Origin of the sequence: Klebsiella sp. AqSCr (assembly GCF_008452795.1) — a bacterium.
Classification (GTDB): Bacteria; Pseudomonadota; Gammaproteobacteria; order Enterobacterales; family Enterobacteriaceae; genus Klebsiella; species Klebsiella pneumoniae.
Genome location: NZ_MJDM01000005.1, coordinates 3,528,989 through 3,585,387, shown reverse-complemented (window position 1 = coordinate 3,585,387; position 56,399 = coordinate 3,528,989). Strand labels below are relative to the sequence as shown.

Here is a 56,399-nt window from a genome sequence, read left to right as displayed (position 1 = left end):
CGCCCAGCAGATGCATATGGATATGGTACACTTCCTGGCCGCCGTGGCGGTTGCAGTTGACGATCAACCGATAGCCATCGTCGGCAAGACCTTCATCGCGGGCGATCTTCGCCGCGACGGTCATCATCCGGCCCAGCGCCAGCTCATGTTCAGCGGTGACGTCATTTACGGTAGGAATCAGAACATTCGGGACAATCAGAATATGGGTGGGCGCCTGCGGGGAGATGTCGCGAAAAGCGGTCACAAGCTCATCCTGATAGACAATATCCGACGGGATCTCCCGGCGAATGATTTTGCTGAAAATCGTTTCTTCTGCCATGACTGATTCCTTATAAGTTTTATCCCGTGCGCTGGCCTGCTTCTGCAGATAAACGCGGACGCACAGGTTCCGCTAAGAGTATGAGCGACATTCTCCCTCTCTTTCAACCTGAAAGCTCTTTTTCTTATTCAACTATAGACTTAGCTGCTGAGGGAATAAGCATATGGTGGACTGTTTTCAGGGTTATCGCTTGTGGGGCACCGACTTTAGCGCATAAAAAAGGCAGCCAGTTGGCTGCCTTAGTCTCCCCGATACTACGTCTTAACTGTTACGGATGTACTCATCCATTTCAGTTTTCAGGTTATCGGACTTGGTACCGAAGATGGCCTGTACGCCAGAACCTGCCACTACCACGCCAGCGGCGCCCAGTTTTTTCAGGCCAGCCTGGTCAACTTTCGCTACATCCGCCACGCTAACACGCAGACGAGTAATACATGCGTCGAGGTTGGTGATGTTCTCTTTACCGCCGAAAGCGGCGACCAGAGCCGGAGCCATCTCGCTGGTGGCGCCAGCTTTGCTCTCTTCGGTGGTGTCTTCACGACCCGGAGTTTTCAGATCCAGGGCTTTAATCAGCACACGGAAAATGACGTAGTACACGATCGCATAGCAGATACCAACAATCGGGAACAGCCACAGCTTGCTGCTGTTACCGGACAGCACGATAAAGTCGATCAGGCCGTGAGAGAACGAGGTACCGTCACGCATACCCAGCAGGATACAGATCGGGAACGCCAGGCCCGCCAGAATGGCATGGATAACGTACAGGATCGGCGCCACGAACATGAACGAGAACTCGATCGGCTCGGTGATACCGGTCAGGAACGAGGTCAGCGCGGCGGAGATCATGATACCGCCCACTTTGGCGCGGTTTTCCGGTTTAGCAGAGTGCCAAATCGCGATAGCCGCTGCCGGCAGACCATACATTTTGAACAGGAAGCCGCCAGACAGTTTGCCCGCCGTCGGGTCGCCTGCCATGTAGCGCGGGATATCGCCGTGGAACACCTGACCAGCCGCGTTGGTGTATTCGCCGATCTGCATCTGGAAAGGAACGTTCCAGATGTGATGCAGACCAAACGGCACCAGGCAACGTTCGATGAAACCGTAGATACCAAACGCCACCACTGGGTTCTGATAAGCAGCCCACTGGGAGAAGGTTTGGATCGCGGAGCCGATCGGCGGCCAAATGAAGGAGAGGATCACGCCGGTGAAGATAGCGGCCAGACCAGAGATAATCGGCACAAAACGCTTGCCCGCAAAGAAGCCGAGATATTCTGGCAGCTTGATGCGATAGAAGCGGTTGAACATGTAGGCGGCGATAGCACCGGAGATAATACCGCCAAGCACGCCGGTATCAGCAAGGTGTTTTGCCGCAATCTCGTCAGCAGGTAAATGCAGCACCAGCGGCGCAACAACCGCCATGGTTTTCACCATGATGCCGTAAGCCACGACTGCAGCCAGTGCGGATACACCGTCGTTATTGGTGAAGCCGAGGGCCACACCGATAGCGAAGATCAGCGGCATATTGGCGAAAACTGAACCGCCTGCTTCTGCCATAACGTGGGAGACCACGGCTGGCAGCCAGCTGAAGTTAGCGGAACCGACGCCCAGCAGGATACCTGCGATAGGCAGTACGGATACCGGCAGCATCAGCGATTTACCGACCTTCTGCAGGTTAGCAAATGCATTCTTAAACATAATTGAGAGTGCTCCTGAGTATTTGGTACTTTTTTACGCTTTCACGCATTGGCCCGGGGGGAGAACCGTGCCGTGGACAGGACATCTAAGCGCCCTTTATTTATTACACAGAGTAAAATAATTAACGGGATGATTGTTTGACGGCTATCACGTTTCAATCAGCCTTCCGGTAAAAATTTACATCAACTTACATAAATTGTATCCAGATGTTGCTAAAAAACCTTCACCGCCACTTTTGTGGCGGTGAACTTTACTCGCTTTGGCTATTAATTACGAGCCTTAAAATAATAAGCAGATCAAGCAGGTTGCAAACGGGCGGGGTCGATGTGGAACAGGGTGGCAAAATTGTCGGTGGTCTGCTGAGCCAGCTGCTCAAGCGACACTCCCTTCAGTACCGCCATATACTCGGCAACGTCACGGACCAGCGCCGGCTGGTTCTCTTTGCCGCGGTGGGGGACCGGCGCCAGGTACGGCGAATCGGTTTCAACCAGCAGGCGATCCAGCGGCACGTAGCGCGCCGCATCACGCAGCTGCTCGGCGTTACGAAAAGTGACGATACCGGAAAACGAGATATAGAACCCCATATCGAGCAGCTTGCCCGCTGTCTCCCTGTCCTCAGTGAAACAGTGTAGTACGCCACCGCAATCCGTCACCTTTTCTTCGCGCAAAATAGCCAGAGTATCGGCACGCGCGTCACGGGTATGGACGATCACCGGCTTATTGAGCTCACGGCCGATACGAATGTGGTCGCGGAACGAGCTTTGCTGTTGGGCTTTAGTTTCCGGGGTATAAAAATAATCCAGACCGGTCTCCCCCATCGCCACGACGCCCTCTTCCGCTGCCAGCGCGCGCAGAGTCTCTACCTCCCAGGGCTCGTCCTGGTTTAATGGGTGTACGCCACAGGAGAAGACGACGTTGTCACGCGTCCCCACCAGTTCGCGCATACTGCGGTAGCCAGGCAGCGTCGTGGCGACGGCGAGGCAAAATTTCACATCGCGTGCGGCCGCTTTTGCCAGCACGTCGTCGACGTTTTTGTGTAGAGTTTGATAATCCAGACCATCAAGATGGCAGTGGGAGTCGACTAAAAACATAATGTCTCACTCAGAGGTGGGAGACGGGTAAAACCGTCCCGGGTTGCAGGTAATGTTCCCAGCACAGCAGGCGCTCGGTAAGCAGCAGTTCGCGGTTGACACCGACAACGTTGAGCAATTGCTCGCGGCAGGTACAGACGTCATGGGCAATCGCCTGCAGCCGGGCGGCGGGCAGGCTGTGCGCCAGCTGCTCCAGCAGCGGCCAGACGTCAGGGTTACTCACCAGGGTAATCCCCTGCTGTCGTTTTTGCGCATCGACCAGCAGCGACGCCAGCCAGTGCAGGCGAACCGCCGCCTGTTCATGATTGAGTATCGGCAGCAGCGCCAGCCAGTCACCGCTCGCCAGGGTAGCCGCCAGCGCCTGACACAACTGCTGCCGCGCCGTCCACAGCGGTTCCTGTAACAGTTCGAGCGCCGCAGCCGGCGCGCTGGCGCACAGGCGTAACGCGGTCAACAATGACTCCTGCGGCAGGCTCACCTCACGCTCCAGCCAGGCCAGAGCATAAGGCTCAGACGGCGGCGCCAGATGATGCAGGCGACAGCGGCTGCGCAGAGTGGTCAGCAGACGCGCCGGCTCCTCGCAGGCGAGGAAGAACCAGGTATTCTCCGGGGGCTCCTCCAGCGTTTTCAGCAACGCGTTGGCGGCGGCATCGGTCAGCAAGGCAGCATCGCTAATCCAGACCACTTTTGCCCCACCAAGGCGCGCATGTTCATAGAGCTTTTCATTGACATCGCGCACCGCGTCAATACCCAGCGCGCTCTTGCCCTTCTCGGGGCTGAGCGCATAGTAATCGGGGTGCGTGCCGGCCTGCATCAGCTGACAGCTATGGCAGTGGCCGCAGCTTTTATGTCCTTCGGGCTGGCGGCACATCAGGAAGCGGCACAGCGCGTAAATCAACGCCTCGCCGCCCATCCCGTTCAGGGACTGTAACAGTAAGGCGTGGTGGCCTCGTCCGGCCTGATAGCTACCGACCAGTTGCTCGAACGAGGGGCGCAGCCACGGATACCATTTCATGCCGCTTGCTCCGCCATCCACTGGGCGATCGTGGCGCGAATGTCGCGCGCCACGGCATCCAGCGGCTGAGTTGCGTCAACCGTGCGGATAGAAGGATCGGCGGCGGCCAGCTCAAGATAGCGCGCGCGGGTACGGTTGAAAAAGTTCATGGACTCCTGCTCAATGCGATCCAGCTCGCCGCGGGCCCGGGCGCGCTGCAGCCCCACTTCCGGCGTGACGTCGAGATACAGCGTCAGATTGGGGCGAAAATCACCGAGTACCGCGTCGCGCAGCGTCGCCAGCATCGTGCGGTCAATTCCCCGGCCGCCGCCCTGATAGGCCTGCGTCGACAGATCGTGACGATCGCCGATCACCCACTGGCCGCGGGCCAGCGCGGGCTTAATCACGGTCTCCACCAACTGGACGCGCGCCGCGTAAAACATCAGCACTTCCGCTTTATCGTTAATCACTTCATCGCCCGTGGACTGGATATCCAGCACCAGGCTACGCAGTTTTTCGGCAAGGATTGTGCCCCCCGGCTCGCGGGTAAACACCATATCGTGAATACCCGCCGACTGCAGCGTCTCCACCACCAGTTGACGTGCGGTGGTCTTCCCGGCGCCCTCCAGCCCCTCGATGACGATATAGTTACTGCGCATTTTTTTCCTTAAGTACTTTCAGATAATCCTGCACCGCACGGTTATGACTGACCAGGTTTGTGGTAAACGTATGGCCCCCTTTCCCGTCGGCGACGAAATAAAGATATGGCGTTTTCGCCGGATGGGCGGCCGCCTTCAGCGAGGCCTCGCCCGGCACCGCGATAGGGCCCGGCGGCAAACCGCTGATGGTATAAGTATTGTATGCGGTCGGCGTCTCGAGATCCTTACGCGTTAACTTACCAGTATATCCTGCGCCCATCCCGTAGATTACGGTCGGATCGGTCTGCAAGCGCATACCGATGCGCAGGCGGTTGATAAATACCGACGCGACGCGGTCGCGCTCTTCCGCTACCGCGGTCTCTTTTTCAATAATCGAGGCCATGGTCAACAGCTGGTTCTGATCGGCATAGGGCAGATTCTCCATCCGTCCTTCCCAGACCTTCGCCACTTCGGCGACCATTTTCTGATGCGCGCGCTTGAGGATGGCGATATCGCTGGTGTTGGCGGTGTACATCCAGGTATCCGGCCAGAACCAGCCCTCTACCCAGTCGGCATGCTCAAGACCTAATGCCTTAGCCACCGTCGCGTAGCTATCGTCTTCAAGCGTGTGCTTCACGTACGGGGCATCGCGCAGCTGGCGCAGGTAGTCGCTGACGCGCATGCCTTCGACAAAGCGCAGCGGAAACTGCGCCTCTTTGCCGCTGGCCAGCAGCTGCAACATCTCGCGCACCGTCATTTGCGGCGTGAAGCGATAGGTCCCGGCCTTGAAGTGAGACAGCTCAGGTTCCACCCGCAGCAGCCACTGGAAAACGCGCGGGCGATTGATCACCTTCTCGCGATAGAGATCCTGGCCCAGCGCCAGCCGGCCGGTGCCTGCTTCGAGGGTAAAGATGGTCTCTTCCTTAATCAGCAGCTTGCTGTCCGCCAGCTGGCGTACCTTCCACATGCCTGCCGCCGCGGCGATGCCCAACAGCACGACCAGCAACAGGATAAAACGTAACATTTTCTTCATACTAACCAGACAGCTCACACAAAGGGGCTAAAAAATGGTAAAGCTCACGCGAGGACCAGGTGGTCTCCTCCCAGCGGCGAACCGGCACCAGCGGCATCAGCGCATTGCAGATCAGCACTTCATCGGCCTCCCGCAACGTCTCGGGACGCGCTGTCACTTCGACAACGCGAAACGTCGATGGTGCCAGCTGCGCGATACAGCGCTGCCGCATAATGCCGTTGACCCCGGCATAATCGAGTCGCGGAGTAAATACATCACGTCCCTGACGCCAGAATAAATTCGCGGCACAGCATTCCGTAAGCCACCCGTCACTGTCAAGGACCAGCGCCTCATCGGCGTCCGTCTGCTCAAGATGAGAGCGGATCAGTACCTGCTCAAGGCGATTAAGGTGCTTCAGGCCGGCAAGCCAGGAGTTGCGCCCCAGGGGCACCGGACTCTGGGTCAGAGTAATGCCCTCCTCCCGCCAGCGCGCATAATGCGCCGGGAATGGAGAGAAGCTGAGAATGCGAGTGGGCGACACGCAGCCTGCCGTACTGTATCCCCTTCCCCCAACGCCGCGGGTGAGAGTCACCTTGAGCACGCCCTGCGCGTGCGGCCGAGCCAGACGCTGCATCTCTTCGCTCAGCGTCAGCCAGTCGTTAAATGGGATATGTAATTTTTCACAGGTTGTCTGCAAACGCTGCAGATGGGCGTCCAGTAGCGCAACCTGCCCTTGCTGGATGCGGGCGGTGGTAAAACAGCCGTCGCCAAACTGGGTGGCGCGATCGTTCGCTGCCAACGTGTCCTGTACAACGCCGTTTATCAAGAACATAAAGGACTCCTTTTCACTGGTCGGTCAGTGTGTCAGGACCCAGAGCAGAGAACAAGGGGAGAAAGCTGAATAAAAAAGGCCCGATGAACGGGCCTTTTGTTAAAGCAGTACCGGGGCAAGCCCTGTCACACTTTTTTGAAGATCAGCGAACCGTTAGTGCCGCCAAAGCCGAAGGAGTTGCACAGGGTGTACTCCATACCGGAAACCTGACGCGCTTCGTGTGGAACGAAGTCGAGGTCGCAGCCTTCATCCGGGTTGTCGAGGTTGATCGTCGGCGGAACCGCCTGATCGCGCAGCGCCAGGATAGAGTAAATCGACTCTACCGCCCCTGCCGCACCCAGCAGATGCCCGGTCATGGATTTGGTAGAGCTCACCAGTACGCGGCTCGCCGCATCACCGAAGACAGACTTAACCGCCTGCGCTTCCGCTTTATCGCCGGCCGGCGTCGAGGTGCCGTGGGCGTTGACGTAGCCGATCTGGCCCGGTTCGATGCCCGCATCGCGAATAGCATTCACCATTGCCAGCGCGGCGCCCGCGCCATCTTCCGGCGGTGACGTCATGTGGTAAGCATCGCTGCTCATGCCGAAGCCAACGATCTCGGCGTAGATTTTGGCGCCGCGTTTTTTGGCATGCTCGTACTCTTCCAGCACCACCATACCCGCGCCGTCGCCCAGCACGAAGCCGTCACGATCTTTATCCCACGGACGGCTCGCCGCCTGCGGGTTGTCATTGCGCGTGGAGAGCGCACGCGCCGCGCCGAAGCCGCCCACGCCAAGCGGGGTACTGGCTTTTTCCGCGCCGCCTGCCACCATCGCATCGGCATCGCCATAGGCGATGATGCGCGCGGCCTGGCCGATGTTGTGCACGCCTGAAGTACACGCGGTCGCGATAGAGATACTTGGCCCACGCAGACCAAACATGATGGTCAGATGGCCGGCCACCATGTTAACAATTGTGGAAGGAACGAAGAATGGGCTGATCTTGCGCGGTCCGCCGTTAACCAGCGAACTGTGGTTTTCTTCGATCAAGCCGAGACCGCCGATACCGGAGCCGATAGCGGCGCCAATACGGGTTGCATTCTCTTCCGTCACTTCAAGGCCAGAATCCTGCATGGCCTGAACGCCAGCGACAATTCCATATTGAATGAAGGCATCCATCTTGCGCTGTTCTTTGCGCGAGATAATGTCATCACAGTTAAAATCCTTTACTAAGCCAGCAAATTTCGTTGCATAGGCGCTAGTATCGAAATGGTCGATCAGGCTGATGCCACTCTGACCGGCAAGGAGAGCTTTCCAGGTAGACTCTACGGTATTGCCGACAGGAGACAACATGCCCAGTCCGGTCACAACTACACGACGCTTAGACACGTTTGTCCTCCAGGGAGGGAAAATAGATTCTTGTGGGACAATAAAAAGATAAAACTCAGGCGGTCGAATGACCGCCTGGAGATGTTCACTTACGCCTGGTGGCCGTTGATGTAATCAATGGCAGCCTGAACGGTGGTGATTTTCTCAGCTTCTTCGTCCGGAATCTCAGTATCAAACTCTTCTTCCAGAGCCATTACCAGCTCAACGGTGTCAAGAGAATCAGCGCCCAGGTCTTCAACGAAGGAAGCATTGTTGGTAACTTCTTCCTGCTTAACGCCCAGCTGCTCGCCGATAATTTTCTTAACGCGTTCTTCGATAGTGCTCATACTCTTAAATTTCCTATCAAAACTCGCTTTCGCGATGGTTTTCGTAGTGTATAAAATGTTGAAAAATTTGCAACTAAATCCCGGCAGGTCTTACCACGATTTTGCGCTATTTTGAGGCCGTTTGCCCTAAGAACGCAAATCTTTTCGCACAAAACCGCACAGAGAACCGTGCGAAGTGCGCGGTTCCTGAACGTTTTGCACAAATCTCGGTCAGACCATGTACATTCCGCCGTTGACGTGCAGCGTTTCACCAGTGATGTAACTTGCTTCGTCAGAGGCTAAAAATGCAACCGCGCTGGCGATTTCATTTGGGGTGCCAAGGCGCCCCGCAGGAACTGCCGCCAGCGTACCCGCACGCTGCTCATCGGTCAGCGCACGCGTCATGTCCGTTTCAATAAAGCCCGGAGCAACAACGTTTACAGTAATACCGCGGGACGCAACTTCACGCGCCAGTGATTTACTGAAGCCGATCAGACCCGCTTTCGCCGCGGCGTAGTTGGCCTGACCCGCATTTCCCATGGTACCAACCACAGAACCGATAGTGATAATACGTCCATGACGCTTTTTCATCATAGCGCGCATTACCGCTTTTGACAGACGGAAAACCGATGACAGGTTGGTTTCGATAATATCGTTCCACTCGTCATCTTTCATGCGCATTAACAGATTGTCGCGAGTGATCCCGGCATTATTCACCAGGATATCCACTTCGCCAAACTCTGCGCGCACATTTTCCAGAACAGATTCAATAGATGCCGGGTCGGTCACATTCAACATCAGACCTTTACCATTGGCGCCTAAATAGTCGCTGATCGCCTGCGCGCCGCTTTCGCTGGTCGCAGTACCGATAACTTTCGCGCCACGGGCGACGAGCGTTTCAGCGATAGCACGGCCAATACCGCGGCTTGCACCGGTAACCAGCGCGATTTTTCCTTCAAAACTCATGGTTTTCCTCTTTTATTGCTCAAGCGCCGCAGACATCGCCGCCGGCTCGTTAAGCGCGGAAGCGGTCAGGGTGTCAACAATACGTTTGGTCAGGCCGGTGAGGACTTTACCCGGGCCAACCTCATACAGATGCGATACGCCCTCGGCAGCCATAAACTCAACGGTTTTGGTCCACTGCACCGGGCTGTACAGCTGGCGCACCAGCGCGTCGCGAATGGCGTCCGGCGCGGTTTCGCACTTCACGTCGACGTTATTCACCACCGGAATCGTCGGCGCGTTGAAGGTGATCTTCTGCAGCTCTACCGCCAGTTTTTCTGCGGCTGGCTTCATCAGCGCGCAGTGGGACGGCACGCTCACCGGCAGCGGCAGCGCGCGTTTGGCGCCGGCGGCTTTACAGGCGGCGCCAGCGCGTTCAACGGCCTCTTTGTGCCCGGCGATAACCACCTGGCCCGGAGAATTGTAGTTTACCGGAGAGACCACCTGCCCTTCGGCAGACTCTTCACAGGCTTTGGCGATAGCGGCGTCGTCCAGACCGATAATCGCGGACATGGCGCCGGTACCTTCCGGTACGGCTTCCTGCATGAATTTACCACGCAGCTCAACCAGGCGAACGGCATCAGCGAAACCGATAACGCCCGCGCATACCAGCGCGGAGTATTCGCCGAGGCTGTGACCCGCCAGCAGCGCTGGCGCTTTGCCGCCCTGCTGTTGCCAGACGCGGTACAGCGCCACGGAGGCGGCGAGCAGCGCCGGTTGAGTCTGCCAGGTCTTATTCAGTTCTTCTGCCGGGCCCTGTTGCGTCAGCGCCCACAGATCGTAACCCAACGCTGCGGAAGCTTCACCGAAGGTCTCTTCAATGACCGGCCAGGCGGCAGCCATTTCGGCCAGCATGCCTACGGCCTGAGAGCCCTGCCCCGGGAACACAAATGCGAATTGCGTCATGTTTAAATCCTTATACTAAAAACGAACCAGCGCGGAACCCCAGGTGAAACCGCCACCAAAGGCTTCCAGCAAAATCAGCTGACCGCGCTGAATACGGCCATCGCGGACGGCCTCATCCAGCGCGCAAGGGACTGACGCCGCGGAGGTGTTGCCATGGCGGTCGAGGGTCACAACGACGTTATCCATCGACATACCCAGTTTCTTCGCCGTCGCGCTGATAATACGCAGGTTAGCCTGATGCGGCACCAGCCAGTCCAGCGCTGAACGTTCAAGATTATTCGCTGCCAGCGTCTCATCAACGATGTGCGCCAGCTCGGTGACCGCCACTTTGAAGACTTCGTTGCCGGCCATCGTCAGATAGATCGGGTTTTCCGGATCGACACGATCGGCGTTCGGCAGGGTCAGCAGTTCGCCATAGCTGCCGTCGGCATGCAGATGCGTCGAGATAATGCCCGGCTCTTCGGAGGCGCCCAGTACAACCGCGCCGGCGCCGTCGCCGAAAATAATAATCGTTCCGCGATCCGCCGGATCGCAGGTGCGCGCCAGCACATCGGCGCCAACAACCAGCGCATAATCTACCGCGCCGTTCTTCACATACTGATCGGCGACGCTTAGCGCATAGGTGAAACCGGCGCAGGCGGCGGCGACATCAAACGCCGGGCAACCCTTAACGCCCAGCATTGACTGGATCTGGCATGCAGAACTCGGAAACGCGTGCGTGCCGGAGGTGGTCGCAACGATAATCAGACCAATTTGCTCCGCGGACACGCCCGCCATCGCCAGCGCCTGCTTTGCGGCTTCAAAGCCCATCGTAGCAACTGTTTCATGCGCTGCGGCAATACGACGCTCACGGATACCTGTGCGGGTGACAATCCACTCGTCAGAGGTTTCTACCATTTTTTCCAGGTCGGCGTTTGTACGCACTTGCTCGGGCAGATAGCTGCCGGTACCAATAATCTTCGTATACATGTACGCTCAGTCACTCTTGGGTGATATACCCGCCTCGTTCAACCGCCGCGGCGTCAATCGTGGCCATTCGTCCCGCTTTGCTGTCGGGCGTTCACGTCACTGTCGCTTTCCGGCAGCTCGAAACCAGCTGGGTATAAAGATTCCAGGCGCGCGGCGATCCGCTGAGGGATCTGCCGCTGCACCGCCTGCACTGCCTGCTCTATCGCGACGCTAAAGGCGCGTTGATTGGCAGCACCATGACTCTTGATCACGGAACCGCGCAATCCTAACAGACAGGCGCCATTATACTGGTCGGGGTTGAGGTGACTGAATCGCCTCGCCAGGCTTTTTTGTAACCAACGTTTTAGTAACAGCAGCCACCACGACCGTTTTTTGCCCTCTCCCTGAGATTTCAGCAGTGAAAGGAACATTCTGACAACACCTTCCATGGTTTTTAATGTGACGTTGCCCGTGAATCCATCACAAACCAGCACATCGGTTTTTCCGGTCAACAGTTCATTGGCTTCAAGATAGCCGATGTAGTTGAGGGAAGGCAGCGTTTTGAGCACTGCGGCAGCATCGCGGATGCTGCCGAGGCCTTTCATCTCTTCTTCGCCGATGTTCAACAAAGCGACGCGGGGGTTGGCAATGCCGACTACTTCTTCCGCCAGCACCGCGCCCATTACCGCGAACTGCACCAGCATCGTGCTGTCGCAATCGACGTTGGCGCCGAGATCCAGCACCACGGTTTTGCCCTTCTGCTGGTGCGGTAAAACCGTCACCAGCGCCGGCCGCTCAATACCTTCGATCGGTTTGAGCAGCAGTTTCGCCAGACCCATCAGCGCGCCGGTGTTGCCAGCGCTGACGCAGGCTTGCGCCCGCCCTTCTTTCACAAGCTCCAGCGCCACGCGCATTGAGCTTCCGCGACTGCTGCGGATAGCCTGTGCGGGTCGCGCATCACTGGCAATAACTGACTGCGCAGGAATAATCTGCAGACGCGAACGTTGTTCGAAGTCAGCTTTGGCGAGTAATGGCGTGATGGCGTCGGGATCGCCGACTAAAAGAAGTGTGAGTTGCGAATTAGAGTTCAGTGCCTGCAGTGCTGCAGGCACCGTCACGGATGGGCCGAAATCGCCCCCCATGACATCTAACGCCAGGGTTAGACGTGTCAAGGTATCGTCGCTGCCCGGTTCGGTGATTCCCCAGTTGCCCGGGGAGTCCTCACTAAGCTTCATCACGCTGGCACCCGCGAATATTCACGCTGCAGACGCAACAATCCGGGCATAAATGCCCCCAGCGACCGGGTTAACCGAGTTTCCAGGGACGCACACGCCCGCCATGGCCTGCAACGGGAAATCCTGCGAGTATCGCGTGATTACTTAGCGATAACCTTGCGACCGCGGTAGAAACCGTCGGCAGTGATGTGGTGACGCAGGTGTTTCTCACCAGAAGTTTTGTCTACAGACAGGCTGGTGACTGCGGTCAGCGCGTCATGGGAACGACGCATGCCACGTTTGGAACGGGTTGGTTTATTCTGTTGTACGGCCATGGACCTTACTCCTCAATTACTTACGCTTTAAGCTGGCTAATACGGCAAATGGGTTTGGTTTTTGTGCCTCTTCAGGCAGTTCGCCAAAGACCATGTCCGCGTCGGACACTTCACAGTGTTCAGAATCATGCACCGGAACTACGGGCAGGGAGAGGATAATTTCATCCTCGACCATTGCCTGCAGGTCGATTTCACCGAATTCGTTAACCTCAATCGGCTCATACGCTTCCGGTAGTGCTTCGGCCTGTTCGTCATTTCTGACGGGGCTAAAACAATACGTGGTGTGGACGTGATGGGAGAACGGTTTCCCGCAACGCTGGCATTCGAGAGTTACCGTTACCTTTGCATCGCCAGTAATAACGGCGAGACGCTGGTTATCGATAGCGAACGACATGCTGCATTCCACATCGCTGTCCACGCTGACTACAGAATCGGTTACACGTTCAACCTGATCGCGGGCATAGATGCCTTCGTAATCAAGGCGTTTTTGAGCCGTGCGTACCGGATCAAGAGTCAGGGGTAATTTTACCTTTTGCATAGGGCGCGCATATTAACTTTGTAATGTCATAGAGTCAAAGAAAAAGGCAGCCTCAGGTTGCCTTTTGCCATTTATTCGCACACATTGCGGCGCATAGTTTAAGATGATGCTCTGCGAAGCGCTATATGTGGATGAAAAAATATGTCTGATCTTATCCTCGCGTCAACCTCTCCCTGGCGGCGCATGCTGCTGGAAAAACTGGGTTTACCGTTTGAATGTGCCGCGCCTGACGTCGACGAAACGCCCCGGCCTGATGAATCCGCACGTCAGCTTGTCACCCGGCTGGCGCAGGCCAAAGCGCAAAGTCTGGCCACGCGCTTCCCTAATCACCTTATTATAGGCTCCGATCAGGTTTGCGTGCTGGACGGTGAAATCACCGGCAAACCGCACACCGAGGAAAATGCCCGCAGGCAGTTAAGAAAGGCCAGCGGGTCAATCATTACCTTTTATACCGGACTGGCGCTGTACAACTCTGCCAGCGGCCATCTGCAAACCGAATGCGAACCCTTTGACGTTCACTTTCGCCATCTCAGTGATAAAGAGATAGAAGGCTATGTGCGCAAAGAGAACCCGCTGCAGTGCGCCGGGAGTTTCAAGAGCGAAGGATTGGGCATTACGCTGTTCGAACGGCTGGAAGGCCGCGACCCGAACACCCTGGTCGGTTTACCCTTAATCGCGCTCAGTCAGATGTTGCGCCGTGAAAACTACAACCCGCTGTTAGGCTGAGGCAAAAAAAACGGCGGAACTGATTCCGCCGTTGCGCTTATTTGCTCTTCCGTAGCACCTGTAAACAGTGCTTCAGCTGGTTGTCCAGCGGCGCCTCAACGCGCATCACCTCCCCGCTCCCCGGGTGGGTAAACTTCAGCGCCGCCGCGTGCAGGAACAGGCGGTTTAAGCCGGTAGCGGACAGCTGCTTGTCGAACTCGCGGTCGCCATAGCGGTCGTCAAATGCGATAGGATGGCCGGCATACTGCGTATGAACGCGGATCTGATGCGTGCGGCCGGTGACCGGGCTGCAGCGCACCAGCGTGGCGAATTCGTAACGCTCTTCCACTTTAAAGCGCGTCTCCGACGGCTTGCCTTCCTGACTCACGCGAACGATGCGCTCCCCGCTCTGCAGAATATTCTTCAACAGCGGGGCCTGGACCACTTTGGTATGCGACTGCCACTGGCCGCGCACCAGCGCCAGATAATCTTTCTGCATGCCTTTATCGCGCAGTTGCTCGTGCAGCGAACGCAGCGCTGAGCGCTTTTTCGCCACCAGCAGCACGCCGGAGGTATCCCGGTCGAGACGATGCACCAGCTCAAGGAAGCGCGCCTCCGGGCGCAGGGCGCGCAGCCCTTCAATCACGCCGAAGCTCAGGCCGCTGCCGCCGTGTACCGCAGTACCAGAAGGCTTATTGAGCACCAGAATATGATCGTCTTCATAGAGGATCACCTCAGAGAGCGCGGCCACTTTCTGCAGGTGCGGCGATACCGCCTCTTCTTCACGCTCCGCCACGCGTACCGGCGGGATACGGACTTCATCGCCCGCTTCCAGCTTATACTCCGGCTTCACGCGCTTTTTGTTTACCCGCACCTCGCCTTTACGCAGGATGCGATAAATCATGCTCTTCGGTACGCCTTTCAATTGCGTACGCAAAAAGTTGTCGATACGTTGCCCCGCTTCATCAGCAGCAATGGCAACCATTTTTACGGTTGGGGTCTCAGTTTTCATGGTGCGCGATTCTAAATAGCCGGACGCATTAGCGCCACTCATTTTTATATGCTTATATTTATCATTATCCTGTTTTCACGGTTTACCTGACCGCCATTTTGTTTGTTATTAGAACAATCTGTATGGGCAGGTGATAAAACTGTGAGTAACCGGGTGATAAAAGGTGAAAGTCAACTTGCTATAACAAGGTTAGCAATGGAATAATGAGACCGTTTTCCGTATTGCATCTTGTTAGAACAAGACATTAGCGGAATGACCAATTTTGTCTGACCGATCGCCCACGCAGCAATGGCGTAAGACGTTGTGATCTTTCAGACAGTTAGCGGGCTGCGGGTTGCAGTCCTTACCGGTACAGGCTCTATGGATTTCAAGTCGCAGGAAGGCGTCAACTCCGGGACTCCCGGGAGCTCATCTGGATCGCCAGATCGAGGTGAGCAGGTTAAGCCACCATGCCTGCAACGCGAAAGACGACGAGTATAAATGGAATATTCTCTGGTGATACATCCCAGGCTGTTCCCCTGAATAATTGCGCTGTGTTTCCGTTTGAAACACAGGCGACCGACACTCTGCGCCTCTTAAGCGCGCGACAACCGTGAGGTTGGCGACGTGAACCAGACACGAGGCCATCGGTTTTCCCCCGGAAAGGCATTACTCTGCCCGCAGCTTAGTCGTCAATGTAAGAATAATGAGTAAGTTACGATGAAAAGAATGTTAATCAACGCAACTCAGCAGGAAGAGTTGCGCGTCGCCCTTGTTGATGGGCAGCGCCTGTACGACCTGGATATCGAAAGCCCCGGGCACGAACAGAAAAAAGCGAACATCTACAAAGGCAAAATCACCCGCATTGAACCCAGCCTTGAAGCCGCGTTTGTTGATTACGGCGCCGAGCGTCATGGTTTCCTCCCCCTCAAAGAAATCGCCCGCGAATACTTCCCCGCCAACTACAATGCGCATGGTCGTCCTAATATCAAAGACGTACTGCGGGAAGGTCAGGAAGTTATCGTGCAGATTGATAAAGAAGAACGCGGCAACAAAGGCGCTGCGCTCACCACCTTTATCAGCCTCGCGGGCAGCTATCTGGTACTGATGCCGAACAACCCGCGCGCCGGGGGAATTTCCCGCCGTATCGAGGGCGACGACCGTACCGAACTGAAAGAAGCGCTGGCGAGCCTGGAGCTTCCGGACGGCATGGGCCTGATCGTTCGCACCGCTGGCGTCGGCAAATCCGCCGAAGCCCTGCAGTGGGACCTGAGCTTCCGCCTGAAGCACTGGGAAGCGATTCAGAAAGCCGCGGAAAGCCGTCCGGCGCCGTTCCTGATCCACCAGGAAAGCAACGTCATTGTCCGCGCCTTCCGTGACTACCTGCGCCAGGACATCGGCGAAATCCTGATCGATAACCCGAAAGTGCTTGAGCTGGCGCGCCAGCATATCGCCGCGCTGGGTCGTCCGGATTTCAGCAGCAAAATAAAACTGTACACCGGTGAAATCCCGCTGTTCAGCCATTATCAGATCGAATCGCAAATTGAGTCCGCCTTCCAGCGCGAAGTGCGCCTGCCTTCCGGCGGGTCTATCGTTATCGATAGCACCGAAGCGCTGACCGCGATCGATATCAACTCCGCCCGCGCCACCCGCGGCGGCGATATCGAAGAGACAGCCTTCAATACCAACCTCGAAGCGGCTGACGAAATTGCCCGCCAGCTGCGTCTGCGCGACCTCGGCGGCCTGATCGTTATCGACTTCATCGATATGACCCCGGTTCGCCACCAGCGCGCCGTGGAGAATCGTCTGCGCGAAGCCGTCCGTCAGGACCGTGCGCGCATTCAGATCAGCCATATTTCGCGCTTCGGCCTGCTGGAGATGTCCCGTCAGCGCCTGAGCCCGTCGCTGGGCGAGTCCAGCCACCACGTCTGCCCGCGCTGCTCCGGCACCGGCACCGTGCGTGATAACGAATCGCTGTCGCTCTCTATTCTGCGTCTGATCGAAGAAGAAGCGCTGAAAGAGAATACCAAAGAAGTCCACGCCATTGTTCCGGTACCGATCGCCTCCTATCTGCTGAACGAAAAACGTGCCGCAGTGAGCGCTATCGAATCCCGTCAGGGCGATGTGCGCGTTATTATCGTGCCAAACGACGAAATGCAAACGCCGCACTACTCCGTCCTGCGCGTGCGCAAAGGTGAAGAAACCTCAACGCTGAGCTATCTGCTGCCGAAGCTGCATGAAGAAGAAATGGCGCTGCCAGGCGACGATGAGCCGGCGGAGCGGAAACGTCCGGAACAGCCGGCCCTGGCCGCTTTTGTCATGCCAGATGCGCCGCCAGCCCCGATGCTCGAAGAGCCTGCCGCCGCGCCTGTCGCCGCAGCGGCACCGGTCGCGGCCGCCGCACCGGCGCAGCCTGGCCTGCTCTCACGCTTCTTCAGCGCGCTGAAGAATATCTTCTCTGGTGCCGAAGAGGCCAAACCGGCTGAAGTTCAGGTCGAGAAGAAAGCGGAAGAAAAACCGGAGCGTCAGCAGGAGCGTCGTAAACCGCGCGCCAACAACCGCCGCGACCGCAACGACCGCCGTGATAACCGCGACAATCGTGACAACCGCGATAACCGTGACAATCGCGACACCCGTGCGGACAATGCCGAGGGCCGTGAACCGCGCGAATCGCGTGAAGAGAACCGTCGCAACCGTCGCGAGAAGCCGTCGCAGAACGTGGAAGCCCGTGATGTTCGCCAAACCTCAGGCGACGACGCGGAGAAAGCGAAATCCCGTGACGAGCAGCAGCCGCGCCGCGAACGCACCCGCCGCCGCAGTGACGACAAACGTCAGGCGCAGCAGGAAGCCAAAGCGCAGACTCGCGAAGAGCCGGTTGTGCAGGAGACGGAGCAGGAAGAGCGTGTACAAACTCTGCCGCGTCGTAAACCGCGCCAGCTGGCACAGAAAGTGCGCGTTGAGTCCGCTGTCGTCGAGCCAGTTGCCGAGATCGTGCCAGAAGCCGTAGTGGCTGAAGTTATCGCTCCGCACAGCGAGCCGGTGAAAGCCGAGCTGCCGGCAGGGGTGGAGAGCGTTGCGGACCAGGACGAAAATGGCGAATCCCGTGAAGCGAACGGTATGCCGCGTCGCTCACGTCGCTCCCCGCGTCACCTGCGCGTCAGCGGTCAGCGTCGTCGTCGCTATCGTGACGAACGCTATCCGACCCAGTCGCCTATGCCGCTGACCGTAGCCTGCGCATCGCCGGAGATGGCTTCCGGTAAAGTCTGGATCCGCTACCCGGTGGTTCGTCCGCAGGATCAGCAGCCGGAAGAGGTTCAGGTTCAGGACGCCAGCGTCGCGAAAACTGTCGAGGCCGTAGCGGCCCCGGTTGCCGTCGTTGAAACCGTTACCGCTGCGCCGGTCACCGTCGAGCCGGCTACCATGGAACCAGTAACCGCTGAGCCGGTAGTCGTCGAGCCGGTAGCGGCCGCCGAGCCGCTGGTCGTTGATGCTGCGGAAGTTGTCGCGCCAGCAGCCGTCGAGCCAGCGCCTCAGGAGCCGGTCACCGAAGCACCGGCTGTCGAAGCGCCTCAGGCTATCGCGCCAGTGACGCTCGACCCCGAGCCGGTGGTGGTAGAACCTGAAGCGGTGGAAACGACGCCTGTCGTTGCAGCGCCAGTGGAAACTATCGCCCCGGTCGCAGAAACCGTGGAGCAAGCGCCAGTGACCGAAGCGGCCCCTGCCGAACCGGTCAAAGCCGAGCCCCCGGTGAGCAAGCCGGTCGTAGTGGCGGGTCATCGCCATGCCACCGCGCCAATGACCCGTGCGCCAGCTCCGGACTATGTCCCGGAAGCACCGCGTCACAGCACCTGGGTGCGCCCGCCGTTCGCCTTTGAAGGTAAAGGCGCCGCCGGTGGTCATAGCGCGACCCATAAAGCCACCGCTGAACCGACTCGCCCACAGCCCGTCGAGTAAGCGTGCTTAATAAAAAAACCGGCCTTTGGCCGGTTTTTTTATGCGCTTTGCGGACGCTGCATCCCGGCGAGATCCGGCATGATCTCCCGCATCAGGTCGAGGAACTTACGCAGGCGTGTCGGGTAATAGCGCGCCCAGGGATAAACCAGATGAACCGGCAGCGAGGCGGGTCGCCACTGCGGGAACAGCTCAATCAGCCGTCCGGCGGCAATATCCTCCACGACCGTCCAGCTGGACACCATCGCCACCCCCAGCCCCGCCAGCGCGGTGTTGCGCGCGACGTAAAGACTGTCAGTGCTCAGACAGGGAGTAATCGCTGTAGAGACAATCTGCCCGCTTGCCTGATGCCTGAGCCGTACCTCATGCTGATAAAAGGTATTAATGGCGATCCATGGCAGGCCCGATAACGCCTCCAGCGAGGTTAACGGCGGATACTTCGCCAGCAGCTCAGGAGAAGCCACTACGCAGCGCGGCACTTCCGCCAGCAGTACGGATACCGTTGCTGGATCCACCTCCGCCCCCACGCGAATAGCGCAGTCGATATTATCGCTGAGGAAGTCGACGGTATTATCGTTTAGCATCCACTCCACCGACAGCTGCGGATGGCGCTGTAGAAATGCCACCAGCGGCGCCAGCAGTTGCTGCTGGCCAAACGCGTGGGGCGCCCGCACTCGCAGAACGCCCACCGGCCGATCGTCGGCAATACGCAGGTCATCCTCCAGCGCCAGCCAGGCGTCCACCACCTGACGGGCGTGACGATAACAGCGTTCGCCATCGTCAGTGAGCTTCATCGCATGGGTGGTGCGCAGGATCAGCTTAACCCCCAGCAGCCCTTCAAGGGACTGCAGGCGGCGGCTGACGGTCGCCTGGGTAGTGTCCATCTGCCCTGCGGCGGCGGAGAGCGATCCGGCCTCTACGATGCGGATATAGGTGCGCATCAGCTCAATGCGGTCTATACGCTCTTGTCTTTTCATTTTCCTTTTGCCTATACGTGCTACGTATAACCGTTTTACCACCAGCCCGGCTACCGCGCCAGTCGCGTTCAGGGAAAAATAGCCCCATCGCATCTATGAGGCATTGAACATGACACCGACTTCCCTTTCCACCCGCGACGCAGGCTGGATTATCTTCATTCTCGCACTCGGCGCCGGCTTTAGCGTCGCCTCTATTTACTACGCGCAGCCGCTGCTGCCGTTGATGGGCGCCAATCTCCACCTGACTGTAGAAGGTATGGGTCTGGTCCCTACCCTGACGCAGGCGGGTTATGCGCTCGGCATTCTGTTCCTGCTCCCGCTCGGCGACCGCCACGATCGCCGCCGGCTGATCCTGGTGAAAAGCGCGCTGCTGGCGCTCCTGCTGCTCCTGTGCAGCCTCACCGGCCAGCTCAGCTCACTGCTGGTGGTCAGTCTGCTGATCGGTATGGCGGCGACCATGGCGCAGGATATCGTCCCGGCGGCGGCGATCCTCGCCCCGGCGGGCAAGCAGGGAAAAATGGTGGGCACGGTGATGACCGGGCTGCTGCTGGGGATCCTGCTCTCCCGGACGGTCAGCGGCGTGGTGGGCGCCGTATTCGGCTGGCGGGTGATGTATCAGACGGCGGCGGTCAGCGTCGCGCTGATTGGCCTGGTAATGTGGCGCGTCCTGCCGCGCTTCGCTGTGCACTCGACGCTGAGCTATCCGCAGCTGATGGCCTCGATGGCGCATCTGTGGCAGCGTTACCCGGCATTACGCCGCGCCGCGCTAGCTCAGGGCGCGCTCTCCATCGCCTTTAGCGCCTTCTGGTCGACGCTGGCGGTGATGCTCTCCGAACACTATCACATGGGCAGCGCAGTAGCGGGCGGTTTCGGTATCGCCGGGGCCGCCGGGGCGCTGGCCGCGCCGCTTGCCGGCGGTCTGGCCGATAAATTTGGCGCCGGTAAGGTGACACAGATGGGTGCGGCGCTGGTCACCCTCTCCTTTGCCCTGATGTTTATGCTGCCGCTGCTGCCAGTGCACGCTCAGTTGGCGCTGATTGCCCTGTCGGCGATTGGCTTTGACCTTGGCCTGCAGTCAAGCCTGGTGGCGCATCAGAACCTGGTATATGGCCTTGAGCCACAGGCCCGCGGCCGCCTCAACGCCCTGCTGTTCACCGTGGTGTTTATCGGGATGTCGCTGGGGTCGGTGCTGGGCAGTAAGCTGTACGTGCTGGCCGGCTGGAACGGAGTGGTCACGCTGGCAGTGATCACTGGCGCGCTAGCCCTGGCGATCCGTCTGCTGGAGAATGCCCGCATCCTCGCTGCCGAACGCAGCGCATCATAAAAAAAACCCCGCTTCGCCTGAGGCGAAGCGGGGTTTTTCTACCCTCACAACCGCTTACGCCGTGCGACGGACAAACTCTTTCACGCGGAAGCCCAGCACCAGCAGCGTGGCGAAATAGGCTACCACCCCGGCGATAACCACCGCCAGCAAACGCATCAGACGGAACGGCATCGTCCCCAGCGACCACTCAGGCATGAGATGCATGACGCCCAGCAGCGCCGCGGCCATAACCAGCACTGCAATAATCAGACGTAGCAGGAAGGCCAACCAGCCCGGCTGCGGGGTGAAAATTTTCTGTTTACGCAGCTGCCAGTAGAGCAGCGCGGCGTTCAGGCAGGCCGCCAGGCCGATGGACAGCGACAGACCCGCATGCTTCAGCGGGCCGATAAACGCCAGGTTCATTACCTGGGTCATAATCAGGGTGATAATAGCAATCTTGACCGGGGTCTTGATGTCCTGACGGGAATAGAAGCCCGGCGCCAGCACTTTCACCACGATAAGGCCCATCAGCCCCACGGAATAAGCCACCAGCGCGCGCTGGGTCATCGCCGCGTCAAAGGCGCTGAATTTGCCGTACTGGAACAGAGCCACGGTTAGCGGTTTGGCGAGGATCCCCAGCGCCACCGCGCTCGGCAGCGCCAGCAGAAAACAGAGACGCAGTCCCCAGTCCATCAGCCGGCAATACTCGTCATGGTTACCGCTGGCGAAGCTTTTTGACAGCGATGGCAGCAGGATAGTGCCGAGCGCCACGCCCAGCACGCCGGAGGGAAACTCCATCAGGCGGTCGGCATAATACATCCACGACACCGAGCCCGACACGAGGAATGAGGCGAAAATGGTATTGATGATAAGGGAGATCTGGCTTACCGACACGCCAAGGATCGCCGGCCCCATCTGCTTCACCACCCGCATCGCGCCGGCATCTTTCAGATTAATTCGCGGCAGGACCAGCATGCCAATCTTCTTCAGATGCGGCAGCTGGTAAGCCAGCTGCAGCACGCCGCCGACCGTCACCGCCCAGGCCAGCGCCAGCACCGGCGGATGGAAATATGGCGCGGCAAACAGCGCAAAGCCAATCATACTGACGTTGAGGAACGTCGGCGCAAAGGCCGGCACCGAGAAGCGGTTCCAGGTATTGAGGATCGCCCCCACCAGCGAAGCCAGGGAGATCAGCAAAATATAGGGAAAGGTAATACGCAGCAGCTGGGTGGTTAGCGCAAACTTATCGGCGGTATCGGCAAAGCCGGGCGCAGTAATGGTGATTACCCACGGCGCCGCCAGCATCCCGATAACGGTAACGATAGCCAGAGCCAGGGTCAGCAGCCCGGAGACGTATGAGACAAACACGCGGGTGGCATCTTCGCCCTGCTTGCTTTTATATTCGGCAAGGATCGGCACAAACGCCTGTGAGAAGGCGCCTTCGGCAAAAATACGCCGCAGCAGGTTAGGCAGTTTGAAGGCGACAAAAAAGGCATCGGTCGCCATCCCGGCGCCAAAAATACGCGCCACAATCGCATCGCGGGCAAAGCCCAGCACGCGCGAAAACATGGTCATCGAACTGACTGCCGCCAGTGATTTTAAAAGGTTCATTACGCTGTTATTCCAAACCCTGGAGTAAAACGCCCGCAAATGCGGGCGCTGGAAAGTGGCGATAGTCTACCGGGTTCAACATGAATTACTACTGTCAGTTGTTACAATGGATTATTCGCTAATGGCGTCGCGCCACAGTTTCTCAACGATCCGCTGAGCCAGCAGCGCCTGTTCGCCTGCAGTTTCAGGAACTGTCTGATTTTGCACGCATTCGATAAAATGGCGCGCGCAGCCGACAAAGCCGCGCTGCTCAAGGGTGGTTTGCCAGCCGGCAACCGGGCGCTGGACCACGCCATGACCGCACTCCTCCTGCCATTCGCGCATCTCGCTGACGGCATATAGCCCGCCATCCGTGACCGCCTGCACCCACTCGCGCTGGCTGCCTGCGCGACGATGCATGCTGGTGGTGACCTGCAGCCGGGGCGAACTGAACTGATGTTCGGCATAGAGCATTTCGCCCTGCGGGGTGATCTTCAGCGCGCCGCCGCGCAGACGTGCCTGACCGTCGGCCAGCCATAGCGCGGTATCCACCACATGCAGATAGTCATCAAGCAGCGTAAAGCGCAGATCGTTGCCGACGCTATCGCTACGGTGTTTATCCATCCGCAGCGAGGCCGCCTCGCCCAGCCGCCCCTTCAGCTCCCGATAGAGAGGCGCGAAGCGGCGATTGAAACCGACCATCAACGTCAGTCGACGTCGCGCCGCCAGCTCGACCAGCGTCTCCGCCTCACTCAGCTTGTCCGCCAATGGTTTATCCACACAAACATGAACCCCGGCATTCAGTAAGTGATTCACTACTTCATAATGTGAAGCCGTCGAGGTATGGACAAAGACCGCATCGCACTGTGCCGCCAGGGCATCGAGGGAATCAGCGTATGGCATCCGCCAGGTTTCGCAGATCCGCAGCGCCTTCTCTTTACCCGGCGACCAGGCCGCCTGCAGCGTCCAGCTTTCCGCCGCCCCCAGCACCGGCAGCCACGCTTTCTGCGCAATGCTGCCTAAGCCGACCACCCCAATGCGCAATCTTGTCCCCACGTTTTAGTCTCCCAGATGGTGTAACAGCGAATCGAGGCGCGCTTTCAGCTCCGCCACCTCGCCCTCCAGCGCTTCAACCCTGGCGCGCAGATCGCCGTCATCGTCCAGCGGCGCGAGAGCTTCCACTGTGGTGATCAGCGTGTCCATATCGTCGTAAAACAGATGCATATAGCGGCTTTCCCGTTTTCCCGGCTCCCGGGGCAACCGGGCGACGAAGGGGCCATCTTCGCGCGTCGTCAGCCCTTCCAGCACGCTTTCCACTTCCGCCACATCGCTGAACTCATACATCCGCTGCGCCCGGCTGCGTAATTCGCCCGGCGTCTGAGCACCGCGCAGCAGCAGCGTCGTGACCACCGCAACCTCGCCGGCGCTAAGCTTCAGATCGCCAAATTCGGAGTTGCAAAAGCGCTGTTCATACTTGGTGACGCGATTACCGAATCCGCTGACCGTGCGCAGATAGTGCCGTTTCACCAGCGTATCCAGCAGGGCCTGGACCTCGCTTTCGCTCAGCGACATCACTGGCTCGCGGTTGGTTTTCTGATTGCAGGCGGTCACCACAGCATTTACCGACAGCGGATACTGCTCGGGGGTGGTGACCTGCTTTTCCAGCAGGCAGCCAATGACGCGCGCTTCATGCGCAGTTAACTGATATTTCATCCTCTCTCCTTAACGTCCCGCAGACCAGTCCGGCGTCGTTAGCGCCGTCAGTACATGGTCACGCCACTGCCCGTCAATCAGCAGATAATCTTTGGCGTAACCCTCTTTTTCAAACCCCAACCGCGCCAGCAGCGCGCCGCTGCGCTGATTATGCGGCATGTAGTTGGCCATAATGCGATGAATATGCTGCGTGCGCTGCATATAGCGAATCGCCGACGTCAGCGCTTCAAACATCAGCCCCTGCCCCTGCCACTTCTCGCCAATGGAATAGCCAAGATAACAGGCATGGAAAGATCCGCGCACCACGTTGGAGAAATTCGCCACACCGATGATCTCTTTTTCCTCAGGGTCGAGCAGCGCGAAATAAAAAGCTGACCCCTGCTTATGAAACTCAGCGATCATCGACAGACGCGCCTGCCATCCGGAGGGATAGCAGTGGCTGTCGTCACGAACCGGCTCCCAGGGTTTTAAGAACGCTTTATTTTCGGCGTAATAATCGGCCAGACGCCAGGCGTCACGATCGTGAACCAGGCGCACCACCAGCCGGTCCGTCGTCAAACGCACCTTCGGCACGTTACTGCGATAGCCAAACATTTCCTTTTTCAGTCCCCCTGACTTCACTCTTGCTTTCATCACTATACCTTTCCTGCACGATAGTGTGAAAACAGCAACATACCATTTTCTGCGCCATCTCCTCTTTTCGATGAATAGGCTCAATCGATCTTGCATTTTGATAAAAAAATATTGTCGCAAGGGTGCTGGGAAAAGCAGCAGATTGCCCGCAGAATATCCTCGCTTATCTCTATTTTTCCCTGGAGGGGAAATGTCCCGCGTCTCGCAGGCAAGGAGCCTGGGTAAATATTTCCTGTTAGTCGATAACATGCTGGTCGTGCTGGGCTTTTTTGTCGTTTTTCCGCTGATTTCCATCCGCTTTGTCGATCAGATGGGCTGGGCAGCGCTGATGGTCGGCATTGCGCTCGGCCTGCGCCAGCTGGTACAGCAGGGATTAGGCATCTTTGGCGGCGCCATCGCCGACCGCTTCGGCGCGAAACCGATGATCGTCACCGGTATGCTGATGCGTGCCGGCGGTTTCGCGGCGATGGCCGTCGCCCATGAGCCGTGGGTGCTGTGGTTCTCGTGCATACTCTCCGGACTCGGCGGTACACTGTTCGATCCGCCGCGGGCGGCGCTGGTGGTTAAGCTGGTGCGTCCGCATCAGCGCGGCCGCTTTTTCTCCATCCTGATGATGCAGGATAGCGCCGGCGCGGTGATTGGCGCGCTGCTGGGCAGCTGGCTGCTGCAGTATGATTTTCGCCTGGTGTGCAGCGCCGGCGCCGCGCTGTTTATCGCCTGCGCCGCGTTTAACGCCTGGTATCTGCCGGCATGGAAGCTCTCGACGGTGAAAACGCCGATTCGCGAGGGTCTGGGCCGGGTGCTGCGGGACAAACGCTTCGTCACCTATGTCCTGACGCTGACCGGCTATTATATGCTGGCGGTGCAGGTGATGCTGATGCTGCCGATCATGGTGAATGACATCGCCGGCTCGCCGGCCGCCGTGAAATGGATGTACGCCATCGAAGCCACCATTTCGCTCACCCTGCTCTATCCTATTGCCCGTTGGAGCGAAAAACGCTTCCGCCTTGAGCACCGGCTGATGGCCGGTCTGCTGGTGATGACCCTGGCCATGCTCCCCATCGGGATGACCAGCAGTTTACAGCAGCTGTTTACCCTGATTTGCCTGTTTTACATCGGCTCTATCATTGCCGAACCCGCCCGCGAGACGCTGGGCGCTTCGCTGGCGGACGCCCGGGCGCGTGGCAGCTATATGGGTTTCAGCCGTCTGGGGCTCGCCTTCGGCGGCGCGCTGGGTTACGCGGGCGGCGGCTGGCTGTTTGATGCCGGGAAAGCCGTCGGCCAGCCCGAACTGCCGTGGCTGATGCTCGGCGCCATCGGGGTTATCACCTTCCTGGCGCTATGGTGGCAATTCAGTCCGAAACGCTCTGCCTCCGGTATGCTGGAGCCGCGCACCTGATGCGCGCGGCGGCGGATTCTCCTGCTTTCAGCCTATTCTGCTGGCGCGATGGGTGCTGACAGGTCATGATGCTTTGTGTCAGGATGAAGGAAGGTATGAGCTTGAGGAACCCCATGAAAAAGATATTGATCGCCGCCGCGCTAATTGTCAGCGGCCTGCTGAGCGGCTGTAATCAGCTGACCCAATACACGGTAAGCGAGCAGGAGATTAACCAGGCCCTGCAGAAGCGAAACCATTTCGCCAAAGATATTGGTCTGAAAGGCGTTGCCGACGCCCATATCGAACTGCAGAACCTGACCAGCGCTATCGGGCGCGAGGAGCCGGGCAAAGTCACCCTGAGCGGGATCGCCAACGTCGATCTTAACTCCCTGTTCGGCACGCAGAAAGCGACGATCGATCTGAAGCTCAAAGCGCTGCCAACCTTTGACCGAGAGAAAGGCGCCATCTTCCTGCAGGAAATGGAAGTGGTCGATGCCAAAGTGGCGCCGGAGAAGCTGCAGTCGGTTATTCAGGCCCTGCTCCCCTACCTGAATCAGTCTCTGCGCAGCTACTTCAGCCAGCAGCCGGCTTATGTCCTGCGTGAGGACGCCAGCACCGGCGAAGCGCTGGCGAAGAAATACGCCAAAGGTATAGAGGTGAAGCCAGGCGAGATTGTCATCCCCTTTACCAATTAATCTCCAGGGCGCTACGGCGCCCTGAATTTTTTACGGAAATGAGTGCAAAGGAAAACGTTTACGCTTATCCTTAGTGCCCGGCAAAAAACAGCCCTGATGACTGAACCTATTAGCCGGAGCCTTCCATGACAGCACAATCCCAGGTATTGAAAATCCGCCGCCCAGACGACTGGCATATCCATCTGCGCGATGACGATATGCTGAAAACCGTCGTGCCTTATACCAGTGAGTTTTATGGCCGGGCGATCGTGATGCCGAATCTGGTGCCGCCTGTCACCACCGTCGCGGCGGCTATCGCTTACCGCCAGCGCATTATGGACGCCGTGCCGGCCGGGCATGATTTTACCCCGCTGATGACCTGCTATCTGACAGACTCTCTCGACCCAGCGGAGCTGGAACGCGGCTTTAACGAAGGGGTGTTCACCGCCGCCAAGCTCTACCCGGCCAATGCCACTACTAACTCCAGCCACGGCGTCACCAGCACCGACGCCATTATGCCAGTGCTGGAGCGGATGGAAAAACTGGGGATGCCGTTGCTCGTTCACGGCGAAGTCACTCACGCCGAGATTGATATTTTCGATCGTGAAGCGCGCTTTATTGAGACGGTGATGGAGCCCCTGCGCCAGCGCCTGCCCGGCCTGAAAGTGGTTTTTGAACATATCACCACCAAAGACGCCGCCGAGTACGTGCGTGACGGTAATGAACTGCTGGCTGCTACCATCACCCCGCAGCATCTGATGTTCAACCGCAACCATATGCTGGTGGGCGGCATTCGCCCTCACCTGTACTGTCTGCCGGTACTTAAACGCAATATTCATCAGCAGGCTCTGCGGGAGCTGGTCGCCAGCGGCTTCAGCCGCGCCTTCCTCGGCACCGACTCCGCACCGCACGCCCGCCACCGTAAGGAAGCCAGCTGTGGCTGCGCCGGCTGCTTTAACGCCCCGACCGCCCTCGGCAGCTACGCCACGGTGTTTGAAGAAATGAACGCTCTGCAGCACTTTGAGGCTTTCTGCTCGCTAAACGGCCCGCGCTTCTACGGTCTGCCGGTCAATGAGAGCTACGTTGAACTGGTGCGTGAAGAGACGACCGTTGTGGACAGCATTGCCCTGCCTAATGACACCCTGGTGCCCTTCCTGGCGGGTGAAACCGTTCGCTGGACCGTGAAGAAATAAAAACGCAGCCCCCTGTTGTCAACGCTAACCGGATACTGTATAAATAACCAGTATCGAACGCAGGGGGCAATTATGCGCATTGAAGTGTCTATCGCCAAAACGACCGCCTTACCTAACGGCGCGCTGGAAGCGCTGAATAACGAACTCTCTCGCCGTATCGCCGAGCAATTCCCGGCCATCGATAGCCAGGTGAGCGTCCGCTACGCCACCGGTAATCAGCTCTCGGTGTTTGGCGCCCTGAAAGAAGACCAAGACCGGATAAGCGAAATCCTGCAGGAAACATGGGAAAGCGCGGACGACTGGTTTGTCCACGATCTCTCCTGAAGCATGGCGGGATCCAGTTACTCTGGTTTGCTCCCTCATTGTGCTTTTTTTGCCGGGTCGCCCCGGCTTTTTTTATCCCCTCTTCTGTTCAGAATAGTCCTGATTATTCTGCTCAATATCGACTAAAGTGGCCATTTTACGCGCTTATCTTGAGTAAAAAAGCGGCAAAAGAAGAAAATCATGCTGCCTTTCATTTAATTTCTCGAGTTTATTCTTGATCCCTGATATAATTAACTTGCTTCAAAAAATATGCATTAAACCTCGAGAATTGTTGTCTTTTAACATATGAATAAGGGGTTATGATGGAAAAAAATAATGAAGTCATTCAGACCCATCCCCTCGTTGGATGGGACATCAGCACCGTTGATAGCTACGATGCGCTGATGTTGCGCCTGCACTACCAGAACCCCACTCAAGAAAACAGTAATGATGCTGAGATCGGCCAGACGCTATGGCTAACGACGGACGTCGCACGTCAGTTTATTTCAATCCTGGAAGCAGGCATTGCGAAGATTGAATCTGGCGAATACCAGGAAAACGAGTATCGCCGACATTAACGCGGCTTGCGAATGACTTAACATTAAACTTAACAGGCACCTGCGGGTGCCTGAATTATTTTCGGGCTTGTATAAGCACAGGGAGTTAATTACCCTGCTAACAAGGCAATTACCCGGAACTCACCATGCAATACGATCTTATCATTATTGGCAGCGGCTCCGTCGGCGCCGCCGCTGGCTATTATGCGCGCCGTGCCGGACTCAATGTTCTGATGACCGATGCCCATCAACCTCCCCACCAGGAAGGCAGCCATCACGGCAGCAGCCGTCTTATCCGTCACGCCTATGGCGAAGGTGAGAAATATGTTCCGCTGGTGCTGCGTGCCCAGCAGCTATGGGACGAACTGGCAGAGATCAGTGGCGAAGCCGTGTTTGAACGCACCGGCGTCATTAACCTCGGCCCCGCCAGCTCCGCTTTTCTCGCCAACGTCGCCGCCAGCGCCCGTGCGTTCCAGCTTGAGGTGGAAGAGCTTGATGCCCAGGCCGTGATGCAGCGCTGGCCGGAGATACGCCTCCCCGATGACTATCGGGCGATTTTCGAACCCGCTTCCGGCGTACTGCGCAGCGAACTGGCCGTCGAAACCTGGATCCGTCTGGCGCGGGAAGCAGGCTGCGCGCAGCTATTCAACTGTCCGGTCTCGGCTATTCATCACCATGCTGACGGGATCACCATCGATACCCTCGACGGTGAATATCATGGTAAAAAGCTGCTGGTCAGCGCCGGCACCTGGGTCACCCGCCTGCTTCCGGACCTCCCTATCCAGCCGGTACGCAAGGTGTTCGCCTGGTACCAGGCCGATGGCCGTTACAGCAGTAAGAATCACTTCCCGGCCTTCACCGGCGAGTTGCCCAATGGCGATCAATATTACGGTTTCCCGGCGGAAGATAATGAACTGAAAATTGGCAAGCATAACGGCGGCCAGCCGATCTCCACCCCGCAGGAACGGGTAGCGTTTGGCGCTGTCGCCAGCGATGGTTCCGAATCCTTCCCGTTTTTGCGTAACGTCCTGCCTGGCATCGGCGGCTGCCTGCACGGCGCCTCCTGTACCTACGACAATACCGTCGATGAGGACTTTATTATCGATACGTTGCCAGGCAGGCCAGACACGCTGCTGATCACCGGGCTGAGCGGCCACGGCTTTAAGTTTGCGCCGGTGCTGGGCGAAATTGCCAGTCAGTTTGCTCAGGGCGAAGCATCGAGCTTCAATCTGGCCCCCTTTTCTCTGGCGCGCTTTAACGCGTAATGGAATGCGGCACTTTTGCCGTTGGGTAAAGAAACGGCCTCTGCTGAGGCCGTTAGTGATTGAGAGCGGTTATGCGTCGCCTGTTTAATATGCTGGTCAACAACGTGCGCGAGCATTTTATGATCTACCTGGCGCTCTGGCTGCTGCTGGCGATCATCGATCTCGTCTGGTTATGGTTTTTCTGACGGCTCCGGGTCGAGGATCCCGAGTTTGGTATTCAGCCGGCCACGGGATTTATTAAAGATTTTGTTGCCGTTTTCACGCCCGGCGCGCAGCTTACGCTGCTCCTCTTCCGGTAGCTTATGCTCTTCCATGCAGGCTTCGCTACAGCAGCCGGCAAACTTCTCGGCGCAGCTCGGGCACTGGATAAACAGCAGATGGCAGCCATCGTTCAGGCAGTTAGTATGGGTGTCGCACGGCGCGCCGCACTGATGACAGTGCGCGATAACGTCATTGGAGATCCGCTCGCCCATCCGCTCATCAAAGACAAAGTTTTTACCAATGAAACGCACCGGCAGCCCCTGCTCGCGGGCGCGACGGGCGTACTCGATGATGCCACCCTCGATGTGCCAGACCTTATTGAAGCCGTTATGCTTCATCCAGGCGCTGGCTTTTTCACAGCGAATGCCGCCGGTGCAATACATGACAATTTTCTTGTCTTTATGGTCCTGCATCATTTCCACGGCTTTCGGCAGCTGGTCGCGGAAGGTATCCGCCGGGATCTCCAGCGCGTTTTCGAAATGGCCCACCTCATATTCATAGTGGTTGCGCATATCGATAAACACGGCATCCGGATCGTCAAGCATCGCGTTGACTTCCGCCGCCTTGAGATACTCCCCCACATTGGAGGCGTCAAACGAGGGATCGTCGATGCCGTCGGCGACGATACGATCGCGAACTTTCAGGCGCAGCACCCAGAAAGACTTACCATCGTCCTCCACAGCGATATTGAAACGCAGCCCCGCCAGCGCCGGATCGAAGCCATAGAGAAACTCACGCAGAGCCTCAACGTTGCTTTGCGGCACGCTGATTTGCGCGTTGATCCCTTCCCGGGCCAGATAGATGCGGCCAAAGACCTTCAGCTGGGTTAAGGCAACCCACAGCGCATCACGGGTCGCCTGCGGGTCGACAATGGTGAAATATTTATAGAATGAGATCGTCGTGCGCGGCTCGGTCTCAGCCAGCATTTGCGCCTTTAACGTCTCATTTGAAATGCGGTTGTGTAACACTGGCATGGTGTACCTGCTCGACATAGAAATGAGGAAATAAACGGCGGGCATGATATAGCAAAGCTAATTAATTTACATCCCTACATTTTACGCTACATTTCTCTCACCCGGTCGCGCCCCGCTTAACAAAACGAGCTGACTGTCGCCGCCTTTGGCTGGCCGGTAAAAAAATGCGATAATATAAGACGTTGCTCACTGATACGGGTATGAAATGACTCATTTGCCTAAATTTTCTCCGGCGCTGTTGCATCCGCGCTATTGGCTGCTGTGGCTGGGTATCGGCCTGCTGTGGCTGGTTGTCCAACTGCCCTACCCGCTGATCTACCGCCTCGGGAACGCCATCGGCCGTCTGGCCATGCGCTTTATGAAGCGCCGGGCGAAAATCGCCTATCGCAACCTTGAGCTCTGCTTCCCCGAGAAAAGCGAGCAGGAACGCCACCGAATGGTGGTGATGAACTTTGAATCGGTGGGCATGGGGCTGATGGAGACCGGTATGGCCTGGTTCTGGCCGGTTCGCCGTATCGCCCGCTGGACCGACACCATCGGCTTTGAGCATATTCGCGATGTGCAGGCGCAGCAGCGCGGCATTCTGCTGATCGGTATTCATTTCCTCACTCTCGAGATGGGAGCGCGGATGTTCGGTATGAACGAGCCGGGGATTGGCGTCTATCGCCCCAACGACAACCCGGTGATCGACTGGCTGCAGACCTGGGGCCGCTTGCGCTCCAACAAGGATATGATTGACCGTAAGGATCTGAAAGGCATGATCCGGGCACTGAAAAAAGGCGAAGTGGTGTGGTACGCACCGGATCACGATTACGGCCCGACCGCCAGCGTCTTTGCCCCACTGTTTGCGGTCGACCAGGCGGCGACCACCTCCGGCACCTGGATGCTGGCGAAAATGTCCAAAGCCTGCATCGTGCCCTTCGTCCCGCGCCGCAAACCGGACGGTAAAGGTTATGAACTGATTATCCTGCCGCCAGAGTGTTCCCCGCCGCTGGACGACGCGGAAACCACCGCCGCGTGGATGAACAAGATCGTTGAGCAGTGCATCATGATGGCCCCGGAACAGTATATGTGGCTCCATCGTCGCTTCAAAACCCGCCCCGAAGGCATGCCCTCCCGCTACTGATCCCTTTTCCCGGCCGCGCTCATCCCGGCCGGGAAGCTTCGCCGCTCAGGCTTTAGGCTCTCCTTTAGCTTTAAAAGCTCTCCTCCATTGCGGCATCTATTTCTCAGGCGCATAATTAGCAGGCTCATATTTTCTCTTAATTTGACCTGCCGCGCAGGCCAGTGGAACCCTATGTCGTCTGCTGAAACCCCCATTAACTGGAAACGAAACCTGACCGTGACCTGGCTTGGCTGCTTTTTAACCGGCGCCGCCTTCAGCCTGGTCATGCCCTTTCTGCCACTCTACGTCGAACAGCTCGGCGTCACCGGGCATAGCGCCCTGAACATGTGGTCCGGGCTGGTCTTTAGTATTACCTTTCTTTTCTCTGCCATCGCCTCGCCGTTCTGGGGGGGGCTTGCTGATCGCAAGGGGAGAAAAATCATGCTGCTGCGTTCCGCACTCGGGATGGCCATCGTGATGATGCTGATGGGAATGGCGCAGAATATCTGGCAGTTTCTGCTGCTGCGCGCATTGCTCGGCCTGCTGGGCGGTTTTATTCCCAACGCCAACGCCCTGATCGCCACCCAGATCCCGCGCCATAAAAGCGGCTGGGCGCTGGGGACACTGTCTACCGGCGCGGTAAGCGGCGCCCTGCTCGGCCCGCTGGCAGGTGGCTTCCTGGCCGACCACTGGGGATTGCGCACCGTCTTCTTTATGACCGCGGCGGTACTATTTATCTGTTTCTTGTTTACCCTGTTTTTAATCCGCGAAAATTTTGTGCCGATCGCCAGGAAAGAGATGCTCAGTGCCAGAGAGGTGTTCTCCTCGCTGCAGAATCCCAAACTGGTGCTCAGCCTGTTTGTGACCTCGCTGATAATCCAGGTGGCCACCGGTTCCATTGCGCCGATCCTGACGCTTTATGTACGCGATCTCGCGGGCAACGTCAGTAACATCGCCTTTATCAGCGGAATGATCGCCTCGGTGCCGGGCATTGCCGCGCTGATGAGCGCCCCGCGGCTGGGCAAACTGGGGGATCGCATCGGGCCGGAAAAAATCCTCATCGTCGCGCTGATTATCTCGGTGCTACTCCTGATCCCGATGTCGTTCGTTCAGACCCCGCTGCAGTTAGGTATCCTGCGATTCCTGCTCGGCGCCGCGGACGGCGCGCTGCTGCCGGCGGTGCAAACCCTGCTGGTGTACAACTCCACCAGCCAGATCTCCGGGCGAATCTTCAGCTATAACCAGTCTTTCCGCGATATTGGCAACGTTACCGGCCCCCTGATTGGCGCGTCGGTTTCCGCTAACTATGGCTTCCGCGCTGTATTTCTGGTCACCGCAGGGGTGGTATTATTTAATGCGATCTACTCCACCCTCAGCCTGCGTCGGCCAGCCGCGGATACTTCGCATTCAGTAAATTAACGTCGAGAGGGGCTCTGTCCCTTGACGCCGTGCGTACCGCCTTCTATAGATTGAATCGTGTTCAATTCATATTCTTCTCAGGAGATTCGCTATGCCAAAGGATTCGATGTTCTACGCCACGCTTGAAGAAGCTATTGATGCAGCACGTGAAGAATTTCTCGCCAACAACCCTGACAGCGATGAAGAGAGCGCCAACGTTGAGCAGCTCAACATTCAAAAGTATGTGCTGCAGGATGGCGATATCGCCTGGCAGGCCGAATTTTTTGCTGACGAAGAGGAACAAGGCGAATGCCTCCCGATGCTCAGCGGCGAAGCCGCGCAGAGCGTCTTCGACGGGGATTATGATGAGATAGAGCTGCGTCAGGAGTGGCTGGAGGAAAATACGCTCCACGAATGGGATGAAGGCGAATTTCAGCTCGAGCCCTCGCTGGACACCGAAGAGGGGCAGACGGCAGCCGACGAGTGGGACGAGCGTTAATCAGTTATAGGGGCCGTGGCTGGCGTCCAGAGGCAGCAGAAGCGTATCAAATACCAGCGAGAACGGTAGGTCAAGAATGGTGAGATAGCGCCATGCCGAATCGCGAACATCCCACTGTACGCCCGGGTAATATTGATTGCCATGCCCCTGCCCGGGCACCGTACGGCTGATAATGCTGCCGCAGCCGCTGAGCAGCAGCGCCATGGCAATGATCGGTAGTATTCGCATCCACATCCTCGTATTTCAGATAAAAAAATACCGGCATCGCTGCCGGTATTTTCCTTAACGTACGGCTTATTTCGTTTTCAGCGCCAGCGGGTTAAGCGCCAACTGCTGATAGGCGTTCACCCATGAAGAGTATTTCTCCGGCGCGGCCCATACGCGATAGTGCAGACGCGACATGGTTACCGGGTCGCTCAACAGCACCAGTCGACGATCGCGGTTCAGCTTATCCGGCGTTTCATTCAGCGCCTGCTCGACATGGCGCTCGCGGGCGATCTCCAGGATATGCCCCTGACGGTGGCGCGCAGTGGCCATTGCGGTGGCGAGGGCGTTAAACGACGGGTTAAACACCGCGTGCATAAAGCCATCGTCCAGCGAACGCTGACGGTTCATCGTCAGGTACGCATCGGTATCCTTGAGCACCTGCGGCGGCGAATACTCTTCCGGGATCAGGAACAGCTTCCAGCGCTTGGTGCGCAGGCCCACTGTCGCCCGGCTGGAAATCGCCGATACGAACGGCGAGAGGATCAGCGAGACAACAATCGGCGCCAGCCAGAACAGGAAGCGTAGATCCAGCCATGCCATCCCGACCGCCCACACCAGCCCCAGCAGCAGCTGCGAGCCGTGGCGCATAAAGGCTTCCCCCCACGGCGTGGAGTCATCATCACGCTGCGGCGAATTCCATACCACCTCCCAGCCGAGGAAGGCGCTGACCACGAAGACCGTGTGGAACAGCATACGGACCGGCGCCAGCAGGACCGAGAACAGGACCTCCAGCAGCAGTGAAAGCGTGACGCGGATAAATCCGCCGTACTCTTTCGGCCCTTTACACCACACCAGAATAATACTCAGCAGCTTCGGCAGGAACAGCAGCACCATGGTCGAAGCGAACAGCGCGATGGCCAGCTCAGGCCGCCACTGCGGCCACACCGGGAACAGCTGACGCGGCTGCAGGAAGTACTGCGGCTCGGTCAGGGCATGCACCACCTGCAACGCCGTCGACAGGGCAAGGAACATAAACCACAGCGGCGCCGACAGGTAGGACATCACGCCGGTAAGAAACACCGCCCGGTGAACCGGGTGCATCCCTCTGACAAGGAACAGGCGGAAGTTCATCAGGTTGCCCTGACACCAGCGACGGTCGCGTTTCAGCTCGTCCAGCAGGTTCGGCGGCAGCTCCTCATAGGAGCCAGGCAGATCGTAGGCAATCCACACCCCCCAGCCGGCACGGCGCATCAGCGCGGCTTCGACGAAGTCGTGCGACAGGATCGACCCGGCAAAGTTGCCCTCGCCCGGCAGCGGCGCCAGCGCGCAGTGCTCAATGAACGGCTTCACGCGGATAATGGCGTTGTGGCCCCAGTAGTGGGACTCCCCCAACTGCCAGAAGTGCAGACCCGCCGTAAACAGCGGACCGTACACCCGGGTGGCAAACTGCTGGCAACGCGCATACAGCGTGTCCATGCCCGAGGCGCGCGGGGAAGACTGAATGATACCGGCATTCGGGTTCGCTTCCATCAGGCGCACCAGGCTGCTCAGACACTCACCGGTCATCACCGAGTCAGCGTCCAGCACCACCATATAGCTATACTGGCTGCCCCAGCGGCGGCAGAAGTCATCGATGTTGCCGCTCTTACGCTTCACTCGACGACGACGGCGGCGGTAGAAGATCTGCCCTTCGCCCTGCACTTCGGCAATCAGCTCCATCCACGCCTTTTGCTCAGCCACACAGATATCGGGGTTATAGCTATCGCTGAGGATATAGACGTCGAAATGAGCGGCGTTACCGGTCGCTTTCACCGACTCCCAGGTCGCCCGCAGGCCGGCGAAAACGCGGTCAACGTCTTCGTTACAGATCGGCATTATCAGCGCCGTACGGTGCGCCGGGTTCAACGGTTCGTCACCGACCGTCGAGGCGGAAATACTGTACTTATCGCGGCCGATCAATAGCTGCAGGAAGCCCATTAACGCGGTCCAGAAGCCGGCGGAAACCCAGCAGAACAGCACCGCGAAGAGGATCAGAATGCCGCTCTGCAACACGTACGGCAGCAGCTGCATGAACGAGATCCACAGGTTCTGCCCCACCATGTCGGCCGGGTTGATCAGCGCCCAGCCCTGATAAGGCAGAATGGTTTTCATATACCAGGTGGCCACTACGGTCTGCGACAGCGTCAGCAGCAGCAGGATATAGCGACGAATGGTGCCGACGGTACGCCATTTTTGCTCACTCTCGCGCTCTTCTTGCGTCAGACGGGAGAGATAGCGCGGCGTGACATCGCGTCCGCGCAGACGGTCCCAGAAGCGGCCGACCGGGTTGGTACGCCACGGGTCCGGGATCATTGAGGAGCGCTTGGCTTTAGGCATCGCATGCAGCTGAGTACGGCCTTCATCGTCCTTCACCAGCTGATCGCCAGACAGCGAATCCGGCCAGCTATGCGCCAGCCGTGCCTTGACCGACCCCAGCGGGGAGTCGTCTTCGCGGGCGAAGGTCTGATGGTCGTCATCCAGGGCCTGATGAACGGCCTGCAGGCTGGTGTCCGGCAGCGCCGATTTCTCGGCGTCCGACAGCGGCAATGCGTCAATGTACTTTGTTATCTTATTCATTGGCAGGCAGCTGATAGCTCCAGGTTTCGCTCAACGTGTCATCACCGTTAACCAGCGCGGCGCGCATTTCCGTCGTTTTCTTCGGATCTTTCACCTTCAAACGCAGGATCATTCGCCAGCCTTTGGTCACCGGATTGTAACGCACGGTATTTTCAACGATTTCAGCGTTATCGCCGGTACTCGCCTGGGCGGCGACCGGGGTATCCGCCGGCAGTTTTTTCATATCGGCGCCGGTGAAGTCGACAATGAAAGCAATGGTGCCGTCCGGCTGGCGGATCAGGTTCGACTGCTTCACGTCGCCGGTAGAGCGGCGGGTCTGCATAACGTAAGCGTTATCCGGCGCATGCAGCTTGTCTTCATCGCGGCTGAAGGTGATGGTGTACTTGAAGTTCATCTCCTTGCCCGGCTCCGGCAGCTGATCCGGCGTCCAGTAAGTCACGATGTTATCGTTGGTTTCATCGTTGGTCGGGATTTCAACCAGTTCGATTTTCCCTTTGCCCCACTCCCCTTTCGGGGTGATCCAGGCGCTCGGACGCAGGTCATAACGATCGTCGAGATCCTCGAAGCGCGAGAACTGACGGCCGCGCTGCAGCAGGCCGAACCCTTGCGGGTTTTCCATCGCATAGCTGCTAACGGCAAGGTGTTTCGGGTTGTTCAGCGGACGCCAGATCCACTCGCCGTTACCGGCCAGGATCGACAGACCATTGGAGTCGTGTAGCGCCGGACGATAGTTAAGCGCCGGAGAAGGCTGGTTGGAACCGAACAGGAACATGCTGGTCAGCGGCGCCACGCCCAGTTTGCCCACTTTGTCACGCAGGTAAACTTTGGACTGGACATCTACCACGGTGTCGCGTCCCGGCATGATGACAAAGCGATAAGCGCCGGTTGCCCGCGGGGAGTCCAGCAGCGCATAGATAGTCAGACGTTTGTCGGTGGCTTTAGGACGCTCGATCCAGAACTCGCGAAAACGCGGGAACTCTTCGCCGGACGGCAGCGCGGTATCGATAGCCAGGCCGCGCGCGGACAGGCCGTAAACCTGACCCTGACCCAGCACGCGGAAGTAGCTGGCACCGAGCATGCTGACGATCTCATCGTTCTTATCTTTGCTATTGATCGGATACAGTACTTTGAAGCCGGCGAAACCGAGGTCTTTCACCGTGTCTTTATCGTGCTGAACGTTACCAAAGTTAAAATAGTCCGGGCTATATTTAATTTTGCGCACGCTGGTGGCCGTCACTTCATTGATGGTGACCGGCGTGTCGAAGTACATACCCTGATGGTAAAATTCAAGCTTGAATGGGGTTTTCTGGTTATTCCAGTAAGCTTTATCGTGATTAAACTGAATTTGCTGGTAATCCGCGTATTTCATGTCGCGGAAAGCGGAGGGCAGGTTACTCTTCGGCGCTTCATAGCCTTTCCCGGCTAACGTTTTGGCCTCTTTTGCAACGTCATCAATGCTAAATGCCCATGCAGATGAAGTACACAGGGACAACATTACGGCTGCGCTTAACCAACGCATTTTCATCATCTGTGGTTTATGTTTCATATAAGTAAGCACTTCCCCCTTTGTGTGCTTAAATCGATCCGATCTATTTTAATGGAAACTCAGGCAATCCGACAACATAATCCCTGCTTTGTTCAGCGTAGCGGCGCAGGGAATAAACAGTTCGCTATCCCGTTTGCACTTTGCGTGCTTATCCTGGAGACAGGTACCCCGAGTTCATGTAGGGTTGCTGATAATGTAAGCGTTATCATCTTGAGTGATAAGACGAATTATCTGAGATTGTCGTGAATCGTATGAATAATACTCCGGTACAGCGTGAATATTTCTTCGACAGCATCCGCGCCTGGCTGATGCTGCTGGGGATCCCTTTCCACATTTCGCTGATCTATTCCAGCCACAGCTGGCATGTCAACAGCGCTGAGCCCTCGTGGTGGTTGACGCTGTTTAATGACTTCATCCATGCCTTCCGGATGCAGGTCTTTTTCGTCATCTCCGGCTATTTCTCCTACATGCTGTTCCTGCGCTACCCGTTGAAAAAGTGGTGGAAAGTGCGCGTCGAACGGGTCGGTATTCCGATGCTGACCGCTATCCCACTGCTGACGCTGCCGCAGTTTATTATGCTGCAGTACGTCAACGGCAAGGCGGAAAACTGGCACACCCTTTCCGGGTACGACAAATTTAACACCCTGGCGTGGGAGCTTATTTCCCACCTGTGGTTTTTACTGGTGCTGGTGGTGCTGACCTCGCTGGGCGTGGTGCTGTTTAAATGGCTGACGCGCCGCCCAACAGGGGGCGCCTCAGCCTTTGGTGACACTGTCACTATGGGCCAGCTAACGATGATTTTCCTTGCGCTGGGGGTGCTTTACGCGCTGATCCGCCGATCGCTGTTCCTGATTTACCCGCCGCTGCTTAGCAATGGTCTGTTTAACTTTGTGGTGATGCAGACGCTGTTCTATCTTCCCTTCTTTGTGCTGGGGGCGCAGACCTTTATTAATCCGCGTCTGAAGGCGATGTTTACCACCCCGTCACCATGGTGCTGCGCAGCGGCGCTGCTGGGATTTATCGCCTACCGGCTGAACCAGCAGTACGGCTCCGGCGACGGCTGGATGTATGAAACGGAATCGGTGATCACCATGGTGCTTGGGCTGTGGATGGTCAATGTGGTCTTTTCGCTCGGCCATCGCCTGCTGAACTTCCAGTCGGCGCGCGTAACCTATTTCGTCAATGCTTCGCTGTTTATTTACCTGGTGCACCATCCGCTGACGCTGCTGTACGGGGCGTGGATCACCCCGGTCATTAAGTCCAATACCTTAGGCTTTATTGGCGGGTTGGTTTTTGTGGTGGGTATTGCCCTGATCCTGTATGAAATTCACCTGCGCATTCCGCTGCTGCGTTTCCTGTTCTCCGGTAAACCGATGAACAAACCGGCCAAAACCCCAGCCTCGGCCAGCTAACCACTAGCCTGTGCGGCACGCCAGGCGTGCCGTATTATGCCTGCTCGTCAAAAAGCCGGTCGAAAATCATATTGTACAGGGCTTCTAAATCTGCCTTATCGACCGGGGTGGAGGCGCTCAGCTCACAGCGGTAAGCTGCCCCCTCTGTCAGAACGGCGATGAGCTCTGATGCGGCATTGCGTCGCGCATCGCTGAGCCCGGGATGGTAGCGCTGCGACAGGCGACCGCCCTCCTCTTTCAACCGCCGATCGGCCTGCATCAGGATCTCACGCAAGCGTGGGTTACGCGAGGCCTCGGCATTGATCTCCATCAGCAGATAATTATCGCTTTTGGTGGCTGCCGACGTCGGGATCCTGCCGGCCAAAACCGCCGCTTTACGCGCCAGATTGTGGTTCTCATCGATCATCTCCCCGACTCTGGCGTTGACGATTTCGCTAACAATCGCTTCGATGATCGCTTCCTTGCTGGCAAAAATGCGATATAGCTGACCGACGCTCAGGCCCGCTTCCCGGGCGATATCGGCGACGGAAGCGCCGTGCAGCCCCTTTTCAGCGAAACATTTTTGCGCTGCGACAACGATCTCCGCGCGGCGCGCCTGCTGTTTCTGCTGGACTTTTCCTTCTGACACCCTGCTCCCTCCTGCTACCCATCATTCCCGTCAAGACTGGCGGTTATCATAGCCTATTCTGTTGAATCAGGGGTATGACGCCAGCAGGCGGCGATAAATAGCCGCCGTTTCCTCGTCAAAACAGACGAACAGGACGCGCTCAAGAGGATTATAGCGAGTGAGAAACGCGGTGACGGTGCGCACGGCGATCGCCGCCGCTTCCTCTCTCGGATAGCCATACACGCCGGTGCTTATCGCCGGAAACGCAATGGAGCGATAGTTGTTTGCCGAGGCCAACTGCAGACTGTTTTTGTAAGCATCGGCCAGGGTTTGCGCCTCCATGCGGTCGCCGCCGTGCCAGACCGGGCCCACGGTGTGGATCACCGCGCTGGCCGGCAGATTGCCGGCAATAGTAATTACCGCATGCCCGGGAGGGCATTCGCCCTGCTGCTGCAGCACCTGCTTGCAAGCCGCCAGCAGCGCGGGACCGGCCGCCCGGTGGATGGCCCCGTCTACTCCGCCACCACCCAGCAGCGAGGGATTTGCCGCATTAACAATCACATCGACATCAAGTGTCGTAATATCGCCGAGAATTACCTCAGGTTTAACAGCCATTTCTCCTCCTGTCGGCATAGCGTGTGGATACGGCTTTCTGCCGATACTAGGGCATTCTCGCCTGCGGGAGCAAGATTATCGCTTTGTCCGGTGACGAGAAGATAAAAAAACAGGACCCGTAAGGTCCTGTTTTTTAGTCGTCCCGCCGATCAGGCGTTGTCGTTGGCGAACGATTTATGCTTATCCGCACGGGCCGCCAGCCACAGGCCACTATTTTTCATGGCATAGCCAAAGACCAGACCCAGCGCCAGGGAAGGGATCACCAGACGCCAGTCGCCGTCTGCCGCGAAGGTCGCGCAGGCGCCGATAAAGGTGCCCGGGACAAACGACAGTAGCGTCCGTCGCGCCTGAATGCACATCAGGAAGGCGACCACACCGGTCATCATATAGCTGAGGATCTGCACCTGTGGCGCCAGCGCGCTACCGTGGATAATCACTAACGCCCAGGCCACGCCGCTCATCACCGTGCAGGACGAGATGGCCAGCCCTTTCAAGCCGCCCTGCGGGCAGGCGAAATAGGCCGTACAGCCGAGGAATCCGGCCCAGCTCAGCAGGCCGAGAGCGACCGCCACCCACCCCCAAATCCCGGAGAGGATGCCTGTCGTTAATGCGATTGCGAAGAGTATGTTCATGGCGCGTATCCTAGCAGATACGCGCCGGAAGAATGCGATCTAAAACACAGTATATGAATGAACTTTCTTTCAGTTTCATTCAAACAGTGATTTACATCACATATTATTACTCATCTTCTTCCTGAAGCTCGTCCCACATCGCGGCGATGGCGTCGCGGGTCAACGGCGCCATGGTGCGCCAGAACGGCGTGTGCGCATGGGCTTCGACTTTCCCCAGCATCGTCCCGCACCACGGCAGGATATAGTCGGCAAACAGGAGCTCCAGCGTCTCGCTCTGGTCTTCTGCGGCATGATCCTCCAGCCAGGAGGCGGCCAGCAGCAGCGAGCCGAGATGATCCGCCGGACCTTCCCCTGTCGGGATGCCGTGTTCGCTCAGAAAAGCCCGAACTTCCGCTTCCGAGGAACCCTCCACCCACGCGCTACGGTACGGCGGGACGCTGCAGGCTTCACCGACGAACAGCGCATTATAGTCCGTCGCCAGGGATTGCATTTCACAGCTTTTCTGCAGACGCGCCAGCAGCTCGTCCTGCTCAAGCGGCCAGCTGGCGGCCAGTTTGCCCTCGCGGATCAGGGTAAACAGCGGCACCAGCAGCGGGTCCTGCGGTTGACGGTAATACAGCGAACCCAGCACGCGGCAGAGGATTGAAAACTCGTTCATTCAGTTATTCCAGTTATACAAATTAAAGGTCAGCAAATTCCGGGATCGCCGGCATGCCCCGCGACTCGAGGAAGTTAAGCAGGCGACGCGGAGAAACGTTGAGGATCCTCTCCTCCGGGAAATCGACCGCATCAAGGATCTTGCGGCATTCGGTAAATTCCCCAAGGGTAAAGGCGGTGTGAGAGTCCGAGCCCAGCGCCACCCATCCCCCGGCATCACGCACTGCGGCGGCGATGGCCCGGCAGTTGTCTTCACTGCCCACGCGCGATGATACGAACGAGGAGTTATTAATCTCCAGCGCCACCTGGTAGCGAGCCGCCGCTTCGGCAATCGCCGGGATATCCACCGGGTATTTCGGATTACCCGGATGGCTAATCATATGCACTTTACCGCTGGCCATCGCGGCTATCATCGCCTGTGTATGGGTGTCACGATCCTGCGGCGGAAACACCGGCTCATGAAATCCGGCGATGATCAGATCGAGAGAAGTCAACATCGGTCCGGAACAGTCGATCTCGCCTTCAATATTTTTAATATTCGACTCAATACTGCGCAGGATCCCCACCCCGTCTACCAGGCGGGGCCAGATGCGCATATTAACGAAGTGCCAGTAGTGCGGAGCATCCGCCATGTCCGGGCCGTGGTCGGTGATGGCGAAGAGTTTGATCCCTTTACGCTTTGCTTCCGCAATATAATCGTGCAGGGTGCTGTAGGCATGGGTGCTGGCGACGGTATGCATGTGCAGGTCAACGGGATACATCACATTCTCCTCTTCTGTTTGCCGCAAGAATAGCAGGAAACCGGGCTATTGATTAGCAAAAACCCCGCCGTGGCGGGGTTCTCTCGTCTTAATAACCGCGCTGGCGGTCGACCTGACCGCTTACCGGCTCCCCTCGCTCAAGCCGGCTAATGGTCTCCGCAATGTAGGTGATAGCTTCCATTGGACGGGTCACTGCCGCCACATGGGGGGTCATGGCCACCCGCGGATGCACCCATAGCGGGCTCTCCTGCGGCAGCGGTTCGCGACTGAAGACATCGAGCATCGCCCCTTTGAGCTTACCGCTGTTCAGCGCCGCCAGCAGATCCTCTTCAACGACATGCACGCCGCGAGCAAGGTTGAGGACATAGCTCTCATCAGGCAACTGCGCCAGCAGCGTCTGGTTAATAATGCCGGCGGTTTCGGCGGTATTCGGCAGCAGGTTGATCAGCACGCGAGTGCCCTGCAGGAATTCGCCCAGCTCGGCCTGGCCGGCGAAGCTCTGCACCTGCGGCCAGGATTTGCGGCTACGGCTCCAGACGCGAAGCGGGAACCCCCAGGGTTGCAGACTTTCCGCAACCTTCGCCCCCAGCACGCCGGCGCCCATAATCCCGACGGTGAATTCGTCGGCGCGGTACTCGGGCAGCGGCTGCCAGCGGGAAGCCAGCTTCAGCGCCTGATAGTCATCAAAGCGGCGGAACCAGTGCAGCACCTGGCTAACGGCATACTCCTGCATCTGCCGTCCCATACCGGTATCTTCGAGACGAAACAGCGGAATCGACAGCGGCAGCATATCCGGATGGTCGCGCAGCTTGCTGAGAATAGAGTCCACCCCTGCCCCGAGGGCGAACACGGCCTTCAGCGCCCGGCCCTGCAGCATCTCTACCGGCGGATGCCAGACCAGGGCATAGTCCGCCGGCCGATTATCGCCCGCTTTCCACTCGCGCACCCGCGCGCCGGGTAACTGCTTTTCCAGCTCACAGATCCAGTATTGGGTATCAAAGGTCGGATGGTAAAAAATAATCTCCATAGGGGCTCCTGATAGCAGACGCCTTTGGCCGATTGACGCTGGCGTCTTATTTTACTCATTGTTTTCTATTGGTTTGCCAGCATAACAAATTTCCCCCGAGCGAAAAGGGAAAAGCTACTGGCGACAAAAAAAACGGATTTCGCACGTTTAAGGAGCAAGTTGCTCGAAGTTTGTCTAAACGCGCTTTTTTTGCAAAAAGTTGATTGACGGGCGATACGTATTTCCCTACATTAGCGCCCGTTCCCGACAACAACGGGAAAGACAATATGGTGAGGTGTCCGAGTGGCTGAAGGAGCACGCCTGGAAAGTGTGTATACGGCAACGTATCGGGGGTTCGAATCCCCCCCTCACCGCCATATTCGAGATGAGAGCCTGTACGAAAGTACGGGCTCTTTTCTTTTATATTCTCCACAGGGGGGGATGAGAACCCCCGACCGGGGTTCGACAACTGGCGCAGCCAGTTGGACAGACCGCGCACGCAGTAAGCGGGCTGCCCCGCAGGGGCGAGCGAAGCGAGTCAATCCCCCCCTCACCGCCATATCTTAAGAAGAGCTCGTACGCAAGTACGGGCTTTTTTCTTTTATATTCTCTGCCGGGGGGGGGAGCCCCTCGAGAAAAGCCAATCCCGAAGCTAATCCTCCTCCATCCGCTGATACTCTTCGCTGAGGTAGTCCACCAGCGCCCTGACGGAGGGCAGCAGCCCGCGCCGTGAGGCAAATACCGCATGGATCACTTCCCGCCGCGGCTGCCACTCGTCCAGAACCACCTCTAATTCACCTGACGCCAGCTGATCGCGCACCATTAATAAAGGAAGCTGCACCACGCCTACGCCGGCCATCGCCGCCTCGCGCAGCGCCAGCATATCGGTGGTCACCATTCGCGGCGTGAAATACACTTCCGCTCTCGCTCCCCCGGGCCCGGTGAGCTGCCATTTATGCTGATGCTTGTTCGCACCCAGGCTGAGGCCCGGCCAGGCGCTCAGCTCGGACGGCGCCTGCGGACGTCCGAGCCGGGAAATGAGATCCGTGCTGGCCACCAGCCGGTGCCCGCGGTCCGCCAGCACGCGCATCACCAGGTCGCTATCCTCGATGGGCCGGGGACGGACGCGGATCGCCACATCAATGCCCTCCCCGACCACATCCACCCGGCGGTTGGTCGCCTCAAGATGCAGCGTTACCCCAGGATAGCGCGCCATAAATCGCGCCAGCATCGGTCCGATATGGACATGCAGCAAGGTGACCGGACAGGTGATCCTGACGCTACCGCGCGGCTCGGCGCGCAGCGTCTCGACCGCCTGCTGCGCCGCCTCGGCCTCAATCAGCATCGCTTTGCAATGCTGATAAAAGGTCTGCCCGACCTCGGTGACCGCGAACTGACGGGTGGTTCGCTGAATCAAACGCACGCCCAACCGCTCCTCGAGTTGCGCAATGCGGCGGCTGAGTTTGGATTTCGGCTGGTCAAGCGCTCGCCCCGCCGCGGCGAAACCGCCATGGTCTACCACCTGGACAAACCAGGCGAAGTCATTGAGATCCTGCATCCTTCCTCCATTGTTCCATTTTTGGAACAGTATAGGTCATTTTTGCTCACTACCGCATACGTCGTCCCGGATATAAGCTTATTCACATCAGATACCGATACACAGGAGAAAGCCATGAAACAGATCACAGGAGTCTACACCGCGCCTGCGCAGCATTGGGTAGGCGACGGCTTCCCGGTTCGCTCGATGTTTTCCTATCAGACGCACGGCCAGCAGCTGAGCCCCTTCTTACTGCTCGACTATGCCGGGCCGTACACCTTCCCGGCGGGCAGCGAAAAACGCGGCGTCGGTGAGCATCCGCATCGCGGATTTGAAACCGTCACCATCGTCTACGCCGGTGAAGTAGAGCATCGCGACTCCACCGGACGCGGCGGGGTGATTGGTCCAGGCGACGTGCAGTGGATGACGGCGGGCGCCGGGATCCTGCACGAAGAGTTCCACTCGGAGGCCTTCACCCGCAGCGGCGGCGAGCTGAAGATGATCCAGCTGTGGGTCAACCTGCCCGCGAAAGACAAAATGGCGGCCCCCGGCTACCAGAGTATTACCGCCGGGACGATCCCCACCGTGGCGCTGGCGAACGGCGCCGGACAGGTTCGGGTTATTGCCGGCCAGTATGACGACGTCAGCGGCCCGGCCCATACCTTCTCACCGCTTAACGTGTGGGATCTGCAGCTGAATCAGGGGCACGACCTCACGCTGCGCCAACCGGAGGGCTGGAGTACCGCGCTGGTGGTGCTGGAAGGGGAAGTGATCATTAACGGTTCCGAATCTGCTCGCGAAGGCCAGCTGGCCGTCCTGAGCCAGGCAGGTGACGCAGTGCATCTGGAGGCGACCGCCCCAGCAAAAGTTCTGCTGATGGCCGGAGAACCGCTACAGGAGCCGATTGTGGGCTATGGCCCGTTTGTCATGAATAACAAAACGCAGATCGCAGAAGCTGTACGCGATTTTAACAGCGGCCGCTTTGGCCAAATCTAACTGATTGAGGTGAATACTATGTCTACTCCCGCTAACTTTAACGGTGCTCGTCCGGTGATTGATGTTAACGATACCGCAATGCTGTTGATTGACCATCAGAGCGGTCTGTTCCAGACCGTCGGCGATATGCCGATGCCAGAGCTGCGCGCTCGCGCCGCCGCGCTGGCCAAGATGGCGTCGCTTGCCGGGATCCCGGTGATCACGACCGCCTCCGTGCCGCAGGGGCCGAACGGTCCGCTGATCCCGGAGATTCATGAAAACGCGCCACATGCGAAATACATCGCCCGTAAAGGTGAGATTAACGCCTGGGATAACCCGGAATTCGTCGCCGCGGTGAAAGCGACCGGTCGTAAAACGCTGATTATCGCCGGGACCATCACCAGCGTCTGCATGGCCTTCCCGGCTATCGCCGCTGTCGCCGACGGTTATAAAGTGTTTGCCGTGATTGACGCTTCCGGCACCTACAGCAAAATGGCGCAGGAGATCACCCTGGCTCGCGTGGTACAGGCCGGCGTAGTGCCAATGGATACCGCCGCCGTCGCCTCTGAGCTGCAGCGCACCTGGAATCGCCCGGACGCCGCAGAATGGGCGGAGGTGTACACCAAAGTCTTCCCGGCCTACCAGCTGCTGATCGAAAGCTACAGCAAAGCGCAGGACGTCGTGAAGAATAACGAACAGCTGGATTCCCAGCGCTAAAACGCCCGCCCCGCTGAGCCGCAGCGGGGCATTGTTCATTGCGTGAGCGAACGGCAAAGAAAGAAGAAAATATGCTTGACCGTTTTAACGCAACTCCCTATAGTAGCGCCCCGTTGCCCACCCAAGGTGAGCAGCAAGACAATATGGTGAGGTGTCCGAGTGGCTGAAGGAGCACGCCTGGAAAGTGTGTATACGGCAACGTATCGGGGGTTCGAATCCCCCCCTCACCGCCATATTCGAGATGAGAGCCTGTACGCAAGTACGGGCTCTTTTCTTTTATATTCTCCGCAGGGGGGGATGAGAACCCCCGACCGGGGTTCGACAACTGGCAACGCCAGTTGGACAGACCGCAAGCCTGCGAGCGGGCTGCCCCGCAGGGGCGAGCGAAGCGAGTCAATCCCCCCCTCACCGCCATATTTTAAGAAGAGCTCGTACGCAAGTACGGGCTTTTTTTTCGCATGTGGCACCGCAGACATCCCCGGGGTCGGCAGCAATGCCTCTCCCGGGCTACCAGACCCTACCCGCCAGGTAGTCCGGCCACGCGCAGTACCGCCGGGAAGATGCCCAAAAACAACAAAGCCCGGGCTAGCCCGGGCCTTGCTCACAGTATGACGATTAATAATAGGCTTTCAGCGTCCGCTGGCAGAGGGCCGAGCGCACGCAGTCATCGGTGGTGAAACGCACGATGCCGATCATCTCGTCTTCCTCAAAACGCGCCAGCGCATCGCTCAGGCCAGATCTCACGCCAGAGGGCAAGTCGCACTGGGTGATATCGCCATTGACGATGACCGTCACGTTCTCCCCGAGGCGGGTTAAAAACATCTTCATTTGCGCTGCGGTCACGTTCTGGGCCTCGTCCAGAATCACCACCGCATTTTCAAAGGTACGTCCGCGCATATAGGCGAACGGCGCGATTTCCACCTTGCCGATTTCCGGACGCAGGCAGTACTGCATAAAGGAAGCCCCCAGCCTTTTCACCAGCACATCGTAAACCGGTCGGAAATAGGGAGCGAACTTCTCGGCGATATCTCCCGGTAAGAAGCCGAGATCTTCGTCGGCCTGCAGAACGGGACGGGTAACAATAATTCTGTCCACATCCTTATGGATCAGGGCTTCAGCTGCCTTCGCCGCACTGATCCAGGTCTTGCCGCATCCAGCTTCGCCGGTAGCGAAAATCAGCTGCTTATTGTCGATGGCATTCAAATAATGCGCCTGAGCCTCATTGCGCGCCTCAATTGGGGAAGTATCACGGCTGTCCCGCGCCATGCCAATTGCTTCTACGCCACTCATTTGCACAAGCGATGTGACCGATTCTTCTTCACGCTGCTTATGGCTGCGTGAATCCCGTCTCAGCACACGTTTTGCTTCACGACGAGCTTTGATCACTGCTTTTTGTCTTCCCATGGATAGCACCTTGCGTTGTTGGTTTACATCACACGCGTCAACATCGACACGACTATGCGCACGAACGATTGAGGTTTGGCTTCCTTGTAAGCCATTGCTTGCCGGTAGAACTGACAACGAGTCGCGGCTACGCGCACCGCGTACCCTGCCAAGGTTGTAATAATGCGAAGCGGAGAGAGAAAGAGTAAGAAAATCGCTGCCGGAAGCGGGGCTTCCGTGCTGAAGAGTACGGTCTGAGGTTTTACGTTGTCCGGTACGGGACCTTACCATTCGCGATCTCCATAGTGAAACGTCACACTGCCGGGAACTACCGCGTATGTAATAAGTACATCAAAAAAGATTCTTAATGCAACTTATTTTTCACAATGACGCAACAAATAGTTCTTAAGCAAGTGTAGGAGACTATCGGTCATTTGTATTACAGAAATATAACACATGGCAGGAAATATAAGAAAAATGAGAAAAACAGCAGAAAACGCCCTGCCCTTACGGGCAGGGTTGGTATCAGGCCTGCAGCAGCGACTCTCCCAGATAGTGTTTTTCATCCACTACGCCGGGTAAAACAAAGAAGTAGCCCCCGCCGATCGGTTTGACATACTCCTCCAGCGCCTCGCCGTTAAGCCGTTTCTGCACCGTCAGAAAACCCTTTTCCAGATCGTGCTGATAGCAAACGAATAACAGCCCCATATCCAGTTGTCCGGCGTTAGTAACCCCCAGCGAATAGCTGTAGCCGCGGCGCATCATCAGGCTGGACTGGGTTTCCGGCGTGCGGGGATTGGCCAGACGAATATGGCTATCCAGCGCAATGACTTCGCCGTTAGGATCTTTACTGTAATCCGGGGTATCGTGTTCGTTTTTCATCCCCAGCGGCGCACCGGTGTGCTTGTCGCGACCAAAGATCGTCTGCTGCTCCTTGAGCGGCGTCCGATCCCAGAACTCCACGTGAAACTGGATAATTCGCGCCGCCTGATAGCTGCCGCCCACGGTCCAGGCCGGCTCGTCCTGATCGACTGTCACCCACACTACCTTATCCATCAACGCTCTGTCGTGGCTCGCCGGGTTAGCGGTGCCGTCCTTAAACCCCAACAGGTTGATGGGGGTCTCTTTGCCTTTGCTGCGCGCCGCGCTGTCGGAGATAAACCCTTCCCGCTTCCAGCGCACGCTCAGCAGATCCGGCGTATGTTTGATGACATCACGCAGGGCGTGGATCACCGTATCCTGAGTATTGGCGCAGATCTGCAGCAGCAGGTCGCCATGGCACAGCGCGGCATCCAGCGAATCGTTGGGGAAGCGGGTCATCGGCTGCAGCTTTTTCGGTGCTTTATCCGCCAGGCCAAAGCGCTCATCAAATAGCGAATGGCCGACCGAGACGGTGATGGTCAGGTTATCTGGCGCAATCCACGGCCCCAGGATGCCGGAATCCATCGGCGGCAGCCGCGGATTCGGCGTGTCCGGCGCCGGGCCGCCCTGGGTTAAAAAGGCGATACGCTGGGTCAGCAGTCGAAACAGCCGCTCGAGGTCGGCTTTATCAGCCGCCAGCACATCGAAGGCCACCAGCATCATCGAAGCCTGCTGCGGCGTCAGAATGCCCGCCTGATGCCGGCCATAGAATGGCTGCTTTTCCTGGCGCGCGTCGGGTGTGAGCGTCCCCGGGGAACTTTCCGCTTTTGCCGCATGCGCTACCGGGCAGCCGCCGGTGATGGCCAGCGCGCCGCCAAGCGCGCCGATCCCTTTCAGTAAGCGACGACGTGACGGCTCGTTCACGTCGTGGGGTTTCTGCTGTGCCATCGACTTAGTCCAGCCCCAGGATCCCGCGCAGCTGAGCCAGATCTTCCGCCAGGGTGGTGATCGGCCCTTTCAGCGCATTACGGTCGGCGGTGGTCAGCTTATCGTAGGTCTCGAAACCGTCTTTGGTGCGATATTTGCTGAGGATGCTGTCCACTTTCTTAAAGTTGGCGTCCACTTTCGCCAGCAGCGCGCTGTTCTCTTTTTGCAGCTGCGGGCGCAGCAGGTCGACAATTTTCTGCGCGCCGTCAATGTTGGCCTGGAAGTCCCACAGATCGGTATGGCTGTAGCGATCTTCTTCACCGCTGATCTTGCTGGCCGCGACTTCCTCAATTAATCCTGCCGCGCCGCCCACGACTTTTGACGGCGGGAACGCCAGCTCGCTGATACGCTTTTGCAGCTCCAGCACATCGCTGTTCAGCTGATCGGCATATTTTTCCATCCCCTTGACGCTGTTATCGCCAAACAGCGCTTTTTCCAGACGGTGGAAACCGGTAAATTTCGGATCTTCCGCTTTTTTCTCGAAGTCGTCTTCGCGGGCGTCGATGCTGCCGTCAAGGTCAGAGAACAGCTCGGCAATGGGCTCGATGCGCTCGTAATGCTGACGCGTCGGGGCGTACAGCGCTTTCGCTTTTTCGATATCGCCGGCTTTCACCGCGTCGGTAAAGGCTTTGGTGCCGCTAACCAGCTGCGCGGTTTCCGCCGTCACATAGGCTTTATAGGCGGTGATCGCGTCGCCGAGGCTCAGCACCGCATCCGCTTTCGCCGCGTCTTTGGTGGCGGCGCCGGTGACGATCAGTTTGCCTTTCGGGTTGGTGAGCAGGCCACAGGTCATGTCATATTCGCCCGGCTGCAGGTTCGCGGTGAGCTTCTGAGTAAAGCCCGGCGCGATGTTTTCGCGCTCTTCCACCACCATCACCCCTTTCAGAATCTCCCACTCCAGCGCTTTCTGGCTGTGGTTCTGAATAATAAACTGGGTTTTACCCGCGTTAACGGTCACCTGCATCGGCTCGCACTGCTTGTCGTTGACGGTGACTTTGACCTGCGGGATATCCGCAGCCTGAGCACCGAATGCAGAGCTGAGCAGCGCGGCCACGGTCACCCGCAGCGCATTACGGCGAAAATGAATCATCATGATCATCCCTTTCGGTAAGTAGAGTGTCGCTTATAAGCTCGCAGCGCCCGGTCAGGCAGCCCGCGAGGCAGTGGTATTATTCCGCGGCGGCAGGGCAAACAGCACCAGCGCCGGGATCAGATAAAGCAGATAGACAGCCACTTCGCTGACGCTCGGCGTCTCCTGATAACCGAAGATCCCTTCCAGCAGCGTGCCGAACAGCGTATGCGTCGACAGCACGTTGCTCAGATCGAAGGCGGTATCCTGGAACAGGTTCCACAGGCCCGCCTCGTGGAAGGCGCGGATCGCCCCCGCGGCCAGGCCAGCGGCCACCAGCAGAATAAACAGGCTGGTCCATTTGAAGAACACGCCAAGGTTAAGGCGGATACCGCCCCAGTAGATCAGGAAGCCCAGCACGATAGCGGTGGCCAGACCCAGCAGCGCCCCCAGCGGCGGCCAGATGCCGACATCCTGCTGGAAGGCCGCCAGCAGAAAGAAGACCGACTCCAGCCCCTCACGGGCGACCGCGAAAAAGACCATCATCACCAGCGCCCAGCCGTGGTGATTACCGCGCTGCAGCGCCTTGTCCACGGCCTGCTCCAGCTGCTGCTTGACGTTGCGTGAGACATTGCGCATCCAGAAGACCATCCACGTCAGGATCACCACCGCAATGACCGCGACGATCCCTTCGAACAGTTCCTGTTCACGCTGAGGAAATTCACCGGTGGTTTCGTTGATAAAAATGCCTAAGCCAAGACATAGCGCCGCCGCGAGGATCACGCCAATCCACATCACGCCAATCCAGTTGCCGCGCTGGGTGCGTTTAAGATAGCTGGCGATCAGGCTGACAATCAGCGCCGCCTCCAGGCCTTCGCGTAACATAATGAGAAATGGGACAAACATGCCAATACCCTTAAATGTAAAGCACCGTCAACGAATGCAAAAACAGGTAATATTTATGATAGTGATTATCATTACAATGCTCAGAAACACAAGCGAAATGTGCAGAGAATGATGATCAGTTGTAAATAAATCGCTGACAAATAATGACTTATGAAAATATTCGCCTGTTATGAAGGGAAAGAATAAGCAAAGGATTTTTTACGCCAGATATTTACCCGCCGTAGCGGCTATGGCTAAATGGCGGCCTTATTGACTTGCGAAAAGAACAACATGACTGCATTTTTTCATTTCCTGCTGGCGCTGGCGGTGATCCTCGCCCTGGCCTGGCTTGTCAGCTACGACAGACAAAAAATTCGTATTCGTTATATTCTCCAGTTGATTATTATCGAAATAGCGCTCGCTTTCTTTTTCCTGCACGCCGAAAGCGGCCTGTGGCTGGTAAAAAATATTTCCGGCTTTTTTGCTTCGCTGTTAGGCTTTGCCGCCGAAGGGACCAATTTCGTCTTTGGCGGCATGAGCGAAAAAGGCTTAGCCTTTATTTTCCTGGGCGTCCTGTGTCCGATTGTGTTTATTTCCGCGCTGATTGGTATTCTCCAGCACTGGCGGATCCTGCCGATTTTTATTCGCGTGATTGGCACCCTGCTGTCGAAAGTAAACGGCATGGGTAAGCTGGAATCTTTCAACGCCGTCAGCTCGCTGATCCTCGGTCAATCGGAGAACTTCATTGCCTACAAGGGCGTACTGGGCGACCTCTCCTCACGGCGACTGTTCACTATGGCGGCGACGGCCATGTCGACCGTATCGCTGTCGATTGTCGGCGCCTATATGACCATGCTGGACGCCAAATATGTCGTCGCAGCGCTGATCCTCAATATGTTCAGCACCTTTATCGTGCTGTCGGTAATTAACCCGACGCGGCCGGGCAGCGAGCAGGAAATAAAACTCGAGAAGCTGCATGAATCGCAGAGTTTCTTTGAAATGCTCGGGGAATATATTCTGGCCGGCTTTAAAGTGGCGATGATTATTCTGGCGATGCTGATCGGTTTTATCGCCCTGATCAGCGCCATTAACGCGCTATTCGCCACCCTGTTTGGTCTCAGCTTCCAGCAGATCCTCGGCTACGTCTTTTATCCGCTGGCGTGGCTTATCGGCATCCCGCTGAGCGATGCGCTAAACGCCGGCAGCATCATGGCCACCAAACTGGTCGCTAACGAATTTGTGGCGATGATTGAGCTGCAAAAGATTGCCGCCAGCATGACCCCTCGCGGGCTCGGCATTCTCTCGGTATTCCTGGTGTCGTTTGCCAACTTTGCCTCGATCGGCATTATCGCCGGGGCGATCAAAGGCCTGAATGAACCGCAGGGCAATATCGTCTCCCGCTTCGGCCTGCGGCTGGTGTATAGCGCCACGCTGGTGAGCCTGCTTTCCGCCAGCTTCGCCGGGCTGGTGCTGTAAAACAAACGGCGGGGCTGCCCCCGCCGTTTACTCAGAACTGCACGCAGACCGGCTGGTCGACACGCATCACCGACTCCTGCGCGAAGCGTGATTTATAGCCCTGGCGCAGAGCCTCAATACCGGCCTCGCTCTGCGCGTCATGCCCATGGATCACCATCAGCGCCTTGCTCTGCTCCCGCACCACCTGACCATTCTGGCCAAGCCACTGGCCGTGGGCATCAAACACCGTCAGCCCGTCGCGAAAGCGCGGCGTGACGTCACGGTCGACAAACTGTTGCCACTCTTCAGCGGTGATGTCTTTCCCCGCCGGGCGGCTCAGACCGAAGTAAAGCGTGGTTTGCACCATGGACTTATCCGCCGGGCAGACGCCGGGCTTCGGCGCGCTGGTCGATGAACTTCCACCCGCCACGCAGCCGCTGAGTAACCCTGCCAGCACCAGCGCCATTGCACCCTGTCTGAACGTCATCTTTGCTATCCTCATTGTTATTAGTCAGGAAATATCAGCGGATTTTCAGATAATTAGCAAGGGTTATAATATTCCGGCACGGCACCAGGCAATAAAAAGCCCGCCAGCGGCGGGCTCGTGAGCATTAGATGATCTTACTCAGCCGTGGCGCGTACCGGCGGCGGCGTATGGTAGTGGGCATCCGCTTCGGCAAAGCGCTGCTGCATGCTGGCCGACGGCGCTTTATCCAGCAGGCTAAAGACCACAATCCCGATGCTGCCGAAGACGAAGCCCGGAATAATTTCATACAGGCCCAGCCAGCCAAACTGCTTCCAGACGATCACGGTCAGGGCGCCAATCACCATCCCGGCCAGCGCGCCGTTACGGGTCATGCGCGACCACATTACCGAGAACAGGACCACCGGGCCAAAGGCGGCGCCGAAGCCAGCCCAGGCGTAGCTCACCAGACCCAGCACGCGGTTTTCCGGATTGGCCGCCAGGGCAATGGCCACCAGGGCAACCACCAGCACCATCATACGGCCCACCCACACCAGCTCTTTCTGACCGGCGTTTTTACGCAGGAAGGCTTTATACAGGTCTTCGGTAATTGCGCTCGAGCAGACCAGCAGCTGACAGCTCAGGGTGGACATCACCGCCGCCAGAATCGCCGACAGCAGGATCCCGGCAATCCACGGGTTAAACAGGATTTGCGCCAGTTCGATAAACACGCGCTCGGCGTTCTGGTTAACCGCGCCCGCCAGGCTCGGGTTGTTATTGAAGTAGGCGATGCCAAAGAAGCCGACGGCCACCGCCCCGCCGAGGCAGAGGATCATCCAGGTCATACTAATGCGACGTGCGTGAACGATGCTGTGGTGCGAATCCGCCGCCATAAAGCGCGCCAGAATATGCGGCTGACCGAAATAACCCAGCCCCCAGCCCATCAGCGAGATAATCGCCACGAAGTTCAGCCCTTTCAGCATGTCGATATTTTCGATGCTCTTCTGCTTAATCACTTCCAGCGAATCGCCAAAGCCGCCGACGGAAATAATCACGATCACCGGGGTGAGGATCAGCGCGAAAATCATCAGGCTGGCCTGCACGGTATCGGTCCAGCTAACGGCGAGGAAGCCGCCGACGAAGGTATAGATAATCGTCGCCGCCGCCCCGGCCCACAGTGCGGTTTCATAACTCATGCCGAAGGTGCTTTCAAACAGACGCGCCCCCGCGACAATTCCTGAAGCGCAATAGATGGTAAAGAACAGCAGAATAACCAGCGCCGAAATAATTCTCAGCACCCGGCTTTTATCTTCAAAACGGCCGGTAAAATAATCGGGCAGCG

General features: G+C 57.7%; 55 protein-coding genes, 2 tRNA genes and 2 other RNA genes (2 of these 59 running past the window's edge). 21 read left to right on the top strand and 38 right to left on the bottom strand.

Features of this window, described 5'->3' with window-relative positions; all coding sequences use genetic code 11:
• The 15 genes from hinT to yceD all read right to left on the bottom strand — a co-directional run.
• Window positions 1–319: the 5' portion of a purine nucleoside phosphoramidase gene (gene hinT / locus BHE81_RS21465; RefSeq protein ID WP_002900681.1), read on the bottom strand. 38 nt of this gene lie to the left of the window's left edge; only the first 319 of its 357 coding nucleotides appear in the window; its start codon is at window positions 317–319; its stop codon lies off the left edge, out of view.
• A gap of 261 nt (window positions 320–580) precedes the next feature.
• Window positions 581–2,014 (bottom strand): PTS glucose transporter subunit IIBC, encoded by a 1,434-nt coding sequence (gene ptsG / locus BHE81_RS21460; protein WP_002900680.1) that lies wholly within the window; start codon window positions 2,012–2,014, stop codon window positions 581–583.
• 296 nt (window positions 2,015–2,310) lie between these two features.
• Entirely contained in the window at window positions 2,311–3,105 is a 795-nt protein-coding gene (locus BHE81_RS21455) for a metal-dependent hydrolase (protein WP_004140680.1), read from the bottom strand.
• A gap of 10 nt (window positions 3,106–3,115) precedes the next feature.
• Window positions 3,116–4,120 (bottom strand): DNA polymerase III subunit delta', encoded by a 1,005-nt coding sequence (gene holB / locus BHE81_RS21450; protein ID WP_110246676.1) that lies wholly within the window; start codon window positions 4,118–4,120, stop codon window positions 3,116–3,118.
• The gene (tmk, locus tag BHE81_RS21445) at window positions 4,117–4,758 is read right to left on the bottom strand and encodes a dTMP kinase (protein ID WP_002900674.1); all 642 of its coding nucleotides are present in this window, start codon (window positions 4,756–4,758) and stop codon (window positions 4,117–4,119) included. The genes holB and tmk overlap by 4 nt, the downstream gene beginning before the upstream one ends.
• Window positions 4,748–5,770: a cell division protein YceG gene (gene yceG, locus BHE81_RS21440; RefSeq protein WP_002900671.1), complete on the bottom strand. Its 1,023-nt coding sequence runs from the start codon at window positions 5,768–5,770 to the stop codon at window positions 4,748–4,750. Before yceG ends, tmk begins: the two co-directional genes overlap by 11 nt.
• A 1-nt stretch (window position 5,771) precedes the next feature.
• A complete protein-coding gene (gene pabC / locus BHE81_RS21435) occupies window positions 5,772–6,581 on the bottom strand; it encodes an aminodeoxychorismate lyase (RefSeq protein WP_002900669.1) in 810 nt (269 codons plus the stop codon).
• A 125-nt stretch (window positions 6,582–6,706) separates the two neighbouring features.
• A complete protein-coding gene (fabF, locus tag BHE81_RS21430) occupies window positions 6,707–7,948 on the bottom strand; it encodes a beta-ketoacyl-ACP synthase II (protein ID WP_002900666.1) in 1,242 nt (413 codons plus the stop codon).
• An 89-nt stretch (window positions 7,949–8,037) separates the two neighbouring features.
• Window positions 8,038–8,274, bottom strand: coding sequence for an acyl carrier protein (gene acpP / locus BHE81_RS21425; RefSeq protein ID WP_000103754.1), 237 nt, complete (start codon window positions 8,272–8,274; stop codon window positions 8,038–8,040).
• A gap of 210 nt (window positions 8,275–8,484) precedes the next feature.
• Window positions 8,485–9,219, bottom strand: a complete 735-nt coding sequence (gene fabG, locus BHE81_RS21420) for a 3-oxoacyl-ACP reductase FabG (RefSeq protein ID WP_002899294.1) — start codon at window positions 9,217–9,219, stop codon at window positions 8,485–8,487.
• A 12-nt stretch (window positions 9,220–9,231) separates the two neighbouring features.
• Window positions 9,232–10,161 (bottom strand): ACP S-malonyltransferase, encoded by a 930-nt coding sequence (gene fabD, locus BHE81_RS21415; RefSeq protein ID WP_002899289.1) that lies wholly within the window; start codon window positions 10,159–10,161, stop codon window positions 9,232–9,234.
• A gap of 15 nt (window positions 10,162–10,176) precedes the next feature.
• Window positions 10,177–11,130, bottom strand: a complete 954-nt coding sequence (locus BHE81_RS21410; RefSeq protein ID WP_002899288.1) for a beta-ketoacyl-ACP synthase III — start codon at window positions 11,128–11,130, stop codon at window positions 10,177–10,179.
• 53 nt (window positions 11,131–11,183) lie between these two features.
• Window positions 11,184–12,281 carry a phosphate acyltransferase PlsX gene (plsX, locus tag BHE81_RS21405; RefSeq protein WP_004224085.1) on the bottom strand — a complete coding sequence of 366 codons (1,098 nt, stop codon included), beginning with the start codon at window positions 12,279–12,281 and terminating at the stop codon, window positions 11,184–11,186.
• A gap of 203 nt (window positions 12,282–12,484) precedes the next feature.
• Window positions 12,485–12,658, bottom strand: a complete 174-nt coding sequence (gene rpmF, locus BHE81_RS21400) for a 50S ribosomal protein L32 (RefSeq protein ID WP_000290724.1) — start codon at window positions 12,656–12,658, stop codon at window positions 12,485–12,487.
• 16 nt (window positions 12,659–12,674) lie between these two features.
• A complete protein-coding gene (gene yceD / locus BHE81_RS21395; protein ID WP_002899276.1) occupies window positions 12,675–13,196 on the bottom strand; it encodes a 23S rRNA accumulation protein YceD in 522 nt (173 codons plus the stop codon).
• A gap of 141 nt (window positions 13,197–13,337) precedes the next feature.
• Between yceD and BHE81_RS21390 the strand changes: the two genes are divergently transcribed.
• A complete protein-coding gene (locus BHE81_RS21390; RefSeq protein WP_014907850.1) occupies window positions 13,338–13,922 on the top strand; it encodes a Maf family protein in 585 nt (194 codons plus the stop codon).
• Window positions 13,923–13,959: 37 nt separating this feature from the next.
• On the opposite strand, the gene rluC is transcribed toward BHE81_RS21390, so the two are convergent.
• On the bottom strand, window positions 13,960–14,913 hold the full coding sequence (gene rluC / locus BHE81_RS21385; RefSeq protein ID WP_002899271.1) for a 23S rRNA pseudouridine(955/2504/2580) synthase RluC: 954 nt from the start codon (window positions 14,911–14,913) through the stop codon (window positions 13,960–13,962).
• Window positions 14,914–15,612: 699 nt separating this feature from the next.
• On the opposite strand from rluC, the gene rne reads away from it, so the two are divergent.
• Entirely contained in the window at window positions 15,613–18,846 is a 3,234-nt protein-coding gene (gene rne, locus BHE81_RS21380) for a ribonuclease E (protein WP_004893010.1), read from the top strand.
• Between the two features lie 38 nt (window positions 18,847–18,884).
• Here rne and BHE81_RS21375 read toward each other — a convergent pair whose 3' ends face one another.
• Window positions 18,885–19,913, bottom strand: a complete 1,029-nt coding sequence (locus BHE81_RS21375; RefSeq protein WP_004218670.1) for a LysR family transcriptional regulator — start codon at window positions 19,911–19,913, stop codon at window positions 18,885–18,887.
• A 16-nt stretch (window positions 19,914–19,929) separates the two neighbouring features.
• Here BHE81_RS21375 and BHE81_RS21370 point away from each other — a divergent pair, with 16 nt between their 5' ends.
• Window positions 19,930–21,144, top strand: coding sequence for an MFS transporter (locus BHE81_RS21370; RefSeq protein ID WP_023342912.1), 1,215 nt, complete (start codon window positions 19,930–19,932; stop codon window positions 21,142–21,144).
• 54 nt (window positions 21,145–21,198) lie between these two features.
• Here BHE81_RS21370 and murJ read toward each other — a convergent pair whose 3' ends face one another.
• The 4 genes from murJ to rimJ form a co-directional block, all read right to left on the bottom strand.
• Window positions 21,199–22,734: a murein biosynthesis integral membrane protein MurJ gene (murJ, locus tag BHE81_RS21365; protein WP_002899104.1), complete on the bottom strand. Its 1,536-nt coding sequence runs from the start codon at window positions 22,732–22,734 to the stop codon at window positions 21,199–21,201.
• A 111-nt stretch (window positions 22,735–22,845) separates the two neighbouring features.
• Complete coding sequence (locus BHE81_RS21360) at window positions 22,846–23,757, bottom strand: Gfo/Idh/MocA family protein (protein ID WP_004140718.1); 912 nt, start codon at window positions 23,755–23,757, stop codon at window positions 22,846–22,848.
• A gap of 15 nt (window positions 23,758–23,772) precedes the next feature.
• Window positions 23,773–24,426: a YceH family protein gene (locus tag BHE81_RS21355; protein WP_023302074.1), complete on the bottom strand. Its 654-nt coding sequence runs from the start codon at window positions 24,424–24,426 to the stop codon at window positions 23,773–23,775.
• Window positions 24,427–24,435: 9 nt separating this feature from the next.
• Window positions 24,436–25,020, bottom strand: coding sequence for a ribosomal protein S5-alanine N-acetyltransferase (rimJ, locus tag BHE81_RS21350; RefSeq protein ID WP_002899099.1), 585 nt, complete (start codon window positions 25,018–25,020; stop codon window positions 24,436–24,438).
• A gap of 229 nt (window positions 25,021–25,249) precedes the next feature.
• Between rimJ and mdtH the strand changes: the two genes are divergently transcribed.
• The 7 genes from mdtH to BHE81_RS21310 all read left to right on the top strand — a co-directional run bounded on the left by mdtH (window position 25,250) and on the right by BHE81_RS21310 (window position 30,614).
• Entirely contained in the window at window positions 25,250–26,458 is a 1,209-nt protein-coding gene (gene mdtH, locus BHE81_RS21345; RefSeq protein ID WP_002899096.1) for a multidrug efflux MFS transporter MdtH, read from the top strand.
• Between the two features lie 113 nt (window positions 26,459–26,571).
• On the top strand, window positions 26,572–27,132 hold the full coding sequence (locus tag BHE81_RS21340; RefSeq protein ID WP_004150824.1) for a lipoprotein: 561 nt from the start codon (window positions 26,572–26,574) through the stop codon (window positions 27,130–27,132).
• Window positions 27,133–27,257: 125 nt separating this feature from the next.
• A complete protein-coding gene (pyrC, locus tag BHE81_RS21335) occupies window positions 27,258–28,304 on the top strand; it encodes a dihydroorotase (protein WP_004176586.1) in 1,047 nt (348 codons plus the stop codon).
• A 72-nt stretch (window positions 28,305–28,376) separates the two neighbouring features.
• Complete coding sequence (gene dinI / locus BHE81_RS21330) at window positions 28,377–28,628, top strand: DNA damage-inducible protein I (protein ID WP_023302075.1); 252 nt, start codon at window positions 28,377–28,379, stop codon at window positions 28,626–28,628.
• A gap of 302 nt (window positions 28,629–28,930) precedes the next feature.
• On the top strand, window positions 28,931–29,185 hold the full coding sequence (gene bssS, locus BHE81_RS21320; protein WP_002898992.1) for a biofilm formation regulator BssS: 255 nt from the start codon (window positions 28,931–28,933) through the stop codon (window positions 29,183–29,185).
• 125 nt (window positions 29,186–29,310) lie between these two features.
• A complete protein-coding gene (gene solA, locus BHE81_RS21315; protein WP_002898990.1) occupies window positions 29,311–30,429 on the top strand; it encodes an N-methyl-L-tryptophan oxidase in 1,119 nt (372 codons plus the stop codon).
• Between the two features lie 71 nt (window positions 30,430–30,500).
• Window positions 30,501–30,614 carry a DUF2770 family protein gene (locus BHE81_RS21310; protein WP_002898988.1) on the top strand — a complete coding sequence of 38 codons (114 nt, stop codon included), beginning with the start codon at window positions 30,501–30,503 and terminating at the stop codon, window positions 30,612–30,614.
• On the opposite strand, the gene BHE81_RS21305 is transcribed toward BHE81_RS21310, so the two are convergent.
• Window positions 30,600–31,664, bottom strand: coding sequence for a rhodanese-related sulfurtransferase (locus tag BHE81_RS21305; RefSeq protein ID WP_002898987.1), 1,065 nt, complete (start codon window positions 31,662–31,664; stop codon window positions 30,600–30,602). The genes BHE81_RS21310 and BHE81_RS21305 overlap by 15 nt on opposite strands.
• 205 nt (window positions 31,665–31,869) lie before the next feature.
• Between BHE81_RS21305 and BHE81_RS21300 the strand changes: the two genes are divergently transcribed.
• From BHE81_RS21300 to BHE81_RS21290, 3 genes are all read left to right on the top strand, one after another.
• Window positions 31,870–32,790, top strand: a complete 921-nt coding sequence (locus tag BHE81_RS21300; RefSeq protein WP_004140735.1) for a Kdo(2)-lipid IV(A) acyltransferase — start codon at window positions 31,870–31,872, stop codon at window positions 32,788–32,790.
• A 171-nt stretch (window positions 32,791–32,961) separates the two neighbouring features.
• The gene (gene mdtG, locus BHE81_RS21295) at window positions 32,962–34,188 is read left to right on the top strand and encodes a multidrug efflux MFS transporter MdtG (RefSeq protein ID WP_002898984.1); all 1,227 of its coding nucleotides are present in this window, start codon (window positions 32,962–32,964) and stop codon (window positions 34,186–34,188) included.
• Between the two features lie 91 nt (window positions 34,189–34,279).
• Complete coding sequence (locus BHE81_RS21290) at window positions 34,280–34,666, top strand: MysB family protein (protein ID WP_002898981.1); 387 nt, start codon at window positions 34,280–34,282, stop codon at window positions 34,664–34,666.
• Here BHE81_RS21290 and BHE81_RS21285 read toward each other — a convergent pair whose 3' ends face one another.
• From BHE81_RS21285 to mdoG, 3 genes are all read right to left on the bottom strand, one after another.
• Window positions 34,667–34,894, bottom strand: a complete 228-nt coding sequence (locus BHE81_RS21285; RefSeq protein ID WP_002898978.1) for a YceK/YidQ family lipoprotein — start codon at window positions 34,892–34,894, stop codon at window positions 34,667–34,669.
• A gap of 66 nt (window positions 34,895–34,960) precedes the next feature.
• A complete protein-coding gene (mdoH, locus tag BHE81_RS21280) occupies window positions 34,961–37,489 on the bottom strand; it encodes a glucans biosynthesis glucosyltransferase MdoH (RefSeq protein WP_002898967.1) in 2,529 nt (842 codons plus the stop codon).
• Window positions 37,482–39,035, bottom strand: coding sequence for a glucans biosynthesis protein MdoG (mdoG, locus tag BHE81_RS21275; RefSeq protein ID WP_004140751.1), 1,554 nt, complete (start codon window positions 39,033–39,035; stop codon window positions 37,482–37,484). Before mdoG ends, mdoH begins: the two co-directional genes overlap by 8 nt.
• Window positions 39,036–39,286: 251 nt before the next feature.
• On the opposite strand from mdoG, the gene mdoC reads away from it, so the two are divergent.
• Entirely contained in the window at window positions 39,287–40,447 is a 1,161-nt protein-coding gene (mdoC, locus tag BHE81_RS21270; RefSeq protein ID WP_004215136.1) for a glucans biosynthesis protein MdoC, read from the top strand.
• Between the two features lie 34 nt (window positions 40,448–40,481).
• Here the strand turns inward: mdoC and BHE81_RS21265 are convergent, their stop codons facing one another.
• The 6 genes from BHE81_RS21265 to ghrA all read right to left on the bottom strand — a co-directional run bounded on the left by BHE81_RS21265 (window position 40,482) and on the right by ghrA (window position 44,746).
• Complete coding sequence (locus BHE81_RS21265) at window positions 40,482–41,075, bottom strand: TetR/AcrR family transcriptional regulator (RefSeq protein WP_004179313.1); 594 nt, start codon at window positions 41,073–41,075, stop codon at window positions 40,482–40,484.
• Window positions 41,076–41,141: 66 nt separating this feature from the next.
• A complete protein-coding gene (gene ymdB, locus BHE81_RS21260) occupies window positions 41,142–41,669 on the bottom strand; it encodes an O-acetyl-ADP-ribose deacetylase (RefSeq protein ID WP_002898953.1) in 528 nt (175 codons plus the stop codon).
• A gap of 149 nt (window positions 41,670–41,818) precedes the next feature.
• A complete protein-coding gene (locus tag BHE81_RS21255) occupies window positions 41,819–42,301 on the bottom strand; it encodes a DUF1097 domain-containing protein (RefSeq protein ID WP_002898950.1) in 483 nt (160 codons plus the stop codon).
• Window positions 42,302–42,407: 106 nt separating this feature from the next.
• Window positions 42,408–42,959, bottom strand: a complete 552-nt coding sequence (locus tag BHE81_RS21250; RefSeq protein WP_023284936.1) for a TorD/DmsD family molecular chaperone — start codon at window positions 42,957–42,959, stop codon at window positions 42,408–42,410.
• Between the two features lie 22 nt (window positions 42,960–42,981).
• The gene (locus BHE81_RS21245; RefSeq protein ID WP_023284935.1) at window positions 42,982–43,719 is read right to left on the bottom strand and encodes a phosphatase; all 738 of its coding nucleotides are present in this window, start codon (window positions 43,717–43,719) and stop codon (window positions 42,982–42,984) included.
• Window positions 43,720–43,807: 88 nt separating this feature from the next.
• Entirely contained in the window at window positions 43,808–44,746 is a 939-nt protein-coding gene (ghrA, locus tag BHE81_RS21240) for a glyoxylate/hydroxypyruvate reductase GhrA (RefSeq protein ID WP_023284934.1), read from the bottom strand.
• 268 nt (window positions 44,747–45,014) lie between these two features.
• On the opposite strand from ghrA, the gene BHE81_RS21235 reads away from it, so the two are divergent.
• Both BHE81_RS21235 and BHE81_RS21230 read left to right on the top strand, forming a co-directional pair.
• Window positions 45,015–45,102 (top strand) — tRNA-Ser (locus BHE81_RS21235).
• A gap of 43 nt (window positions 45,103–45,145) precedes the next feature.
• A non-coding RNA gene (locus BHE81_RS21230) (RtT sRNA) lies at window positions 45,146–45,284 on the top strand.
• Between the two features lie 93 nt (window positions 45,285–45,377).
• On the opposite strand, the gene BHE81_RS21225 is transcribed toward BHE81_RS21230, so the two are convergent.
• A complete protein-coding gene (locus BHE81_RS21225; RefSeq protein WP_023284933.1) occupies window positions 45,378–46,283 on the bottom strand; it encodes a LysR family transcriptional regulator in 906 nt (301 codons plus the stop codon).
• A gap of 114 nt (window positions 46,284–46,397) precedes the next feature.
• Here BHE81_RS21225 and BHE81_RS21220 point away from each other — a divergent pair, with 114 nt between their 5' ends.
• From BHE81_RS21220 to BHE81_RS21205, 4 genes are all read left to right on the top strand, one after another.
• On the top strand, window positions 46,398–47,258 hold the full coding sequence (locus tag BHE81_RS21220; RefSeq protein WP_004176599.1) for a pirin family protein: 861 nt from the start codon (window positions 46,398–46,400) through the stop codon (window positions 47,256–47,258).
• An 18-nt stretch (window positions 47,259–47,276) separates the two neighbouring features.
• Window positions 47,277–47,954, top strand: coding sequence for an isochorismatase family protein (locus BHE81_RS21215; protein ID WP_002898927.1), 678 nt, complete (start codon window positions 47,277–47,279; stop codon window positions 47,952–47,954).
• Between the two features lie 145 nt (window positions 47,955–48,099).
• Window positions 48,100–48,187 (top strand) — tRNA-Ser (locus BHE81_RS21210).
• A gap of 43 nt (window positions 48,188–48,230) precedes the next feature.
• A non-coding RNA gene (locus tag BHE81_RS21205) (RtT sRNA) lies at window positions 48,231–48,368 on the top strand.
• Window positions 48,369–48,569: 201 nt separating this feature from the next.
• On the opposite strand, the gene phoH is transcribed toward BHE81_RS21205, so the two are convergent.
• From phoH to efeU, 4 genes are all read right to left on the bottom strand, one after another.
• On the bottom strand, window positions 48,570–49,358 hold the full coding sequence (phoH, locus tag BHE81_RS21200; RefSeq protein ID WP_002898923.1) for a phosphate starvation-inducible protein PhoH: 789 nt from the start codon (window positions 49,356–49,358) through the stop codon (window positions 48,570–48,572).
• 504 nt (window positions 49,359–49,862) lie between these two features.
• Window positions 49,863–51,146: an iron uptake transporter deferrochelatase/peroxidase subunit gene (efeB, locus tag BHE81_RS21195; RefSeq protein WP_004191012.1), complete on the bottom strand. Its 1,284-nt coding sequence runs from the start codon at window positions 51,144–51,146 to the stop codon at window positions 49,863–49,865.
• Between the two features lie 4 nt (window positions 51,147–51,150).
• Entirely contained in the window at window positions 51,151–52,278 is a 1,128-nt protein-coding gene (efeO, locus tag BHE81_RS21190; RefSeq protein WP_004157740.1) for an iron uptake system protein EfeO, read from the bottom strand.
• Between the two features lie 51 nt (window positions 52,279–52,329).
• Window positions 52,330–53,160 carry an iron uptake transporter permease EfeU gene (gene efeU, locus BHE81_RS21185; RefSeq protein ID WP_002898913.1) on the bottom strand — a complete coding sequence of 277 codons (831 nt, stop codon included), beginning with the start codon at window positions 53,158–53,160 and terminating at the stop codon, window positions 52,330–52,332.
• 270 nt (window positions 53,161–53,430) lie between these two features.
• On the opposite strand from efeU, the gene BHE81_RS21180 reads away from it, so the two are divergent.
• Window positions 53,431–54,615, top strand: coding sequence for a NupC/NupG family nucleoside CNT transporter (locus BHE81_RS21180; RefSeq protein ID WP_002898911.1), 1,185 nt, complete (start codon window positions 53,431–53,433; stop codon window positions 54,613–54,615).
• A 31-nt stretch (window positions 54,616–54,646) separates the two neighbouring features.
• Here BHE81_RS21180 and BHE81_RS21175 read toward each other — a convergent pair whose 3' ends face one another.
• Both BHE81_RS21175 and putP read right to left on the bottom strand, forming a co-directional pair.
• Entirely contained in the window at window positions 54,647–55,081 is a 435-nt protein-coding gene (locus tag BHE81_RS21175; protein WP_004150827.1) for a DUF3574 domain-containing protein, read from the bottom strand.
• Between the two features lie 134 nt (window positions 55,082–55,215).
• Window positions 55,216–56,399, bottom strand: partial view of a sodium/proline symporter PutP gene (putP, locus tag BHE81_RS21170; protein WP_004147889.1) — the 3' portion only. 325 nt of this gene lie beyond the right edge of the window; only the last 1,184 of its 1,509 coding nucleotides appear in the window; the start codon falls outside the window, past its right edge; it ends in the stop codon at window positions 55,216–55,218.

Bases quoted from the DNA above. Each gene is read 5' to 3' on its own strand.
- pabC (WP_002900669.1), bottom strand. From the start codon at position 6,581: ATGTTCTTGATAAACGGCGTTGTACAGGACACGTTGGCAGCGAACGAT.
- solA (WP_002898990.1), top strand. From the start codon at position 29,311: ATGCAATACGATCTTATCATTATTGGCAGCGGCTCCGTCGGCGCCGCC.
- mdoH (WP_002898967.1), bottom strand. From the start codon at position 37,489: ATGAATAAGATAACAAAGTACATTGACGCATTGCCGCTGTCGGACGCC.
- efeB (WP_004191012.1), bottom strand. From the start codon at position 51,146: ATGGCACAGCAGAAACCCCACGACGTGAACGAGCCGTCACGTCGTCGC.
- dinI (WP_023302075.1), top strand. From the start codon at position 28,377: ATGCGCATTGAAGTGTCTATCGCCAAAACGACCGCCTTACCTAACGGC.
- holB (WP_110246676.1), bottom strand. From the start codon at position 4,120: ATGAAATGGTATCCGTGGCTGCGCCCCTCGTTCGAGCAACTGGTCGGT.
- mdtH (WP_002899096.1), top strand. From the start codon at position 25,250: ATGTCCCGCGTCTCGCAGGCAAGGAGCCTGGGTAAATATTTCCTGTTA.
- efeU (WP_002898913.1), bottom strand. From the start codon at position 53,160: ATGTTTGTCCCATTTCTCATTATGTTACGCGAAGGCCTGGAGGCGGCG.
- phoH (WP_002898923.1), bottom strand. From the start codon at position 49,358: ATGGGAAGACAAAAAGCAGTGATCAAAGCTCGTCGTGAAGCAAAACGT.
- BHE81_RS21340 (WP_004150824.1), top strand. From the start codon at position 26,572: ATGAAAAAGATATTGATCGCCGCCGCGCTAATTGTCAGCGGCCTGCTG.
- BHE81_RS21220 (WP_004176599.1), top strand. From the start codon at position 46,398: ATGAAACAGATCACAGGAGTCTACACCGCGCCTGCGCAGCATTGGGTA.
- ptsG (WP_002900680.1), bottom strand. From the start codon at position 2,014: ATGTTTAAGAATGCATTTGCTAACCTGCAGAAGGTCGGTAAATCGCTG.
- fabD (WP_002899289.1), bottom strand. From the start codon at position 10,161: ATGACGCAATTCGCATTTGTGTTCCCGGGGCAGGGCTCTCAGGCCGTA.
- BHE81_RS21225 (WP_023284933.1), bottom strand. From the start codon at position 46,283: ATGCAGGATCTCAATGACTTCGCCTGGTTTGTCCAGGTGGTAGACCAT.
- rimJ (WP_002899099.1), bottom strand. From the start codon at position 25,020: ATGTTTGGCTATCGCAGTAACGTGCCGAAGGTGCGTTTGACGACGGAC.
- BHE81_RS21245 (WP_023284935.1), bottom strand. From the start codon at position 43,719: ATGTATCCCGTTGACCTGCACATGCATACCGTCGCCAGCACCCATGCC.
- BHE81_RS21215 (WP_002898927.1), top strand. From the start codon at position 47,277: ATGTCTACTCCCGCTAACTTTAACGGTGCTCGTCCGGTGATTGATGTT.
- mdtG (WP_002898984.1), top strand. From the start codon at position 32,962: ATGTCGTCTGCTGAAACCCCCATTAACTGGAAACGAAACCTGACCGTG.
- BHE81_RS21300 (WP_004140735.1), top strand. From the start codon at position 31,870: ATGACTCATTTGCCTAAATTTTCTCCGGCGCTGTTGCATCCGCGCTAT.
- BHE81_RS21375 (WP_004218670.1), bottom strand. From the start codon at position 19,913: ATGCGATGGGGCTATTTTTCCCTGAACGCGACTGGCGCGGTAGCCGGG.
- BHE81_RS21410 (WP_002899288.1), bottom strand. From the start codon at position 11,130: ATGTATACGAAGATTATTGGTACCGGCAGCTATCTGCCCGAGCAAGTG.
- fabG (WP_002899294.1), bottom strand. From the start codon at position 9,219: ATGAGTTTTGAAGGAAAAATCGCGCTGGTTACCGGTGCAAGCCGCGGT.
- yceG (WP_002900671.1), bottom strand. From the start codon at position 5,770: ATGAAGAAAATGTTACGTTTTATCCTGTTGCTGGTCGTGCTGTTGGGC.
- tmk (WP_002900674.1), bottom strand. From the start codon at position 4,758: ATGCGCAGTAACTATATCGTCATCGAGGGGCTGGAGGGCGCCGGGAAG.
- BHE81_RS21290 (WP_002898981.1), top strand. From the start codon at position 34,280: ATGCCAAAGGATTCGATGTTCTACGCCACGCTTGAAGAAGCTATTGAT.
- BHE81_RS21175 (WP_004150827.1), bottom strand. From the start codon at position 55,081: ATGACGTTCAGACAGGGTGCAATGGCGCTGGTGCTGGCAGGGTTACTC.
- ghrA (WP_023284934.1), bottom strand. From the start codon at position 44,746: ATGGAGATTATTTTTTACCATCCGACCTTTGATACCCAATACTGGATC.
- BHE81_RS21250 (WP_023284936.1), bottom strand. From the start codon at position 42,959: ATGAACGAGTTTTCAATCCTCTGCCGCGTGCTGGGTTCGCTGTATTAC.
- BHE81_RS21370 (WP_023342912.1), top strand. From the start codon at position 19,930: ATGACACCGACTTCCCTTTCCACCCGCGACGCAGGCTGGATTATCTTC.
- yceD (WP_002899276.1), bottom strand. From the start codon at position 13,196: ATGCAAAAGGTAAAATTACCCCTGACTCTTGATCCGGTACGCACGGCT.
- BHE81_RS21180 (WP_002898911.1), top strand. From the start codon at position 53,431: ATGACTGCATTTTTTCATTTCCTGCTGGCGCTGGCGGTGATCCTCGCC.
- efeO (WP_004157740.1), bottom strand. From the start codon at position 52,278: ATGATGATTCATTTTCGCCGTAATGCGCTGCGGGTGACCGTGGCCGCG.
- mdoG (WP_004140751.1), bottom strand. From the start codon at position 39,035: ATGAAACATAAACCACAGATGATGAAAATGCGTTGGTTAAGCGCAGCC.
- BHE81_RS21455 (WP_004140680.1), bottom strand. From the start codon at position 3,105: ATGTTTTTAGTCGACTCCCACTGCCATCTTGATGGTCTGGATTATCAA.
- pyrC (WP_004176586.1), top strand. From the start codon at position 27,258: ATGACAGCACAATCCCAGGTATTGAAAATCCGCCGCCCAGACGACTGG.
- rpmF (WP_000290724.1), bottom strand. From the start codon at position 12,658: ATGGCCGTACAACAGAATAAACCAACCCGTTCCAAACGTGGCATGCGT.
- BHE81_RS21255 (WP_002898950.1), bottom strand. From the start codon at position 42,301: ATGAACATACTCTTCGCAATCGCATTAACGACAGGCATCCTCTCCGGG.
- BHE81_RS21390 (WP_014907850.1), top strand. From the start codon at position 13,338: ATGTCTGATCTTATCCTCGCGTCAACCTCTCCCTGGCGGCGCATGCTG.
- ymdB (WP_002898953.1), bottom strand. From the start codon at position 41,669: ATGGCTGTTAAACCTGAGGTAATTCTCGGCGATATTACGACACTTGAT.
- BHE81_RS21310 (WP_002898988.1), top strand. From the start codon at position 30,501: ATGCGTCGCCTGTTTAATATGCTGGTCAACAACGTGCGCGAGCATTTT.
- murJ (WP_002899104.1), bottom strand. From the start codon at position 22,734: ATGAACCTTTTAAAATCACTGGCGGCAGTCAGTTCGATGACCATGTTT.
- acpP (WP_000103754.1), bottom strand. From the start codon at position 8,274: ATGAGCACTATCGAAGAACGCGTTAAGAAAATTATCGGCGAGCAGCTG.
- rluC (WP_002899271.1), bottom strand. From the start codon at position 14,913: ATGAAAACTGAGACCCCAACCGTAAAAATGGTTGCCATTGCTGCTGAT.
- BHE81_RS21355 (WP_023302074.1), bottom strand. From the start codon at position 24,426: ATGAAATATCAGTTAACTGCGCATGAAGCGCGCGTCATTGGCTGCCTG.
- bssS (WP_002898992.1), top strand. From the start codon at position 28,931: ATGGAAAAAAATAATGAAGTCATTCAGACCCATCCCCTCGTTGGATGG.
- BHE81_RS21305 (WP_002898987.1), bottom strand. From the start codon at position 31,664: ATGCCAGTGTTACACAACCGCATTTCAAATGAGACGTTAAAGGCGCAA.
- BHE81_RS21285 (WP_002898978.1), bottom strand. From the start codon at position 34,894: ATGCGAATACTACCGATCATTGCCATGGCGCTGCTGCTCAGCGGCTGC.
- mdoC (WP_004215136.1), top strand. From the start codon at position 39,287: ATGAATAATACTCCGGTACAGCGTGAATATTTCTTCGACAGCATCCGC.
- rne (WP_004893010.1), top strand. From the start codon at position 15,613: ATGAAAAGAATGTTAATCAACGCAACTCAGCAGGAAGAGTTGCGCGTC.